This is a genomic window from Oceanobacter sp. 4_MG-2023, assembly GCF_030689165.1.
Classification (GTDB): Bacteria; Pseudomonadota; Gammaproteobacteria; order Pseudomonadales; family Oceanobacteraceae; genus Oceanobacter.
In genome coordinates this window covers 115008-172678 of the sequence record NZ_JAUYVV010000004.1, presented here as the reverse complement: position 1 = coordinate 172678, position 57671 = coordinate 115008, and the positions used below count along the sequence as shown (strand labels likewise).

The 57671-nt window shown below is 54.7% G+C and carries 52 protein-coding genes and 1 tRNA gene (2 of these 53 cut by a window edge); 39 read left to right on the top strand and 14 right to left on the bottom strand.

Features of this window, described 5'->3' with window-relative positions:
- The 5 genes from Q8W24_RS05355 to Q8W24_RS05335 all read right to left on the bottom strand — a co-directional run.
- On the bottom strand, nt 1-1358 hold the 5' portion of the coding sequence (locus Q8W24_RS05355) for an ABC transporter ATP-binding protein (protein WP_305474627.1). 175 nt of this gene lie to the left of the window's left edge; only the first 1358 of its 1533 coding nucleotides appear in the window; its start codon is at nt 1356-1358; the stop codon falls past the left edge of the window.
- The gene (locus Q8W24_RS05350) at nt 1355-2452 is read right to left on the bottom strand and encodes a BMP family ABC transporter substrate-binding protein (protein ID WP_305474624.1); all 1098 of its coding nucleotides are present in this window, start codon (nt 2450-2452) and stop codon (nt 1355-1357) included. Before Q8W24_RS05350 ends, Q8W24_RS05355 begins: the two co-directional genes overlap by 4 nt.
- Before the next feature lie 41 nt (nt 2453-2493).
- The gene (locus Q8W24_RS05345) at nt 2494-3534 is read right to left on the bottom strand and encodes an isopenicillin N synthase family oxygenase (RefSeq protein WP_303433965.1); all 1041 of its coding nucleotides are present in this window, start codon (nt 3532-3534) and stop codon (nt 2494-2496) included.
- 341 nt (nt 3535-3875) lie between these two features.
- The gene (gene codA, locus Q8W24_RS05340) at nt 3876-5126 is read right to left on the bottom strand and encodes a cytosine deaminase (protein WP_305474622.1); all 1251 of its coding nucleotides are present in this window, start codon (nt 5124-5126) and stop codon (nt 3876-3878) included.
- A 10-nt stretch (nt 5127-5136) separates the two neighbouring features.
- Nucleotides 5137-6390 (bottom strand): PucR family transcriptional regulator, encoded by a 1254-nt coding sequence (locus tag Q8W24_RS05335; RefSeq protein WP_303433963.1) that lies wholly within the window; start codon nt 6388-6390, stop codon nt 5137-5139.
- Between the two features lie 679 nt (nt 6391-7069).
- Here Q8W24_RS05335 and argS point away from each other — a divergent pair.
- The 3 genes from argS (at nt 7070) to Q8W24_RS05320 (ending at nt 10310) form a co-directional block, all read left to right on the top strand.
- A complete protein-coding gene (gene argS, locus Q8W24_RS05330) occupies nt 7070-8755 on the top strand; it encodes an arginine--tRNA ligase (RefSeq protein ID WP_303433962.1) in 1686 nt (561 codons plus the stop codon).
- Between the two features lie 70 nt (nt 8756-8825).
- Complete coding sequence (locus Q8W24_RS05325; protein WP_305474620.1) at nt 8826-9401, top strand: SPOR domain-containing protein; 576 nt, start codon at nt 8826-8828, stop codon at nt 9399-9401.
- A gap of 42 nt (nt 9402-9443) precedes the next feature.
- A complete protein-coding gene (locus tag Q8W24_RS05320; protein WP_305474619.1) occupies nt 9444-10310 on the top strand; it encodes an alpha/beta fold hydrolase in 867 nt (288 codons plus the stop codon).
- Nucleotides 10311-10495: 185 nt separating this feature from the next.
- On the opposite strand, the gene Q8W24_RS05315 is transcribed toward Q8W24_RS05320, so the two are convergent.
- Complete coding sequence (locus Q8W24_RS05315) at nt 10496-11524, bottom strand: hypothetical protein (protein WP_303433959.1); 1029 nt, start codon at nt 11522-11524, stop codon at nt 10496-10498.
- Nucleotides 11525-11835: 311 nt separating this feature from the next.
- Between Q8W24_RS05315 and Q8W24_RS05310 the strand changes: the two genes are divergently transcribed.
- The 21 genes from Q8W24_RS05310 (at nt 11836) to Q8W24_RS05210 (ending at nt 31943) form a co-directional block, all read left to right on the top strand.
- Complete coding sequence (locus Q8W24_RS05310) at nt 11836-12633, top strand: IclR family transcriptional regulator (RefSeq protein ID WP_303433958.1); 798 nt, start codon at nt 11836-11838, stop codon at nt 12631-12633.
- Between the two features lie 377 nt (nt 12634-13010).
- Nucleotides 13011-13886 carry an ABC transporter ATP-binding protein gene (locus tag Q8W24_RS05305; RefSeq protein WP_303433957.1) on the top strand — a complete coding sequence of 292 codons (876 nt, stop codon included), beginning with the start codon at nt 13011-13013 and terminating at the stop codon, nt 13884-13886.
- 71 nt (nt 13887-13957) lie between these two features.
- Nucleotides 13958-15016 carry an ABC transporter substrate-binding protein gene (locus Q8W24_RS05300; protein WP_303433956.1) on the top strand — a complete coding sequence of 353 codons (1059 nt, stop codon included), beginning with the start codon at nt 13958-13960 and terminating at the stop codon, nt 15014-15016.
- Nucleotides 15017-15043: 27 nt separating this feature from the next.
- The gene (locus Q8W24_RS05295) at nt 15044-15814 is read left to right on the top strand and encodes an ABC transporter permease (protein WP_303433955.1); all 771 of its coding nucleotides are present in this window, start codon (nt 15044-15046) and stop codon (nt 15812-15814) included.
- Between the two features lie 14 nt (nt 15815-15828).
- Nucleotides 15829-16593 (top strand): SDR family oxidoreductase, encoded by a 765-nt coding sequence (locus tag Q8W24_RS05290; protein ID WP_305474618.1) that lies wholly within the window; start codon nt 15829-15831, stop codon nt 16591-16593.
- Nucleotides 16594-16640: 47 nt separating this feature from the next.
- Nucleotides 16641-17609: a VOC family protein gene (locus Q8W24_RS05285; RefSeq protein WP_305474616.1), complete on the top strand. Its 969-nt coding sequence runs from the start codon at nt 16641-16643 to the stop codon at nt 17607-17609.
- 10 nt (nt 17610-17619) lie between these two features.
- Nucleotides 17620-18780 (top strand): FAD-dependent monooxygenase, encoded by a 1161-nt coding sequence (locus Q8W24_RS05280; RefSeq protein WP_303433952.1) that lies wholly within the window; start codon nt 17620-17622, stop codon nt 18778-18780.
- Complete coding sequence (locus tag Q8W24_RS05275) at nt 18777-19136, top strand: hypothetical protein (RefSeq protein WP_303433951.1); 360 nt, start codon at nt 18777-18779, stop codon at nt 19134-19136. Before Q8W24_RS05280 ends, Q8W24_RS05275 begins: the two co-directional genes overlap by 4 nt.
- Entirely contained in the window at nt 19137-19358 is a 222-nt protein-coding gene (locus Q8W24_RS05270; protein WP_303433950.1) for a recombinase-like helix-turn-helix domain-containing protein, read from the top strand.
- 27 nt (nt 19359-19385) lie between these two features.
- Nucleotides 19386-20411 carry an aromatic ring-hydroxylating dioxygenase subunit alpha gene (locus Q8W24_RS05265; protein ID WP_305474614.1) on the top strand — a complete coding sequence of 342 codons (1026 nt, stop codon included), beginning with the start codon at nt 19386-19388 and terminating at the stop codon, nt 20409-20411.
- An 11-nt stretch (nt 20412-20422) separates the two neighbouring features.
- A complete protein-coding gene (locus tag Q8W24_RS05260) occupies nt 20423-20875 on the top strand; it encodes a RidA family protein (protein WP_303433946.1) in 453 nt (150 codons plus the stop codon).
- Nucleotides 20876-20887: 12 nt separating this feature from the next.
- Entirely contained in the window at nt 20888-21859 is a 972-nt protein-coding gene (locus Q8W24_RS05255) for a PDR/VanB family oxidoreductase (protein WP_305474612.1), read from the top strand.
- A 269-nt stretch (nt 21860-22128) separates the two neighbouring features.
- A complete protein-coding gene (locus Q8W24_RS05250; RefSeq protein ID WP_303433942.1) occupies nt 22129-22656 on the top strand; it encodes a cupin domain-containing protein in 528 nt (175 codons plus the stop codon).
- Nucleotides 22657-22685: 29 nt separating this feature from the next.
- Entirely contained in the window at nt 22686-23570 is an 885-nt protein-coding gene (locus Q8W24_RS05245; protein ID WP_305474610.1) for an alpha/beta fold hydrolase, read from the top strand.
- On the top strand, nt 23567-24361 hold the full coding sequence (locus Q8W24_RS05240) for an SDR family oxidoreductase (RefSeq protein ID WP_305413873.1): 795 nt from the start codon (nt 23567-23569) through the stop codon (nt 24359-24361). The genes Q8W24_RS05245 and Q8W24_RS05240 overlap by 4 nt, the downstream gene beginning before the upstream one ends.
- A 56-nt stretch (nt 24362-24417) precedes the next feature.
- Nucleotides 24418-25209 (top strand): aspartate dehydrogenase, encoded by a 792-nt coding sequence (locus Q8W24_RS05235; RefSeq protein WP_303433936.1) that lies wholly within the window; start codon nt 24418-24420, stop codon nt 25207-25209.
- A 108-nt stretch (nt 25210-25317) separates the two neighbouring features.
- Nucleotides 25318-26796, top strand: a complete 1479-nt coding sequence (locus Q8W24_RS05230; RefSeq protein WP_303433934.1) for an aldehyde dehydrogenase — start codon at nt 25318-25320, stop codon at nt 26794-26796.
- A 34-nt stretch (nt 26797-26830) separates the two neighbouring features.
- A complete protein-coding gene (locus Q8W24_RS05225) occupies nt 26831-28465 on the top strand; it encodes a thiamine pyrophosphate-binding protein (protein ID WP_303433932.1) in 1635 nt (544 codons plus the stop codon).
- Nucleotides 28466-28484: 19 nt separating this feature from the next.
- The gene (locus Q8W24_RS05220; protein WP_305474608.1) at nt 28485-29906 is read left to right on the top strand and encodes an aspartate ammonia-lyase; all 1422 of its coding nucleotides are present in this window, start codon (nt 28485-28487) and stop codon (nt 29904-29906) included.
- A gap of 84 nt (nt 29907-29990) precedes the next feature.
- Complete coding sequence (locus Q8W24_RS05215) at nt 29991-30704, top strand: metal-dependent hydrolase (RefSeq protein WP_305413871.1); 714 nt, start codon at nt 29991-29993, stop codon at nt 30702-30704.
- 138 nt (nt 30705-30842) lie between these two features.
- A complete protein-coding gene (locus Q8W24_RS05210) occupies nt 30843-31943 on the top strand; it encodes a poly(3-hydroxybutyrate) depolymerase (protein ID WP_305474606.1) in 1101 nt (366 codons plus the stop codon).
- A 230-nt stretch (nt 31944-32173) separates the two neighbouring features.
- Here Q8W24_RS05210 and Q8W24_RS05205 read toward each other — a convergent pair.
- From Q8W24_RS05205 to Q8W24_RS05180, 6 genes are all read right to left on the bottom strand, one after another.
- Nucleotides 32174-32249, bottom strand: a tRNA-Phe gene (locus tag Q8W24_RS05205).
- 104 nt (nt 32250-32353) lie between these two features.
- Nucleotides 32354-32632, bottom strand: coding sequence for an oxidative damage protection protein (locus tag Q8W24_RS05200; protein ID WP_303433925.1), 279 nt, complete (start codon nt 32630-32632; stop codon nt 32354-32356).
- A 22-nt stretch (nt 32633-32654) separates the two neighbouring features.
- Nucleotides 32655-33707: an A/G-specific adenine glycosylase gene (gene mutY, locus Q8W24_RS05195; protein ID WP_305474604.1), complete on the bottom strand. Its 1053-nt coding sequence runs from the start codon at nt 33705-33707 to the stop codon at nt 32655-32657.
- Nucleotides 33708-33716: 9 nt separating this feature from the next.
- Nucleotides 33717-36110 carry a bifunctional diguanylate cyclase/phosphodiesterase gene (locus Q8W24_RS05190; RefSeq protein WP_305414438.1) on the bottom strand — a complete coding sequence of 798 codons (2394 nt, stop codon included), beginning with the start codon at nt 36108-36110 and terminating at the stop codon, nt 33717-33719.
- Nucleotides 36111-36257: 147 nt separating this feature from the next.
- Nucleotides 36258-36899 carry a phospholipid-binding protein MlaC gene (locus Q8W24_RS05185; RefSeq protein ID WP_303433920.1) on the bottom strand — a complete coding sequence of 214 codons (642 nt, stop codon included), beginning with the start codon at nt 36897-36899 and terminating at the stop codon, nt 36258-36260.
- 176 nt (nt 36900-37075) lie between these two features.
- Nucleotides 37076-37474, bottom strand: coding sequence for an acetyl-CoA sensor PanZ family protein (locus Q8W24_RS05180; protein WP_303433918.1), 399 nt, complete (start codon nt 37472-37474; stop codon nt 37076-37078).
- A 129-nt stretch (nt 37475-37603) separates the two neighbouring features.
- Here Q8W24_RS05180 and hisB point away from each other — a divergent pair, with 129 nt between their 5' ends.
- The 5 genes from hisB to Q8W24_RS05155 all read left to right on the top strand — a co-directional run bounded on the left by hisB (nt 37604) and on the right by Q8W24_RS05155 (nt 42787).
- On the top strand, nt 37604-38194 hold the full coding sequence (gene hisB / locus Q8W24_RS05175) for an imidazoleglycerol-phosphate dehydratase HisB (protein WP_303433916.1): 591 nt from the start codon (nt 37604-37606) through the stop codon (nt 38192-38194).
- A gap of 60 nt (nt 38195-38254) precedes the next feature.
- Complete coding sequence (hisH, locus tag Q8W24_RS05170) at nt 38255-38863, top strand: imidazole glycerol phosphate synthase subunit HisH (RefSeq protein ID WP_370693305.1); 609 nt, start codon at nt 38255-38257, stop codon at nt 38861-38863.
- 34 nt (nt 38864-38897) lie between these two features.
- The gene (hisA, locus tag Q8W24_RS05165) at nt 38898-39647 is read left to right on the top strand and encodes a 1-(5-phosphoribosyl)-5-[(5-phosphoribosylamino)methylideneamino]imidazole-4-carboxamide isomerase (protein WP_305474602.1); all 750 of its coding nucleotides are present in this window, start codon (nt 38898-38900) and stop codon (nt 39645-39647) included.
- Nucleotides 39648-39682: 35 nt separating this feature from the next.
- A complete protein-coding gene (hisF, locus tag Q8W24_RS05160) occupies nt 39683-40450 on the top strand; it encodes an imidazole glycerol phosphate synthase subunit HisF (RefSeq protein WP_303433912.1) in 768 nt (255 codons plus the stop codon).
- Nucleotides 40451-40543: 93 nt separating this feature from the next.
- The gene (locus Q8W24_RS05155) at nt 40544-42787 is read left to right on the top strand and encodes a TonB-dependent siderophore receptor (RefSeq protein ID WP_305474600.1); all 2244 of its coding nucleotides are present in this window, start codon (nt 40544-40546) and stop codon (nt 42785-42787) included.
- 138 nt (nt 42788-42925) lie between these two features.
- Here Q8W24_RS05155 and serA read toward each other — a convergent pair whose 3' ends face one another.
- Nucleotides 42926-44155 carry a phosphoglycerate dehydrogenase gene (serA, locus tag Q8W24_RS05150; RefSeq protein WP_303433908.1) on the bottom strand — a complete coding sequence of 410 codons (1230 nt, stop codon included), beginning with the start codon at nt 44153-44155 and terminating at the stop codon, nt 42926-42928.
- Between the two features lie 211 nt (nt 44156-44366).
- Between serA and Q8W24_RS05145 the strand changes: the two genes are divergently transcribed.
- Complete coding sequence (locus Q8W24_RS05145) at nt 44367-45773, top strand: FAD-binding oxidoreductase (protein WP_303433906.1); 1407 nt, start codon at nt 44367-44369, stop codon at nt 45771-45773.
- A 79-nt stretch (nt 45774-45852) separates the two neighbouring features.
- Here Q8W24_RS05145 and Q8W24_RS05140 read toward each other — a convergent pair whose 3' ends face one another.
- Entirely contained in the window at nt 45853-48213 is a 2361-nt protein-coding gene (locus Q8W24_RS05140) for a penicillin-binding protein 1A (protein WP_305414430.1), read from the bottom strand.
- Nucleotides 48214-48493: 280 nt separating this feature from the next.
- On the opposite strand from Q8W24_RS05140, the gene Q8W24_RS05135 reads away from it, so the two are divergent.
- The 9 genes from Q8W24_RS05135 to gltB form a co-directional block, all read left to right on the top strand.
- The gene (locus tag Q8W24_RS05135; protein WP_368501389.1) at nt 48494-49600 is read left to right on the top strand and encodes a pilus assembly protein PilM; all 1107 of its coding nucleotides are present in this window, start codon (nt 48494-48496) and stop codon (nt 49598-49600) included.
- Nucleotides 49600-50151: a PilN domain-containing protein gene (locus tag Q8W24_RS05130; protein WP_303433902.1), complete on the top strand. Its 552-nt coding sequence runs from the start codon at nt 49600-49602 to the stop codon at nt 50149-50151. Before Q8W24_RS05135 ends, Q8W24_RS05130 begins: the two co-directional genes overlap by 1 nt.
- 1 nt (nt 50152) lies before the next feature.
- Nucleotides 50153-50785, top strand: a complete 633-nt coding sequence (locus tag Q8W24_RS05125) for a type 4a pilus biogenesis protein PilO (protein ID WP_305414427.1) — start codon at nt 50153-50155, stop codon at nt 50783-50785.
- The gene (locus Q8W24_RS05120) at nt 50778-51326 is read left to right on the top strand and encodes a pilus assembly protein PilP (protein ID WP_303433898.1); all 549 of its coding nucleotides are present in this window, start codon (nt 50778-50780) and stop codon (nt 51324-51326) included. The genes Q8W24_RS05125 and Q8W24_RS05120 overlap by 8 nt, the downstream gene beginning before the upstream one ends.
- A gap of 1 nt (nt 51327) precedes the next feature.
- Nucleotides 51328-53430, top strand: a complete 2103-nt coding sequence (gene pilQ, locus Q8W24_RS05115; RefSeq protein ID WP_305414424.1) for a type IV pilus secretin PilQ family protein — start codon at nt 51328-51330, stop codon at nt 53428-53430.
- Between the two features lie 3 nt (nt 53431-53433).
- Nucleotides 53434-53955: a shikimate kinase AroK gene (gene aroK, locus Q8W24_RS05110; RefSeq protein WP_303433894.1), complete on the top strand. Its 522-nt coding sequence runs from the start codon at nt 53434-53436 to the stop codon at nt 53953-53955.
- Nucleotides 53952-55037, top strand: a complete 1086-nt coding sequence (aroB, locus tag Q8W24_RS05105; protein ID WP_303433892.1) for a 3-dehydroquinate synthase — start codon at nt 53952-53954, stop codon at nt 55035-55037. Before aroK ends, aroB begins: the two co-directional genes overlap by 4 nt.
- 20 nt (nt 55038-55057) lie before the next feature.
- The gene (locus Q8W24_RS05100) at nt 55058-56581 is read left to right on the top strand and encodes an SPOR domain-containing protein (RefSeq protein ID WP_305414421.1); all 1524 of its coding nucleotides are present in this window, start codon (nt 55058-55060) and stop codon (nt 56579-56581) included.
- Between the two features lie 181 nt (nt 56582-56762).
- Nucleotides 56763-57671, top strand: partial view of a glutamate synthase large subunit gene (gltB, locus tag Q8W24_RS05095; protein ID WP_303433888.1) — the 5' portion only. The gene runs 3540 nt beyond the window's last position; only the first 909 of its 4449 coding nucleotides appear in the window; its start codon is at nt 56763-56765; its stop codon lies beyond the right edge, outside the window.

The following is a 57671-nucleotide window of genomic DNA, read 5'->3' as shown; positions in this document are numbered from 1 at the left end:
CGCTGATGCACCGCCGCTGACGCCCGGATATCCAGGCCGCGGGTGGGCGAATGCGCCAGTAACAGCTTCATGCCGTTGTCGATCTCCCGGGCCAGCAAGACTTTCTGTGCATTGCCGCCCGACAGCAGGCCCATACGGCCGTGGGGACGCGCCCCGGCAATGTCGTGCTGTTCGATACTGGCTTTGGCTTCACGCTCCATACGGCGGCGGTTGAGCCAAAAGCGTCCGAAGCGGCCCCTGACCACCGCAGTCAGGGAGAGATTGGCGGCAATCGTCAGGTCAGATGCCAGCGCGGTTGCCATGCGGTCAGCGGGAATCACCCGCAGACCCAGCTGACGGCGCTGGTTGGGGGGTAACTCCAGGGCATCGGCACCATCAATCATGACGCTGCCAGCGCTGGCGGAACGAATACCGTTCAGGGTTTCAACCAGCTCGTGCTGACCGTTGCCGCCGACACCCGCGAGGCCGAGTATTTCACCGGCCCGAACCCGCAAGCTGACATCGGTGAGTGCCGGAGCACCGTCATCCCGTTGGGCGTGCAAGTGGGCGATAGCCAGCAGGTCCGGCCCTCGAGGTTGAAGGCTGCTGGTCGTGGTGTCCGGTGTGCTGCTGGGTGCGACGCTGGATGCCGAGCTGCCCATCATCAGGCTGGCGATTTTTTCGATCGACAGTTGGGTCGTGTCCAGCCCCGCCGCAACGGTCTTGCCGCGACGCATAATGGTCACCCGGTGGCTGAAACCCACTACTTCGCGCAGCTTGTGGGTAATCAGGATAATACTGCGGCCGGATTCGGCCATGCGACGAATGGCACCGAGCATGGAGCTGGCCTCGGCGTCTGTCAGAACGGCAGTGGGTTCGTCCAGAATCAGAATACGAGCGCCGAGGGCCAACACCTTGCAGATCTCTGCACGTTGTTTTTCGGCCACCGACAGTTCGCCCACCGGACAGTCCGGATTGAGCGTAAAGCCAACTTCCCTGGCGGTTGCCAGCAAGGCGTTGCGGGCGGCGGTGCGGGTCTTCAGGTGAGGATGGTCGTCGGCCGCCAACAACAGGTTTTCTGTTGGCGTCAGCCGATCCACCAGCCGGAAATGCTGATGTACCATGCCGATCCCATGGCGCGCACTGTCCGAGGGCTTGCCGATAATCAGCGGCAACCCCTCCAGTGTCAGGGAACCGGCATCGGCGCTGTAGACGCCGATCAGGATATTCATCAGCGTCGATTTTCCGGCGCCGTTCTCGCCGAGCAAGGCATGCACCTCGCCCTTGGCCAGATCGAACGAGACATCCTCAAGCACGCGATGGATATCAAAGCTTTTATCGATGGCGCTCAGTGTTAACAGGGGAGCCCCCTGGCTCATTGGGCGCCTCCCTGCGTACCTTTCACCAGATAATCCATGGACCAGAGCTGCTCGTCATCAAGAGAGGCGCCGCTGGCCAGCTTTTCGCTGCCATCCTGGGCCAGGATCGGGCCATCAAAAGGGGTCATCTCTCCCGCGATGATGGCGGCCCGTTGCGTGGCGATGGTTTGTTTGACCGCCGCCGGAACTCTGTCTGGCAGTGGCGTGATATCCACAACGCCTTCCGCCAAACCCGGGAAGGCGCCGTATTCAGACGGTTCCCAGGTGCCTGCAGCGATCGCCTCGATAGTTGGAACCAGGTATTTGTCCCAGTGGAAAGTGACCGAGGTCAGATGGCCTTTGGGGGCATTGGCGCTCATATCCAGCTGGAAGCCAATACTGTATTTGTCTGCTTTTTCCGCTTCGGTGAAAGGCGCGGCGGAAGACAGGTTATTGGCAACAACGGAGACGTTTTGCTCCAACAGAGATTTGGCCCCTTGACCTTCTTTTACCGGGTCCCACCAGGAGTTGGTGTAGAGCACCGCTACCGACGCATCTGGTTTGCTGACCTGAACCCCTCGGGTAAAGCCGTTGATATCCCAGTTGACCACGCTGACGGGGAAGCCAGCCAACATGCCCAGTTTATTACTATCGGCCATGGCCCCGGCGGCAATACCTGCCAGATACCAGCCTTCATACGTGCGGGCATAGAAGCTTTCGAGGTTGTCGGCATTACGGGTGCCGGAGGCATTGACGAACGCTACATTGGGGTATTTTTCCGCCGCTTCCGCGATGCCATCGGAGTAACCGTAGGTAGTACCGACAATAATGTTGAATCCCCGCTGAACGTACAGATCAATGGCGTTTTTCAGGGCGCTGGCATCTTCCGGGATGCTTTCAGCCACAGCGATCGGGTAGCCCAGCTTGTCGGCGACGACTTGACGCGCATCGTCGAGCGCCTCGTTCCAACCACCATCCCGGGCAGTCGCGGCATAAATAAATGCGATTTTGGGTTCACCTTTCAGCTGAAAAGCATCAGCCTGAGCCAGATTCGGCAGCAGGCTGGCGCTGAGAAGTGTCAGGGATAGTGCTGAAGCAAAGACAGGGTTACGCATCGGTTGGATTCTCCGGTTGGGTGCGGGGTGAGCGCTGTCCTTCAGGACGGCGTCTCCGTGCTGCGATGGGCATAGGTTTCGTTAAAACGTGACTGGATGTAGTCGCTGGCCTTGATCGGTTCAAACTGGGCTGGCCAATCCGGGCGTTGACATGAAGGTAATACTTCAATCATGGCGTCGGAGTTGGTGCCGTAGAAAAACGGAATGGAGTAGCGTTGCTTGCCGGAGCGGTTAATGGCGCGGTGCAGGGTGGAGGCGAAATAGCCATTGGTCCAGCGCGCCATCAGGTCGCCGACATTGACGATAAAGGCGCCGGGGATCGGTGGTGCCTGTATCCATTCGCCAGCGCAGTTCAGTACCTGTAACGATGGTGTTTCATCGGTACAGAGAATGGTGAAACACTCGTAATCGGAATGAGGGCCGATGCCGATCTGGCGTTCATCAATGGGGCCTTCCTGGCTCGGGTAAGAGAGTACCCGCATCTGGGCCATGGGTTTGTTGCTGAGGGGGGCAAAAAAATCGGCTTTCAGATCCAGTGCCAGCGCGAAGGCAGAGAATATTTTTTGTCCAAAATCCAGTACCGCACGCTGGTAATCGAGCAGGGCATCCTTGAAACCGGGCAGGTTTTCCGGCCATTGATTGGGGCCATAACCAAATTTGCCAGCCATAACGTCAGGGTCATCGGCAGGCAGGTCGAGGGCAATATCGAAACCTTCATGCAGGTCGCCCAGCCCTTCGGCATTGGTGTTTTCTTCCAGCAATCCGGTGTAACCGCGCAGGTTGGGCGATTGGGCAATATCGACTTTTATCTTGTCTTCCAGCGGCTGATCAAAAAACTGCTGCGCTGCCTTGAATGTCTGTGCGATTACCTGCTCAGGCACCTCATGGCCTTTGGCATAGAAAAAACCGACTTCGGTACAGGCCCGGCGCACGGCTTCACCAACAGCGGCCCAGGCCGCGCTGTCATCGGAATACATGGCGGAAAAATCAATCACCGGAATGGATGAGAAAGGCACCGCGAGGCTGTCCAGGTCGTTGTTTTTGACGGCGCGGGGGCCGTTACCCGTCATCACTGTTGCCATGATAAATTCCTGAGTTGGCTTTTGTTCGGTTTTTGGCTGTGCACTTTGTTCGCCTGAGACCCGGTTTGTTGAGTCTCTGTCAGTAGACTAGAGCAAGGGCTATACCAAGTAATAAAGGGCTTTGTTGGAAAATTTCCGCAGTGGATAATGAACACCATATGCCGGAAAGGTATGTGCAGGTTGCACTGTTTGTTCTGATTTGATGGTGGGCTGGCGGCGCAGCGTAAAGACTGGTTCCCTTACGCCGCAAAAGCCGTTTTCTGTCTGCTGTTTTTTTGCTCTCTATCAGTGCGTTGTCCGGCGATAACCGGTCGGTATTGGGCATGGTGGGGTAGCGGCCATCATGCGGACAGATACGTGTTGCTGATTACTCGCGCCGGTGTGCGTTGCATGATGATGTTGCCCTGGCGGACAGACAGCAGCACGTCACCCTGCTTGCGTAATACGCTGTAGTCATCTTCGCCGTCGAGCAGGATAAAGCTGCCGGGCTTGCCGATCTCGATGCCGTAGTGCGCCTGGATATTCAGGGTGCGGGCACTGTTGTCGGTAATCAGGTCCAGTGCGGTTGCAAAATCACGATAGCCCATCATCTGACAGATATGCAGGCCAAAATCCAGACTGCGCAGCAGCTTGCCGTTACCAAGGGAATACCAGGGGTCAATAATGGAATCTTCAGCAAAACAGACGTTGATACCGGCTTCGTTCAGCTCTTTGACCCGGGTCAGGCCGCGCCGTTTGGGGTAACTGTCGAACCGGCCCTGCAAGTGAATACTTTCGGTCGGGCAGGAAATAAAATTGATGCCGGCGTTCTTGAGCAAACGGAACAGCTTGGAGCAGTAAGCGTTGTCGTAGGAGTGCATGGCGGTGGTATGGCTGGCGGTGACCCGGGGGCCGAGTTCATGCCGCAGGGCTTCATAGGCCAGTACTTCAAGAAAACGGGAATGAGGGTCATCGATCTCATCACAGTGCACATCCACCAGACGGTCGTATTTTTGCGCCAGCTTGATCACGGTTTGCATCGACTCGACACCCAGCTCGCGGGTGTATTCAAAGTGCGGAATACCGCCGACCACATCGGCACCAAATTCCAGCGCTTCCTCCATCAATCGCAGCCCTTTGGGAAACGAGAGCAGCCCATCCTGAGGAAAGGCGACGACCTGGAGTTCGATCTTGTCCTTGAGTTCATCACGCAGGGTGCACAGGGTCTTGAGTCCGACCAGACTGGGGTCGGAGGTATCGGCATGGGTCCGTATATGTTGCACACCATTCTGGACCAGCAACTCGATGGTATCGAGCACGCGGCGACGAATGTCGGCCTCGTTCAGCATCGGTTTGCGTTCACCCCAGCGTTCAATGCCTTCGAACAGGGTGCCGCTCTGGTTCCAGTTCGGTTCGCCAGCGGTCAGTGCCGCATCAAGGTGAATATGAGGTTCAACAAAAGGCGCGCATAACAAGGTGCCGGCGGCGTCGATGGCGTCTGCAGGGCAAGGCAGAGCAGCGCTTTGTGGCGTTATTTGGCTGAATACGCCGTCGGTGATCTCGAGGCTGTGGAGCTGGGACTTCTGTCGCAGACGGGCGTTAACGATTTTCATGGAAACCTCTTCAGAGTTCTTCAGCCTTGGGGGGCTGGGTGTCGATATTGTGATGCTGAAACAGGATCTGCTCGATCAGCAGGGCATTTTGCAAATTCAGACGCACAAAGGCGTCGCCGAGTCGATGGCCGACCAGCTGTTCAATCCGTTTCAGGCGATGTCTGAGCGTATTGCGGTGGATGCCCAGCACTTCAGCGGTCTGTTGCTGGTTGCCGAACAGGTTGAGGTACTGGGTCAGGGTTTCCTTTAGCTGCAGTGACTGATCGTTGCGGGAAAAACAAAGACTGCCCAGTTGCTGTTGGCAGAACTGGGCCAGCAGGCTGCGTTGCGGAATGGCAGCAAACAGACGGGCGATGCCGAGCTGGTCGTAAAAGAACAGGCGCTGGCCGCCGTGCTGAACGGCAAATTGTACCGCCTGACGGGACTGTTCGACGGCGGAAGACAGTTGGCTGAGGCCCGGTTGCAGATCACTGGCCCCGGCGTAGAGCTGCAAGTCCGGCATCCGCTGTTGCAGCTGGTCGAGTGCCGAACTGAGGTCTTCGGCCAAGTCGCTGGCGTGGTCACGTTCGGTTGGCCAGATGGCGATCAGATCCTGTTCAAGTACCAGCACTGGCCAGTCGATACCCCGGCGTTTCAGTAGTTCGCCAAACTGCTGCTCCAGCTCATTACGCTGGTTGATCAGCTGCCAATGCTGTTCCTTGTCTTCACTGAGCAGGCGCTGGTGGAAGCCGGAAAGGCGCACGGAGACCACGGTATAGGGGCGGTTGTCGTTGAGATCCAGTTCGGCTGCCCGTAAATGAATAAGCTCCGGAGCATCGGCAAAACCGTTGATCAGCCGGGTCAGGAACAGCTTGGTGGACTGGCCGATCAGGTTGTCCTGCACAATGGCGTTGCTGATAACTTCAGTGACCAATACCATTTTCAGGGAGTAGGGTTGCTCCAGAATCGGGAAGTTGAGCGCGTTGGCCAGCTCCAGCACACCGGCCGGAATCCGGCGGATGTACTCGGGGCCTGTCAGGATCACCAGGCCAGCGACCTGATGCTCAACCGCTTCCTGCACCAGTTGCTTGAGGTTGGCTTCGCTGCGATGCAGGTTGATGCCGGTGACAAACACCAGCTCGCCCCCGCGAACCCAGGGGGCGATGGTTTCGTTTTCGGCAACATAGGGCCAGCGAACGGGCCGGTTACCGCCTTGCAGGCCCGCCCGAAAGAGAATTTCCTCCAAACCGGGCAGGCGCGAAATATCGGCGCAGGTGATGGCCATCTCAACTCTCCATCGTTGTTGGTGCGCTGCGGAACCGGCAGTGACGCTGGTGGGCCTGTCGATCTGTGTGTTGGTCAGTCTGTTGGTCTGAGTGTCGATTGATGTAGTGATCGATCAGGGTGGACAGCTTTATGGCTGGCTCGGCGAAAGGGAGTGCCGTTGGGTGTTTCTGATTGGGCACTTCGCTTAACAAATTGTCTGGGTGTTGCATCGCCTGCTCCGTCTGGTTTTATCCATGGTCGTTTTGCCTGAGTGCAGATAAAGCAAGGCTTGTTCCAGTCTTCAGGGAGGCTTGTGGCGGTTAATGCTGGTGGTCGGTATCGGTGGCTTTCTGGTTTATATGTTGTGCAATATGCACATTAATAATAAGCAGGCAGGGAATACGGATAAGTGGGCAGGCGGTGGCTGCCCTGTGCCGGTTCATTGAATGCTTTATTGGAGGGCAGGGTGATGGGTTGGATGAAAGGCAATGAAATGGCAAGAGAATAGCCCGGCCTGACAGGATGATTCCCGGTTCATCAAGAGAACGGCTGTGCCCGGGTTGCAGCACGGATTCTGCACAAGGTCGCAAAATCGTGAGTTTTTGAGTCTGGAGCGGGTGCGTCCTTCACCCGGAGCGCTGAATTTGCGATACTCGCCTTCCTTTCCTGTTTATCGATATCAATCTGATTCCCTGCTTATGAAACCGCAAATTGCTGAGCTGTTGTCCGCCGCCGTTGTCACCCTAAAAGATCAGGATGTGATTCCTGCCACCCATGAAGTGCGCATTCAGATCGATAATACCCGTGACAAGGCCCATGGCGATCTCGCCACCAACCTGGCTTTGACTCTGGCCAAACCGGCGGGCAAAAACCCTCGGGAACTGGCGCAGCGGCTGGTGGATGCCTTGCCTGCAACGCCCTTGATCGAAAAGGTTGAAATCGCAGGCCCTGGCTTTATCAATTTTTACCTCAGTCAGGCCTCAACCAGTCATCTGGTACGAGCAGTGCTGGAAGCGGGTGCAGACTACGGTCGTAATCGCTCGGGTGCGGGCAAAAAAGTGCAGGTGGAATTTGTCTCGGCCAACCCCACCGGGCCACTGCATATTGGTCATGGTCGTGGTGCCGCCGTCGGGGATTGTCTCTGCCGCCTGCTGGATGCCAATGGCTGGGAAGTGACCAGTGAGTTTTATTACAACGATGCCGGGCAGCAGATCAATAATCTGGCGCTGTCGGTACAGTCCCGTTGCAAGGGCCTGACCCCGGATGACGAAGGCTGGCCAGAAAACGGCTATCGTGGTGATTACATTACCGATCTGGCCGCCAGCTATATGAATGGTGACGTGGTGGAAGCCGCCGACCAGCGTTATACCGGTGCCAAGGATGCTGATGACCTGGAAGCCATTCGCCACTTCGCGGTAGCCTATCTGCGTCGTGAACAGGATCTTGATCTCAAGGCCTTTGCGGTCGACTTTGATGTCTATTTTCTCGAGTCCTCGCTCTATCATGAGGGCAAGGTGAACAACACGGTTGAACGGCTGATCGACAGCGGTTACACCTACGAAGACGGTGGCGCCCTGTGGCTGAAAACCACCGAATTCGGCGATGACAAAGACCGCGTGATGCGTAAATCCGATGGGGGTTTCACCTACTTTGTCCCGGATGTGGCTTACCATCTGGATAAATGGCAGCGTGGCTTCGAGCGGGTTGTTAACGAACAGGGCGCGGATCACCACAGCACCATTACCCGTGTACGCGCCGGATTACAGGCACTGGATGTTGGTATTCCCCAAGGCTGGCCGGATTACGTGCTGCATCAGATGGTGACGGTGATGCGGGGCGGCGAAGAAGTGAAAATATCCAAGCGAGCAGGCAGCTACGTGACCCTGCGAGACCTGATCGATGAAGTTGGCCGCGATGCGACCCGTTATTTCCTGGCGGCGCGCAAGGCCGACAGTCAGTTGACCTTTGATATCGACCTCGCCCGTGAGCAGTCTTCCGATAACCCGGTGTACTATATTCAATACGCCCATGCCCGGGTTCGCTCCATTTTCCGCAAGCTGGCGGAATCGGGTCTGAGCTGGGATAGCGCCACCGGATTGGCTGCGCTGGAGCATTTGCAGCTGGATTCCGAGAAAGAACTTATCGTGAAGCTGGGACGTTTTCCAGAAGTGGTCAAAGCCGCGGGTGCCGCCAACGAACCGCATCAGGTGGCCAATTATCTCAAGGATCTGGCCGGTGATTTCCACACTTATTACAACTCTGAGAAAACACTGGTCGACGACGAAGGCTTGCGTAACGCTCGTCTGACGTTGGCAGAAGCTGTACGTCAGGTGATTGCCAACGGTTTGTACCTGCTGGGTGTCAGTGCTCCGGACGTTATGTAAATCCGCTGGTGATAACGTCCGCTAACACAATTGATTGTTGCCGCTCACTATTTACCAGGATGATAGAGTTATGTCCGACAGTTCCAGCCGCATCCCCGGTTGGGTATGGATTACAACACCGACACTGGCCATTGCCTTTGTCGGATTTGTGATTTATCTCAGCACCTTGCCTGCCAGTGATGAACCCGGTGCAGCCCAGGACGATGCCCGTCAGGCGTTGCAACAAGGGATTGAACGGGCCAAGGCCAGTGTGACAGAGGCCGTCAAGGAGCAGATAGCCAGGGAGGCCGGAGAACCGGCCTACGACTTTTACCAGTTGCTGGAACAGCAAAAGGTAGAAGCGCCACAGGTGGATGCCTATGTCTCGACGCCCAAAGACGCGACGGTCAGCTACGAATACCTGCTACAGGTTGGCTCGTTCCGTTCCGGTGAGGATGCCGACGAAATGCGGGCCAATTTATTGCTGTTGGGCATGAGTGCCTACGCGGTGGAAGCCAACGTCAATAATGGCACCTGGCATCGGGTATTTGTTGGCCCGTTCAGCAATCGCTCAAAACTGAACAAAGCGCAGGATATTCTGGTCAGTAACAACATCAGTCCTTTATTAATCAAGAAACCGCTGCCCGCAACCTCTGGAACGCAGTAACTTGCACTCCGGGTTTGCTGATGGCGATGGCGAGGAAGCCGTATGAGTCAGCAAGCCCAATCCTGCCGCTATACCTATCAGACCAGCGAAGGTTCGCATCAGGGTCATTATCTGTATTGGCCTTCAGCCCGCCCGGATGCGCCACTGTTGGTGTGTGTGCATGGCCTGACGCGTAATGCTCGCGACTTCGATATTCTGGCGCAATCATTGACGGATCACTATCGTGTTATCTGCCCGGATATTGCCGGACGAGGTGATAGCGAACGGCTGCGCACGCCAGCGCTGTATGGCTATCCGCTTTATGTTGGCCAGATGCAGCAATGCCTGCAGCACCTGATGCTGAAGTACCAGGTGACCGAATTCGACTGGGTCGGCACCTCCATGGGGGGACTGATCGGCATGATGCTGGCTGCCCAACCGGTATGTCCGTTGCGCAAGCTGGTGATCAACGACGTCGGTTTTTTTATTCCCAAGGCCTCGCTGGAGCGCTTGTCGGGTTATGTCGGCAAGGGTACCGACTTTGCCGATCTGGCCGCAGTGGAAGTCTATCTGCGCGAGGTGGCGGCCACGTTTGGGCCGCTGACCGATGCACAATGGCAACATCTGGCCCGTTACAGTGTTGAATTATCCAACGGCCGTTACCGGCTGCGATACGATCCTGCCATTGCCCAGGCGTTTGTGGGGGTCACACCGGAAGACGTTGACCTGTCGGCGATCTGGCAATTGGTGCAGATCGAGACCTTGCTGATTCGTGGTGGGGATTCTGATCTGCTGCTCCGCGAAACGGCGCAAACCATGGCTGCGCAAGCGCATGTCACGCTGGTGGAGTTTCCCGGTATTGGTCATGCACCGGCCTTGATGGCGCGGGATCAGATTCGTGCGATTCGCCATTTTCTTGGCTGTCGGTAAAAAAAGGCGTGTATCACAGACTAGCAATTACACGCAAAAGATGAAGGTCTGGTAACGAAGAATAACCAGCCCTGCAGCAAGCGGATTTATCCTGCTGCATCGACCATCAGTGAACGGGGAACCGTATTGATGACCTATGAAGCGCATCCCTGCGTTTCATATCTGTTTGGCTTGCGGGCTGCCAATCAGAATTTTACCTTGGTACCTACGCCGATATTGTCATTGTCGGAATCGCTGTATTTACCAGCTTCCATCCAGACTTCCAGCATCGGATCAACCTGATAGCTGACCTTGGCCAGTTTGGCGGTATCAGCGGTCAGCACACCGGCACTTGGCTCTTCACGGTTCTGCCAGGATACGGCCGCAGAGAATGCCCCATCGGTGTACTTGCCGGTAATGGCCTTGACGTTAAAGTCGGCACCGGCAGTGCCCATGGCGGTGTTTTTCTCGTACACACCGGCCAGACCAAAGTTGTCCCAGTTGTAGTGAGAAGCGACGACCAGGCGCTTACGGTCATCGACGCCGTTGGAAATACCAGTCAATGACTTGTCATAGACCGACAGGTTGACACCAAACATAAAGCGGTCATCACGGTAAACACCGTGGATGATTTTCAGGTCATCGGCTTCGCCGGATTCGTTGGTTGTCGAGGCGTACACCATTTTGGCAAACATATGGTTCCAGACCGGTGTTTTGTAGACCAGGCCATCTTTGGACCATTTGGTTTGCGTCCACATCCGTGAGCCATTCGGTGCGCCGGTCGGGGTGCTGTCCTGGGTGTTGACTTCGAACACGTCAACCGCGGAGTAGAACTCAGAGTAAACCCCGGACATGGCGTCACCGAAGGCAAACAGACCGTATTTTGTGATCAGGGCTGCACCGGCGTAGCGAATGAAAATGGGGTCTTCGGTTGATGTGGAGCCGTAGTATTTACTCTCGGTACCGTCGGCTTCTGCAATCGGAGCAAAATCAGCCTCAAACTGATAGGCCAGCTTCATGCCGTTGCTCAGGAAGTGCATGCCCTTGAGGCCGACGATGCCTTCATACAGGGTCGGTGTGGCGTCGACATCCTGACCAATGAAGTTGGTATCACTGAAATCAACGACGCGTGCACTCATGGTGCCGTAGACATGGGGTGGTTTGGTGTCTGCAATGGCCTGGGTCGAAAGAGCCAGGACACAAGCGCCAGTCAGAGCAGTTAGAGTCTGTTTCATGCAGAATTTCCCTCGGGTGCCGGTTGTTTCCGTTTCATATAAGAAACGGTGTTTTGTATTTAAAATAAAACTAAGTGTCAAACGGCCTCAGGTCAATTACTGAACGAGTAAAATTGTTGAGATTGCTGCTTTTCTCATCAAAATCGGCTTTTGGGCGATTGAATGGAATAAATCGTCCTGTTTTCCGCAGGATTACCACCGCTGCGGCATATATCGGTTTGACAAGCTTTGTCTCGCTGTGAGAATTTCCAGACCCGGAGTCGTGCCGCCAGCAGGATGGCAGGTATCGAACAGTGCATACGGAGCAAACCATGAGTGAAAAATCAGAAGGCCTGGAGCGGTATGTGGTACCGGGCCTTGAACGTGGGCTGAAGCTGCTGCTGGAATTTAACCGCCAGAATACCTTGCTGACGGCACCAGAATTGGCCAAACGGCTGGACTTGCCACGCACCACCGTTTTCCGGCTGCTGGCAACACTGGAAAGCATGGGCTTTGTGACGCGTCACGGGAATGAATACCGTTTGGGCATGGCGGTGTTACGGTTGGGCTTTGAATATCTGGCATCGCTGGAGTTGACGGAGCTGGGTCAGCCAATACTGAATCGCCTGAGTCAGGAAATAGGCTACAGTTGTAACCTGGTGGTGCGGGATGAACGCTCGATTGTGTATGTTGCCAAGGTGACGCCACCTACGATTTTGGCCAGCTCGGTCAACGTGGGGACTCGTCTGCCGGCTCATGCGACGGTGTTGGGGCGTATCCTGCTGGAAGATCTGAGTCTGGCGGAATTGCACGAGCTGTACCCGGAGGAGCAGTTACCTGGCTATTCTGACAGTACACCGCGCACCGTGCCCGATTTGCATGCCATGGTGCAGCAAGACATGCAGCGCGGTTACGCGCTGAGTGAAGGGTTTTTCGAATCCAGCATTTCCACCATTGCGGCACCGGTACGGGATAGTACCGGCAAAGTGGTTGCGGCATTGGGAGCGACCATTCCTTCTGGTCATATCGATGACCAACTGCAGCCGCTGGTGAAGCTGGTGCGTAATAACGCCGATGAGCTGTCCCGCCTGCTGGGTTATACCAGGGGCCGACGAGCGCTTGAATACTGAATCAAGGATGTAGAACAGATCAGGCCTCGCAGATGCGGGGCTTTTTTTTGCCTGTTTGCCGTATGACGAGTGCTCCGGGCAGGCTATGGCGCGGATATGGCAAATGCCTGCTCACTATTGGTGCGAGCACCCCTTGAGTGCGCGAAATTAGTGTGTCGTCTCGACACATTGAGCTGAAATGGTTACCTGGCTACCCATCAGGAGTCTGGCCGGATAACTTGGATGCACTCGTCTTGATTATATAACTTATTGAAAACAAAGAAATTTGTACTATTTTTTAGACTGTTACCCAAGGATCTTGACGGGCTGGCATTATATCTGCATTATAATTTCATATATAAATCAATAATTCATATCTGAAACAAAGGGTACTACCAATGACCTCAACCAGCCCTGTGTATGTCGTCAATGAATCCGCAAGCGGAGAGTCCACTGTGGCGGCTGGTCCTGATAGCTCGAACCATTCAAAACGGGTTGAAATTGAGTTTCGCGGTGTCAGCAAGGCGTTTGCACAAAAAGGCCAGAAAGATGCGCCTGCAGTGGTCAAGGATCTGACCTTTTCGATTCGTAAAGGCGAAGTCGTTTCACTGATCGGGCCATCTGGCTGCGGCAAGAGCACGCTGCTGAACATGGGCAGCGGATTGTACTCAGCCACCACGGGTACCGTGATGGTTGCCGGGCAGGAAGTCAAAGGCCCGGTCAAACGGGTAGCCTTTATGCTGCAAAAAGATTTGCTGATGCCGTGGCGTACCATTCAGAAAAACGTGGAAGTCGGCATGGAAATCGCGCGGGTTCCCAAGGCCGAGCGTCAAGCTGTTGCCCAGGAAATGCTGCATAAATGCCATCTGGCCGGTTTTGAAAAACATTACCCCTTCCAGCTATCTGGCGGTATGCGTCAGCGGGCGGCATTGGCCCGTACTCTGGCGATGAAACCGGATGTACTGTTTCTGGATGAACCTTTCTCGGCGCTGGATGCCCAGACCAAAATGGTGCTGCAGCAGGATCTGGCCAACACTCTTTATAACGAACAGAAAACCGCTCTGTTTATTACCCACGATCTGGCCGAAGCCGTTGCGCTGTCGGACCGCATTCTGGTGATGAGCAGCCGTCCCGGCACCATTATCGAAGAAATCACCGTTGACCTTCCTCACCGCAACAATCCTCTCGAACGGCGCAAACTGGCGGGTACTGGTCCGTTGATCGGTCGCTTGATGGAGCTGCTGCATGTGGGTGATGAAGACGCCATGCACTGAGAGCCATAACTCTCTGAGCAATAACCCGAATACCGCAAGACACTGACCGACTGTACCCACAGGAGCATACGATGAAGCTGTTTAGCAAAAACCTCGCCAGAGTCACGATGGCCAGCGCGGCCATAATCTGGTCTGCCTTCTCTCAGGCAGAACTGAAGGAAATTACCTATTTGATGCCAGCTCCACCTACTTTGCCGGCATTTGCCCCCTGGACCCTGGCCCAATACAAGGGTTACTTCGAGAGTGAAAATCTGAAAGTGAATTTTGTCACCGCTCGTGGTGGTGTGGACGTTGCCAAACAGATTGGTACCGGTAACGCCATGGTGGGCGGGGCTATTGGTGATACGCCACTGATCGTGCGTGCCAATGGTATTCCGGTCAAGGCCGTAGCGGTATTGGGTGCAGGCAGCCTGACGGTATTGGCGACCGGTGATGATGCCGGTATCAAGAGCGTGGCTGATTTGAAAGGCAAAACCGTGACCGTGATGTCTTATTCCGACACGACTTATTACGCCTTGCTGGCGACGCTGAAAAAAGCCGGCCTCAGCAAGACCGATCTGGACATTCAGGCGGCAGGCCCTGCCGGTGTCTGGAAGCTGTTTGCAGCAGGTAAGGCGGATGCCATGGCCGGTGCGCCGGATTGGGTGGTTTCTGCTCGTGATGGCGGTCGCAGTGCCAGCCTGGTCGACGAAGCCAATATGTTCGACAGCATGGCTCAGGCCATTCTGGCCTCGGATGATGCGATCAAGAATCATCCTGACGTGGTGCAGGGCGTAGTGACTGCGACGCTGAAAGGCATGCGCGACATCATGGTCGATCCGAAGCAAGCCGCGATTGATTTTGCTGCTGCCGTGCCGTCATTCAAAGGCCGGGAAAGCTACCTTGAACGTGCCTTTATGCTGTTTAACGAGCGGGTTTACAAAAACCAGTTAATGCCTGGCCTGATTGACGAAAGCCGTTTGGCGGGTGTTGCCCGGTTCTACCTCGACGAAGGCATCGTCAAGCGTGAAGTACCGCTGCAAGACCTGTTCACCAACGAGTTCGCCAGAAACGCACGCCCTGGCAGCACGGTGACATCTCAGTCAGTCAAGCCGCACCTTCGGGCACCTGAAAAACATAACAATCTGTAATACCAACGTACACCGGGAGACCTAATCATGAATTACCGAACCATTGCTGGCAGCATCGCGATCCTGTTGGTGTTTTTGGCCAGCTGGGAGTGGGGTCCTGCGGCCATGGGTATGCCGGAATACGTGCTACCCAGCCTAAGCAATGTATGGCATGAGTTTTTCATCATGTGGCAACACAGTGAACTGCTCAAACATACCTTGATTACCGCCGCAGAAGTACTGCTCGGCTTTGGTATCGGGGCATTCCTCGGATTGGCAATCGGTGTGGCTCTGGGCTTGTCGCCAACTGCGGAAGCCATGTTGTCACCGTACATTCTGGCGCTGCAGATTGCCCCGAAAGTGGCCTTTGCTCCGCTGTTTGTGATGTGGCTGGGCTACACCATCTACCCGAAAATCCTGGTTGCCGTACTGATCGTGTTCTTCCCGGTCATGATCAATGTCTTGTCGGCGGTCCGTGCCGTTGACCCGGACATGGTCAATCTGATTCGCATCATGAACGCCAGCCGCTGGCAAATCTTCCGGCTGGTGGAATTTCCATCCGCGATGCCAGCCCTGTTCTCCGGCCTGCGCATTGCCTCCACTCTGGCGGTGATTGGCGTCACCGTTGGTGAATTGGTCGGCGGCAACCTGGGACTGGGCTACTTGCTGGTGGATTCCGAAGGGCAGGGTAATACCGCTGGGGTCTTTGTCGCCATTGTGGGCCTGACCGTGATTGGCATCGTGGCATACGCCGCGGTGGTGTTCGCAGAGAAGCGGGTACTGCATTACATGCCGAAAGCCAATCTGGCCACCGCGTAAGGATGGAAGCAGCAATGAATACGGTTAACCAACTGCTGGATGGTCGCAAGATACTGGTCACCGGAGCCGCACGAGGCCTTGGTTTTGCCTTCGCCAAACAATTGGCACTGGCCGGTGCCGAGGTGGTGCTGGCCGACATTCTGGAAGCGCAGGTCATGGCTTCCGCTGCTGATCTTCGGGCATCCGGTCTGAACGCCACCGGCGTCAGCATCGATGTCCGTGATCCGCACGCTGTCGCCAGCGCTGTCTCACAGGCGATAGAGGTTTTGGGTGGTCTGGATGGTTTGGTCAATAACGCCGCCATCACCAACTCCGGTGGCAAAACCACCGAAGAGCTGGATATGGATACCTGGAACCGGGTGATGGAAGTCAATGTCCGGGGCTGCTGGCTGGTCACCAACGCCTGTTTACCGGCGCTGCGGGCCAGTGGCCGGGGCGCGATTGTGAACCTGGCGTCGGATACCGCGATCTGGGGTGCGCCCAGGTTGTTGGCCTATACCGCCAGCAAAGGGGCTGTGATGGCCATGACCCGCACGCTGGCGACCGAACTGGGTGACGACAATATCACCGTCAACGCTATCGCACCGGGACTGGTCGCTGTGGAAGCCACCGAATATGTGCCGCAAGACCGCAAGGACCTGTATTGCCAGCAACGTCCATTAAAACGGACTCAAGTGCCGGAAGACGTGTGTGGCGCAGTGATTTTTGCCTTGTCGGATATGGCCCGTTTTATCACCGGCCAGACCCTGCCGGTGAACGGCGGTTTTGTGATGCCATGAATCGGGTGCAAACCTGATTAAAGCAAGCTCTGAGCAGGAACAGACGAATGAGTGTATTAGGAATTGATGAAATCACCTTCGGTGTTGAAGACCTGGCCTTGTGTCAGCAGTTTTTCAGCGATTGGGGGCTGACGTTGCTGAGTCAGTTGGATACCGAACAGGTGTTCGAAACCTTGAACGGCTGTCGGGTCGTAATCAAGCACAAGGATGATCCATCCTTGCCCCCGGCGTTTGAAGAAGGCCCGACCCTGCGTGAAGTGGTCTGGGGGGTAGAGTCGGACGACGATCTGGATCTGTACGCCGGACGCATGGTCACCAAGCCCGGTTTCTTCTCCACCACCGAGCGGGTTGGCTGTCTCGATCCGAACGGCATGGGCGTACGACTGCAAAAAAGCCGCAAACGGGCGGTAACGCTGGAATGTGTCGGCCATAACACCTGGGGTGAGCGCGGCCGTATCAATACACCAAGCCCGGTGTACGACAAGGCAACACCGATCGAAGTCGGTCACGTGGTGTTTTTTGTCAAGGACGTCAACGCCTGCGAAGCGTTTTACCGGGATACCTTCGGCTTTGTGATTTCCGATCGTTACCCCAACAAAGGCGCTTTTATGCGCTGCTCGGAGGAAGGCAGTCACCACAATATCTTTTTGCTGCAGCCGCCCGAACCACGCGCCGGACTCAACCACGTCGCCTTTACGGTACGGGATCTGCACGAAGTCTTTGGCGGCGGCATGAATGTGTCACGGTTAGGGTGGGATACCGAACTGGGCCCCGGCCGTCACCCGATTTCATCGGCCTTTTTCTGGTACTTCCGCAATCCGGCCGGTGCGCTGGTGGAGTACTACGCTGACGAAGACTTGCTGACCGCTGAATGGCAGCCTCGCGAGTTTGAGCCTGGCCCGACCGTGTTCGCCGAATGGGCGATTTCCGGCGGCATCGACGGCAATACCCGGCGTCAGGCCAATGGCCCGCAAGCCGCCAGCAAAACTTTTATCACTGCCCGCGAAAAATCGTAAGGAGCTGGTTATGGAAAAGCTATCGATTGGCGTTGTGGGTGGTGGTATTGGTGGATTGACCGCCGCCATTGCCCTGCAGAGAATGGGGCATCGCGTCACTGTTTATGAACAGTCGAAGGCGTACGCCCGTATCGGAGCCGACATCAACCTGACCCCGAATGCCGTCAAGGCACTGGATGGCCTGGGTCTGAACGATGCGATTCGCAAAACTGCCGCACGTCCGACCCACCGTATCAGCCGGATGTGGGACAGCGGTAAAGAGACCTCGCGACTGGCGATGTCGAATGAAGCCGAACTCAAATACGGCGCACCACAGCTGACCATTCACCGGGCCGACCTGTTGGTGGCGCTGGCGGATGCCTTTGATATCCAGAATGTCGTCTTCAACGCCCGTATCGATCAAATTACTGAACTTCCTGGTGCCGGTGTGCGTGTAACCACCACCAGCGGCCGCTGCGATGAACTGGATGTGGTGATCGGTGCCGACGGTATTCACTCCGCGGTTCGTGCTTATTTGTTTGGAGCCGAACAGCCGCGCTTTACCGGTGTGGTTGCCTATCGTGCGGTCGTGCCGGCAGAACAGCTGCAAGACCTGCCCGATATCCAGGCATTCACCAAATGGTGGGGTGAAACTCCGGAAAGCCAGATCGTCACTTTCCCGCTGAATCAGGGCAAGGACATCTTTATCTTCGCCACCACCGCACAAGACAGCTGGACAGAAGAAAGCTGGACTGGCGCAGGCGACTGTGACGAACTACGCAGCCACTACACTCATTTTCATCCACAGGCCCGGGCCTTGCTGGATCGTTGTGATGACGTGCTGAAAACCGCCCTGTACGAACGGGACCCTCTGCAATACTGGAGCAAAGGCCGGATTGCCCTGCTGGGCGATGCCTGTCATCCGATGATGCCGTTTATGGCCCAGGGTGCCGGTCAGGCGATTGAAGACGCCATCGTATTGGCGCGGGCGCTGGAGCACGCCAGCAACGGCGACGAAGCAGCAGCGGCTTTACACCTGTATCAGGCGGTGCGTCAGGATCGTGCGCGCCAGATCCAGATCGGTTCGCGCTCCAACCAATGGCTCAAGAACGCGGGCAGTGCCGACTGGGTTTATGGTTATGACGCCTGGACGGTACCCCTGCAAGGCACTGCAGAAGAAGTGACAGCATGAATAGTGAATCTCAGGAGCTGACACAGGATACCCAGCCAGCACAGGACACCATGTTGCTGACGGTATTGCTGAAGCATGATCAGTCAAAAAACCTGGAAGACATCCAGAGCCATATGAAAAAAATGGACTGGTGGGAACGTTTTCCAGTGGCCGGGGTAGAGGTCGTTTCCTGGACCGTGGCCATGGGCCTGGGGCAAATCGTGACCTTGCGATTGCCACCGGCCTTACTGCCCAAAATCAACGTAGAACTGGAGCGCTCCGCCTGGGGCGTATTCCGCACCGAATGTTACCCGACGTATGACTTTGTACCGGTACGCGCCATGATCCGCGAACGTGTACAGAATGGAGGACAATAAATGAAAGCACCGTATCTGGAGCCCCATCAGGCTCGTACCCGTGATAACACACCCTTTGAAGACCTGCTGGCCGATTCGATTGAGCGTGCATTCGGAGAACAAATTCACGACCTGGATGGCCTGGTGAATTTCCTCAATGTGGTTGGCCCGCCGTGCCCGACAGCCACTGGTCTGTGGACCGAAGAGTCTTATAAAACCCTGATGAGCAAGCTGGGCGAGTAACGCGGCATAGCAGAGAGAGAATCAAGTATGAACATCATTCAAACCAGCGCCGATCCGGTCGAAAAAATTCTTCAGCAAGGCATCAAGGATCGTTGGTATCCGGTGCTGCCATCCGACCAGCTGACGGCTGACAAACCGGTCTCGTTGCGGATTCTGGGCTACAAGATTGCGTTGTGGCGCGATACCGACAATACCGCGCATGCGGTCGAAGACCACTGCCCACACCGGGGTGCACCCCTGTCTCTGGGAGCCAATCTTGGCGACCGGTTGCAGTGCCCGTATCACGGCGTCGAAGTGGACTGTAGTGGTAAAGTCCGCAAGGTACCGGGCAGCCCGGGCTGCAAACTGGAAGGTAGCAGACCGACCCGTCGTTTTCACACCCAGGAAGTTGCCGGTGCGATCTTTCTTTATAACGCCATCGATCCACAGCTGGAAACGCCACCAGAGCTGATCCTGCCAGAGCAGCTGACCTCGGACGAATACTCCAGCTTCCTGTGCTACTGCGAATGGAAAGCCGATTACCGTTATGTACTGGATAACGTGGCTGATCCGATGCACGGGGCTTTCCTGCACAAAATGTCGCATTCCATGTCGGAAGGCGAAACCCAGGCCAAATTTGTAACCACCGATACTGACCACGGTTTTATCTTCGAGAAAGAAGGCCAGCGTGGCGTCAACTTCGACTGGAGTGAATTTGCCGATACCAACCTGATGTGGCAACGGCTGGAAATTCCCTATCCCAAGACCGGTGGGCCTGGTGGCAACTTCCATATTATCGGTATGTACGTTCCCCTGAATCCACAGCTGGCAGGCGTGTTTCACTGGCGTTGTCGCCCGCTGACCGGCTGGCAGGAAGATACCTGGCGCTTCTTGTACAAGAACCGTCTGGAAGCCCGTCACTGGCACGTGCTGGAGCAAGACCGGGTTGCCCTTGAAGCCATGGAACCGGACGCCAACCAGCGTGAAATGCTGTACCAGCACGATCTTGGACTGGTGCGTTTGCGTCGTTATATGAAAAACCTGGCCAAGCAAGAACTGGAAGCCAGCAAGTAGGCGGAATTGAGATGACGGATATGAACAACCTGGTCGCCCATGTTCGGGCAGACAGCGTCCCGGAGCTGGCTACCGCCAGCTGGTCCAATGCCCTGTTACTGGGGCGGGAGCTGGTGACATCCGGCATGACCGGCCACCCGGCGACTCGTCAAGCCGCGGCGGCGGGTGAGCCACTGGATGCGTACCAGCAAACCCTGGTGGTTTTGGGCAAGATCCAGGCTCTGGCGGAAGCGGCCGGTGGTCATATCGGCAACATCTACCGGCTGACGGTGTACGTGACGGATATTCGCGATAAAGACGCCATCAGCCGCGCCCGCAAGGATTTTTTTGTGGGGCAATCGGTATACCCGACCTCCACCCTGGTGGAAGTGTCCGGGTTGGTATTTCCGGAGTTGTGCGTCGAAATCGAAGCCGGTATTCATCTGGATGCCGACCTTGGCAACACGATCAAACAGGCTGATTAACGGAGCCGGACTATGAGCAATGAAACTCTCACCGCATTGGTGTCCCAGATACGCTACGAAGCGGAAGGCATCATCAGTATCGAACTGCGTCCCGAGCCCGGGGCTGCCGATTTTCCGGCGTTTACGGCCGGTTCGCATATTGATCTGAATTTGCCCAACGGCATGGTGCGCAGCTACTCACTGTATAACTCACCGGCGGAGCCAAACCGCTATGTGGTGGGCATCCTGCGAGACAAAAAGAGTCGCGGTGGCTCAGAGTGGGTGCATCGCCAGTTGCGGGTGGGTACCCGGCTGGCCATCAGCGCTCCGCGGAACAACTTCCCGCTGCAGCCGCATAATGGCCACAGCGTGCTGGTTGCGGGCGGCATTGGGATCACCCCGGTGCTGTGTATGTTCCGTGAGTTGCTGCAACAAGGGCAATCGGCGGAACTGATCTATTGCGCCCGCACTCGCTCAGAGGCTGCTTTTATTGCTGAAATCGAGGCACTGACGACAGAGCTGGGCGGGACTGTCCGCTTCCGCTTTGACGACGAAGCCGGTACACCGCCCAATCTTGAACAGCTGTTGCAGGGTCAGGCGGCCTCCACCCACTTCTATTGTTGTGGCCCGACGCCGATGCTGGATGCGTTTGAAGCCGCTTGTGCCCAGTTGAACCATGCCAATGTGCATATCGAACGTTTTGCCGCCGTTGAGATTGCGGCGTCGGACGATGCCCGCAGCAGCTATGTAGTGGAATTGGCCAGGTCCGGCCAGATTATCCAGATCAACCCGGGCGACAGCTTGCTGGAACGGCTGGAAGGCGAAGGGCTTGACCTTGATTGCTCCTGTCGTGAAGGCGTTTGTGGTGCTTGTGAAGTGGCAGTGCTGGAAGGCGAGATCGATCACCGCGATGGCGTGTTGACCAAAGCCGAACGGGCCGCCAACAACACCATGATGATCTGTGTGTCGGGTTGTAAATCAAGCAAGTTGGTGCTGGATATCTGATCGGTTGATCGCTGCCGTACGGCGGTAGCGACAAAGACGACGAAACAGTCACGACTGGTCAGATTTTCACCTTGACCGAGGGCGGAAATCTGCCTAGCATGTTTCATATAAAGACTGATGTTTTAAATATAAAACAAATGTCGCATAATAAGTACGACCGCGTTATGGATCATGATCCCCGTAACGCAAGCCGCCGAGGGTACGGCAGCAGACCAGTCGGGCCGCTTTATCGCCCGCCACATATGGTGAACTAACCTGAGGAAAACAGCATGTCTGAGACATTCGAAAGCTGGAACAAGCCAGCAGAAACAAGCCTTGAAGACTTCATGGCTGGCCGGATTGCCCGCAAGGAAAATCGTACCTACGATTTTAATGCACTGAAATTCCAGGCAGATTACGACCCCAAATACCGCCGTGCCCAAATGCGCTACATGGGCACCGGTGCTGCCGGTGTAACCAGCGATACCAATACCGTGCCATCGGAACATTTCACCTTCTCCACCATGTTGTTACCGGCGCAGTGTGAAGGCCCGCTGCACTTGCACGACGATGTTGAAGAAGTGTTCTTTATGCTGCGTGGTTCGATCCGTTTGACGATGGAACTGAACGGCGAGACCTGTGAGACCGTCTTGAACGAACGTGATCTGGTGTCGATTCCACCAGGCATCTACCGGGGTCTGTACAACTTCACCCAGGAAGACGCGCTGATGTGTGTGATGCTGGGAACGCCGAAGCCGGTGATCCCGACCTATCCGGCAGATCACCCGCTGTCACAGATCAAACGCGATAAAAAATAAGCTCAATTGTCGGGAGCCAGAGCATAGCCATGAACACAGCCACATGTACTACCACATTGATTCAACAACTCGACGACTTTCCCCGTCAGAGCATCCGGCTGGGCGACGTTAACCAGTCCTGGCGCGAGTCTGGCCCGGAGAGTGGTGGTAGTGGTGAGGTGCTGGTGTTACTGCATGGTATCAGCTCGGGTTCCGGCTCTTGGGTGCAACAATTGGCCGCACTGGAAACTGACTGCCGGGTGCTGGCCTGGGATGCCCCCGGATATGGCGACAGTGATGACCTGAGCGTAACCGGGGCCAACGCCAAAGACTATGCCGAACGGCTGGCTCATTGGCTGGATGCGCTGGGTATTCAACGTTGCTGGCTGGTTGGCCACTCGCTGGGTGCCATGGTTGCCGCCGCCTTTGCTGCCCGTTATCCGCAGCGTCTGGCCGGTTTGATGCTGGCCAGCCCGGCCCAGGGGTATGGTCAAGCCGATGCTGAAACCCGGGAACGGGTGTACCGTCAACGCCCAACCATGCTGGCACAATTGGGGCCTGCCGGATTGGCTGCACAACGTGCCGCCGCACTGGTTTCTGTTAATGCCAGCGCCGCACAGGTGAGTCTGGTTGCCGATGGCATGCGCCAGCTGCGTTTGTCCGGCTTTCAGGCCGCTTCCTGGCTGTTGGCCAACGATGATATCTGGTCGTACTTGCCCGTCGATGTTGAGTCTCGCCGGGTCATCTGTGGCGCTGCCGATACCATCACTCCACCGCAGGCCGCCCGGCAATTGGCCAGCGACCTGGATACTACCGAATTTGTTGAAATCGCCGCCGCAGGCCACGCCTGTTATGTCGAAGCCGCGGCGGCAGTGAATCAGGCGCTGAAGGACTGGATGTCTTCGGCGACCCCCCGGACAGGTACCTCGTTATGAGTTTTATGCTGAAAGATCGTGTTGTGGTTGTTACCGGCGGCTCCTCTGGTATTGGCCTGGAAACCGTCCGGCTGCTGCTGCAGGAACAAGCCAAAGTTGCCTGGTGTGGCCGTAACGAAGAGCGTCTGCTGGCCTCGGAAGACGCGATGCGTACCGCCTTCCCTGATGGCCAGTTTATGACCCGGGTTTGCGATGTTCTGAACGCCGACGACGTTGCCACGTTTGCCGAAGCGGTCAAGACGCAGCTGGGCAACACCGACTGCCTGATCAATAACGCCGGGCAAGGGCGGGTTTCCGGCTTTGATAACACCAGCGACGATGACTGGATGGCCGAAACCGGGTTAAAACTGTTTGGCGTGATCCGTCCGGTACGGGCTTTTATGGATCAGTTGCTGGCATCGGGAATGGGTTCTGTCACCAATGTGAACTCCTTGCTGGCGAAACAACCGGAGCCACACATGATGGCGACTTCCGCAGCGCGAGCAGCGTTGCTGAATTTTACCCACTCACTGGCCCACGAGTATGCGCCAAAGGGCGTAAGGGTAAATTCAATTCTGCTCGGTATGGTGGAGTCTGGCCAATGGCGTCGCCGCTATCTGGATCGATCCGATACCGATGCCAGCTGGGAACAGTGGACCGGGGCAATTGCCAACAAGCGAGGCATTCCGATGGGTCGACTGGGTCGTCCGGAAGAACCGGCCCGGGCGCTGGTTTTTCTGGCCTCGCCCTTGGCCTCGTACACCACCGGCTCAACCCTGGATGTCTCCGGCGGTTTTGCCAAACAGATTTGAATTGTCGCTGACTCAGCCAGCGACCTGCAGACGGTAATCAGACCGGGAACCGACACATGAAACAACTGATGATGATTGGCTTTGGAGCCATGGCAGAAGAAGTACTGGCGTTACTGCCAGAAGGCTTGCGCCTGGGCTGGGTCGTGACCACAGAGCGCAGCCGCGAGCGTATCGCCGCGCAACTGGGCGATCAGGTACAGGTAATTACGGCCATTGCGGCATGTGATGGCCAGCCCGATCTGGTTTTGGAATGTGCCGGTCAGCCGGGTATTCGCGCCCATGGTGTCGAAGTGCTGAAACGTGGCTGGGACCTGATGATGATTTCGATTGGTGCGCTGGCGGATCGTCAGCTGGCGGATCAACTGCAAGCGGCCGCGACGGTGGGTAACGCCCGTTTGCATGCCCTGCCTGGTGCCATTGCCGGTATCGACGGTCTGGCTGCGGCCCGCGAAGGTGGTCTGGATCAGGTGACCTATACCTGCCGTAAAAGCCCGCAAAGCTGGCGTGGCAGCCCGGCAGAAAAACTGATTGACCTGGCGTGTGTTGAGCAGCCGCAGGTGTTTTTTGAAGGCAGCGCCCGGCAAGCCGCGCTGACTTTTCCGGCCAATGCCAATGTCGCCGCAACGATCGCACTGGCCAGTCTGGGTCTGGACGACACCCGGGTGCAGCTGGTGGTAGACCCGACGACGACCACCAACCAACACCAGATTTCAGCCCGTGGCCGGTTTGGTGAAATGAGCATCCAGCTGTGTGGCAAACCACTGGAACGTAACCCGAAAACCTCGACCCTGGCGGCGTTGAGTGTGGTCCGGGCCTGTCGCCAGAGTGTGTCGACGATCGTGATCTAGTTCGTCGTCCCGTACTGGGCAAGTTAACCCGATGTGCAAAAAAAGATTCCCGAGTGGGAAGGGGCTCCCCTTGCCGTTCGACCGCAATAACAGATGAGGAGGCGGATTATGGTCAAGCCAATATACATCGCAGGTGAATGGAAAAATGGCCGTGGCGATCTTCGCAGCACCTTTTTTCCTGCGGATGGCAGCAGCAATGCCGACATCGCCACCGCCAATGTCGATGATGTCGAAGAAGCGGTACAAGCGGCCGACCAGGCCTGGCGTGATCCGTCCTGGCGCAACAGCTTGCCCCATGAGCGCGCCGCGATTCTCTACCGTGTGGCGGATCTGATCACCGCCCGCGCCAGCGAACTGGCGGCGTTACAAACCCGTGACAACGGCAAGCCGTTGACGGAAACCATGGGTCTGGTGATGAGCGCCGCAGGCACTGCTCGCTACTTTGCCGCCGCCTGTGAAACGCTGGATGAAAGTTTGCCGAGCCAACGCTCCCGCGATTTTATGACCGCCAGCGTACACGAACCGCTGGGAGTGGTGGTGGCCATCACGCCGTGGAATTCCCCCATTGCCAGTGAGATGCAGAAAATAGCTCCAGCGCTGGCCGCCGGGAATGCGGTGATCGTCAAACCCGCCGATGCCACACCGCTGGCTGCTCTGGAACTGGCCAAACTGTTTGAACAGGCCGGCTTGCCCAAAGGCTTGCTGAGTGTCTTGCCTGGCCGGGGTTCGGTCGTGGGTGAAGCGCTGGCCCGCCACCCGAAAGTGAACAAGATTTCGTTTACCGGCGGCACCTCAACCGGTCGCCACCTGGCTCATATTGCCGCTGAAAAGCTGATTCCGATCTCGCTGGAGCTGGGCGGCAAATCGCCCACCATCGTGCTGGAAGACGCCGATATTGAAATGGCTGCCCGTGGCGTGTGTTACGGCATCTTCAGCTCCGCAGGCCAGGCCTGTATCGCCGGTGCCCGACTGTTTGTGCATCAGAGCATATACGACACCTTTATGGCGCGCTTGCTGGAATTGACCCGGGGTTTGCGGGTCGGGCATCCCGAGCACGCCGATACCCATATGGGTTCGCTGATCAATATGGCTCACCTCGACAGTGTGGCCGGATTTGTTGAACGTGCTCGTGCTGATGGCGGCACCGTGTTGTGCGGTGGCGAACGTCTGACCGGCAAAACAGCAAGCTGTGATTACGACGCCGGGTGTTTTTATGCCCCGACGATCATCAGTGGCCTGAACAACAGCAGCTATGTCTGTCAGGAAGAAATTTTTGGCCCGGTGCTGGTGGTGCTGCCGTTTGATGATGAAGCCGACCTGATCGCCCAGGCCAACGACAGTATTTTTGGCCTGGCTGCGGGTATCTGGACGGAGAACTTCCGGCGCGGCTGGCGTCTGGCCCGGACTCTGGAAACCGGCACTATCTGGATGAACACCTATAAAAAATTCTCGGTATCGGCACCGTTTGGTGGCTTTAAAGAGAGTGGTCTGGGGCGCGAGAAAGGCCGCGCCGGGGTGCTCGAATACATGCAACAAAAAAGTATTTATGTGGGCTTGAGTGACGAGCCCAACAACTGGTCTGCCTGATGGGCGACGAACCGCTATTGTTGGAGTGAATAGAATGAAAGAACAAGTAACCGTCGGTGAAGTCGTCGCTCGTATTCTGGAAGCCCATCGGGTCTCTGATATTTACGGCGTGATATCGATTCATAACTTGCCCATTGCCGATGCGATTGGCCGTCGTGAAAAAATGCACTTTGTTTGCGCCCGGGGTGAAGCCGGTGCGGCCACCATGGCCGATGCCCATAGCCGTTTTCAGGGGCTGGGTGTGTGTTTGACCAGCACCGGAGCCGGAGCCGGCAACGCCATTGGCTCCTTGATCGAAGCCTGCAATGCGGCCAGCCCGATGCTGCATATTACCGGTCAGGTGGAGTCGGCGTATCTGGATCGTGATGCCAGCTTTATCCACGAAGCCAAAGACCAGCTGACGTTTTTACGTGCGGCGAGCAAGGCAGCTTACCGGATTACGCACCCGGACCAGGTCGTTGGCATTCTGTGTGAGGCCATTCGTGTTGCCCGTACCGTGCCGATGGGGCCGGTCAGTGTTGAAATTCCGATCGATGTACAAGCCACCACTATTGATTTGCCCGACAATCTGGGGCCGATTGCCGTCCCGGCCATGCCAGTTGCCAATCAGGAAGAACTGAATGGCCTGTTGCAGCAGCTGCAACAGGCGCGTCGTCCTGTGATCTGGGTGGGCGGTGGTGCTGTTGCATCCGTTGCCGCCGTTACGGCACTGGCCGACAAAGGCATCCCGGTATTGTCGACCACACATGCCCGGGGCTTGCTGCCTGATGCGCATCCGCGCAGCCTGCGAGCCTTCCACAACAGCCCATCGGTCAAGCAACTGCTGGAAGACGCCGACCTGGTACTGGTGGTGGGTTCACGCTTGCGCAGTAATGAGACAGCCAGCTATTCGACTGAATTTGGCCGCCCGTTGATTCAGGTGGATGCTCATCCCGGTGCCCATAATCGTAATTATCAGGTTGACCAGTTTATTTGCTCAGACAGTGCGCCGGTACTGGAGTATCTGGCGGAATATCTGCCAGAACGTATCGACAGCGATTATGACCAAGCGATCACACAAGCCGTTGTACAGGCCGAAAGCACCTTGATTGAGCAGGTCGGCAACTACGCCAATATCTGTCAGGCGTTGCGTGATGCCTTGCCTGCTGATGGCATTTTTGTTCGCGATATCACGGTTTCCGGCTCAACCTGGGGCAGCCGCTTGTTGCCGTTCCAGCAGCCAAACCAGAATATCCACTCGCTGGCCGGTGCCATTGGTCTGGGCCTGGCTCATGGCATCGGTGCGGCGCTGGCCAACCCGGACAAAAAAGTCGCCACTATTGTGGGTGACGGCGGCTTGATGCTGGGTATTGGTGAGCTGGCCACCATGGTGCAGGAAAACACCGACATGGTGCTGATTGTGATGAACGACGGTGGTTATGGCGTGATGCGCGGTATCCAGAACAACTACTTTGGTGGCCGTCAGTATTACAACGAGCTGCACACCCCCAACTACGCCGAAGTGGGCAAGGCGATGGCAATGCCAAGCTGGCAAGTGGGTTCCAGTGACGCATTCCGCAGCGCCATTGCGGAAGCCATTGCGCTGGATGGCCCGGCGCTGATTGAAGTCGACATGACACTGGTTGGCCCGCTGGAGTTTGCCGGACCACCTCAGAAAAAACTGTATTAGAGAGGAGATTGCTGACGTCATGACGGATGCTGTTGAATATCGGCTGGAAAAAGACCTGTTGGGCGAACGAGAAGTACCTGCCAGCGCGTATTTTGGCATTCAGAGTCAGCGGGCAAAGGATAACTTTGACTTGAGTGGGGTGACGCTGGCGCATTTCCCCAAATTGATCAACGCCCTGGCGATGGTAAAGCAGGCGTGCGCGCTGGCCAACACCGAGCTGGGCTTGTTGGATCAGCAACGTTGCAACGCCATTGTGGCGGCGGGTGACCGGTTGCTGCAAGGGCAGTTTCACCAGCAGTTTGTGGTGGATATGATTCAGGGCGGGGCGGGCACCTCGACCAATATGAATGCCAATGAAGTGATTGCCAATATCGGTCTGGAGCTGATGGGCCATGCCCGTGGTGACTACCAGTATCTACACCCGAACAACGACGTTAACCGGGCACAATCGACCAACGATGTGTACCCGACGGCGGCCCGGCTGGGCATTCTGCTCAGCCATGGCGATCTGGTCGAGTCACTGGTCAGCCTGCAGGCCTCGTTGCGAGACAAAAGCCACGAATTTGCCGATGTGATCAAAATGGGTCGCACCCAGTTGCAAGACGCTGTGCCCATGACCCTGGGGCAGGAGTTTGGTGCCTGGGCTTCGACCCTGGGTGAAGATGTACGGGTGATTGCGGCCCTGTCGGAGCTGCTCAAGGAAGTCAATCTTGGCGGTACAGCCATTGGCACCGGCATTAACGCCGACCCCCGGTATGGCAAACTGGCCATCAAGCACCTGTCGAGTATCAGTGGTTTTGCCCTGACCCAGTCGGAAGATCTGATTGAAGCATCATCGGACATGGGCGCGTTTGTGCTGTTCTCCTCCATGTTGAAACGATTGGCGATCAAGCTATCCAAAATCTCCAATGATTTACGCTTGTTGAGCATGGGGCCACGGGCCGGTATCAATGAAATCAACTTGCCGCCGCAGCAACCTGGCAGCTCGATCATGCCTGGCAAGGTTAACCCGGTGATCCCGGAAGCCGTTAATCAGGTCGCCTATCAAGTCATGGGTCATGATTTGGCCATCTGTATGGCAGCTGAAGCTGGCCAGTTACAGCTGAACGCGATGGAGCCATTGATTGTTTACAATCTGCTGGAATCCATGCGACTGATCAAACGTGCCATGGTGATGCTGGAAAAACGTTGTATCAACGGCATTACCGCCAATCACCAGGAATGTGCGGATATGGTGCATCATTCCATTGGTTTGGTAACGGCATTAAACCCCTATATCGGTTATGAAAATGCGACCCGGATTGCCCGTCGGGCCTTGCAGGAAAATCGCACCGTGATCGACCTGGTGGAAGAAGAGCAACTCTTGCCTGCCGCGGAACTACGCCGGATTCTGGAGCCAAAACGCCTGATCCATGCGGTACAGGACGTCGCTGTCCAATAGTCTGAGGCTGTAAAGCAACTAATTCAGCAAGCCCCGGATATTCTGTTACCCTTGCAGCTTTCATGTGTGGATATACAGGTATTTATGGCCAGCTTCTCAACCCATCTTGGCGGTGCCGCGATCGTCAGCGCGATGGCTTCATCATTGTTAGTCGTTACCAGCTGGGCTTCGTTTCCTGAAGCCCTCGTCTTGTTTCTGTTGGGGATGTTGGGCGGTATCTTGCCCGATATCGACTCGGATACATCCCGCCCGGTGGTCTGGGTATTCAACTGTCTCGGATCGTTGGCGGCGGGGGTGGCGTTGTGGCTGCTACTGCCTCACGCCAACGCCAGCTGGACGTCGCTGGCCACTGTCTGGGGTGGCATGGCGCTGGCTTATGCCCTGGCTGGCCCTGCTGCGATGGAGTTGTTTACGCGGTTAACGGTGCACCGGGGCGTGATTCATTCCCTGCTGGCGGCTTTCTGCTGTGGTTTGTTGACCGTTGTGATCATTGATCAGCTGTTTGATCGTGTCGCGGATTTCTGCTGGATCGGTGGTGGTTTTGTGACCGGTGGCTTTGTTGTACATTTATTGCTGGATGAACTCTACGCCGTGGATTTTAATGGGATGCGGTTAAAAAAGTCCTTTGGTACTGCCATCAAACCCATCAGTCTGGTTAACTGGCGTGGAACCATTGTATTGTTAATCACTTGCGGCGTGCTGTATCAGGTTGCTCCGGCACCCATGCGACTGACGCAGCCGGTTCAGTCTCTGATTGACCAGGTTATGACCCGGATACCATTGGTCGGACAGTCATAACAACGGCTATAGGCGTTTGTAGAAACAGGCGTATTGTAGGCCTGTAACTGATGTATGGCTCGCAGACAAGTCGCCATGTTGGCGGTATCGTAATGACACGGATGACACAACGATAATCAGCCCGGCAAGGAGGCCTGTGTGTTCCCATTGGTACGTTATACGGCGTTGATAGTATGCCTGGCAGTCCTGAACAGTGGCTGCTCAAGGGATGACGCCTCTGATCCAGCGGTTGCAGCCGCCGATACCGCCGCCGGTTCTGGTATATCGGCTTTGGCCAGCTATAACGCCGATATTCAACAGACCTCGGTTTCTGGCCTGTCATCCGGGGCCTTTATGGCCTCTCAGCTGTATATGGCTCACTCCGATATTATGGTGGGCATCGGGGTAATTGCCGGTGGTCCATATCTGTGTTCCCGCTCCTGGCCGATGGCCGCTCCGGCATTGACTGCCACCACCACCTGCATGACACCTCAATCCGAGCTGTTGCGACCCAATGTCTCGCGGCTGGTTGGCCTGACCCGGGAGCTGGAGCAGCAAGGCCGTATCGATGCGGTTATCAATCTGCAGGATGACCACCTATACCTGTTCAGTGGTCGCAGTGACGATACCGTGATCAGTCGAGTAGTGGACGCCACCCGAGACTATTTTGTACAGCTTGGCGTACCAGCCCAGCAAATACTCTACAACGACCAGATTAACGCTGGCCATGCGATCCTCACCAATAACAGCGATGATACCGATTGCGCCCTGACCCGTGCTCCCTTTATCAACAACTGCCAGTTTATGCAGTCCACCCGCATTCTTTCCTACCTGTATATGGATGCGATTCCACCGGCTCCGGAGGCTTCCGGGGAACTGCTCGCATTTGACCAGCGCCCCTTTCTGGTCGGTGAACGAACCAGCATGGCAGAGACCGGCTATGTGTATGTACCGCAATATTGTCGGCAAAACAGCCGCTGCCGTATTCATGTGGCGCTGCATGGCTGCAAACAATCCTACGATGAAATTGGCGACGCCTATATCCGCACCACTGGCTACAACCAGATGGCCGACAGCAACCGGCTGATTGTGCTTTACCCCCAGGTGAACGTGTCTGACTTTGCACCATTGAACCCGCTTGGTTGCTGGGATTATTGGGGATACTCATCAGAAGATCTGGTTGATGCGGATTTTTACAGCAAAAAAGCACCGCAGATACAAGCGATCTACGCCATGATCCAGCAACTGGCCAGAGGGTGAGAAACCAGTAAATCAATGTGTCTGATATTGTTGGCCAGAGCAGGTTTTTTTGTGCAAATGGCTCAGTCTTACAAGAGTAAAACTTCAGTATTCAATGAAGGTGTTTTTGAGGGAAAACAGACAGACACAAAAAAACCGGCAAAAGCCGGTCTTTTTGTGTGCCCTAAGTAGTCTGGACTACTTTTCTGGCCAATCAAGCTATTGTAACTGCTTGATTTTTAAGTAATAAATGGTGCCCGGAGGCGGAATCGAACCACCGACACGGGGATTTTCAATCCCCTGCTCTACCGACTGAGCTATCCGGGCAACGTTAACGAAAACTTTGCTGCTACGCTGAGCGTGGCGTGCTGTTCGTTAAGTGGCGCGTATTAAACCGCTCTGTTGATTTTCTGTCAACAGTATTTGGGTGATTATTTTTCAGAATTTTCAGGGACATAGCCATCAGCTTTGTCGAAGTCGGTGCCGGAGAAGAATTTTTCGCGTTGTTCGGTCAGGTATTTACGTGCTTCCTTGTCCATCATGTTGAGGTGTTTTTCGTTGATCAGCCGGGTTTGATGGGCGGTCCATTCTTCCCAGGCCTGGGCGGAGATGTGTTGGAGGATGTGTTCTCCGGCTGGGCCTGGGAGTGGGGCGGTGGCCAGTGCTGGCAGTGTTTGCTGGTATTTGCGGCAGAAGACTGTGCGGCTCATGTGGCGTTCCTGGTGTGGTGAGTCATAGGCTGGCGTGCAGTAGTTTTTTGACCGGTGCGGCCAGGCCCAGTTCGCTCGGGTTGTGTGGATTGTACCAATGCTGTTGTGCTTCGCCTATGTATGTCGGGGCGCGGGGCAGGTGCACTTCGACCGGGTGTATGTGCAGGTGGTAGTGGCTGAAGGTATGACGGAAGCTGCTGAGTTCTTGAATGTCGGTGCTGTCGCCGTAGTGAGTGCTTAGCCACTGTTCAGCTTGTGCCAGGGAGGTGGCTTCCGGAAAACTCCACAAGCCACCCCAAATGCCGGTTTGTGGGCGTGGCTGCAGCAGGTATTCACCGTGCGGGTTGCGTAGCATCAGCATCCAGGTGTGTTTTTCCGGCTTGTCTTTTTTGGGTTTGCTGTTGGGGTATTGGGTCGGGTTGCCGCTGGTGTAGCCGAGGCAGTCGGGCTGGAGCGGGCAGATGCTGCAATCGGGTTTGCTGCGGGTGCAGAGGGTGGCACCCATGTCCATCATGACCTGAGTGTATTCGCGGGGGCGGTGATTGGGGGTCAGCCGTTCGGCAATGTCCCAGAGCCGGTTTTGTACGGCCGTGGTGCCGGGCCAGCCTTCGATGGCGTAAAAGCGGGTAAGGACTCGTTTGACGTTGCCATCGAGGATGGCGGCGCGGATGCCCATGCTGATGGAGACGATGGCTCCGGCGGTGGAGCGGCCGATGCCCGGCAGTTCTGTCAGTTGTGTTACCGATGGGGGGAATTCACCCTGGTAACGTTCGACGATTTGTTTGGCGCAGGCATGCAGGTTGCGGCCTCGGGCGTAGTAGCCGAGGCCGGTCCAGAGGTGGAGTACGTCATCCTGTTCGGCGGCGGCGAGCGCTTGTACGGTGGGAAAGCGTTCCATAAAGCGTTGGTAGTAGGGAATGACGGTGGCCACCTGGGTTTGTTGCAACATGATTTCTGAGACCCACACTCGATAGGGTGTGATGTCTTGTTGCCAGGGCAGGTGTTTGCGCCCGTGGTGGTCATACCAGTGGAGCAGAGTGTCAGAGAATGCGGTATCGGTCTGGGTAGAGGTCATCAGGCTGAGTCATTGGTTGAGTGGGGCGATTGGTGCTTTGTGCAGAAACAGCTGCAGTTGCGGCAGTGTCAGTGGTCGACTGAACAGATAGCCCTGGCCTTCATCGCAAAGGCTGTTGCGGAGGAAGTTTACCTGATCATCGGATTCAACACCTTCGGCCACGACGGACAGGCCGAGTTTGTGGGCCATGGCAATGATGGCGGCAGTGATGGCCATGTTATTGACGTCGGTGGTGATGTCGGCGACAAATGACGGGTCGATCTTGAGTACGGTGATTGGCAGGCGTTTGAGATGGGAGAGTGATGAGTAGCCGGTGCCAAAGTCATCGATAGCAAAGCGGATACCAAGCGCTTGCAGGTTGTTGATGATGGCAATGGAACTTTCGACATCGCGCATCAGGGTGCTTTCGGTGATTTCCAGCTCCAGGTTGGCGGCCGCCAGACCGGATAGTTGCAGTGCTTGCTGAACGTTTTGCTGCAGGTCGGGGGCGGCAAACTGACTGGCCGACAGGTTAACGGACAGACGAGCGTCGGCGGGTAGTGCTCTGGTCTGCAGGAGCGATTGCATATCGGTGCAGCTGCGTTCCAGAATCCAGCGGCCAATGGCGAGCATTTGACCGTTTTCTTCCGCGACCGGGATAAATTGGCTTGGGGGTATCAGGCCGTTCTTCGGGTGATGCCAACGAACCAGGGCTTCCAGGCCTGTGGTGTGATAACCCTGCAAGCTGATTTTGGGCTGGTAAACGAGGTTAAACTGGTCTTCTGCCAGGGCGGTGTTGATTTTTTGTTCCCAGTCCAGGTGTTCGAGGATTGAGCGGTTCATGTCTTCGGAGAAGAACTGGATGTTGTTACGGCCCAGTTCTTTGGCGCGATACATGGCCAGGTCGGCATTTTTCATCAGGGTGTTGGGGTCGCTGGAGTCTTGCGGTGTCAGGGTGATGCCGATGCTGACGGAGGTGGTGATGTCCTGTCCTTTGATTCTGACCGGGCGGTTGAGAGTGGAGAGTAATTTTTCGGCCACGGCGAGGACGTCGGAGGTCTGTTTGATATCGGTTAGCAGGATGGTGAATTCGTCGCCACCGATACGGGAGACTGTGTCTCGATCACGAACGCAGTTGCTCAGTCGTTTGGCGGCTTCTTGCAGAAGCTGGTCGCCGGCATCATGGCCCATGGAGTCGTTGATGCGTTTGAACTGGTCCATGTCGAGATAAACGAGCGCCAGGGTGGATTGGGTACGCTGAGCGGATTTGATGGATTTGGTGAGTCGGTTCTTGAACAGTCGTCGGTTGGCGAGGCCGGTGAGCGAGTCGTAGAAAGCCAGGTTCTCCATTTGTAGCTGGGCGTATTTCAGTTCGGAAATATCAGAGATGGCTCCGAGATAGCCCACGACTTCTCCGTCTGAGCTGTTCATTGGGCTGGCCATCAGATGAATCCAGGTCTGGCTGCTGTCGCGATTCAGCAGGCGCAGGTCCATGGCAATGCCTTCTTGTGTGGTGATTAATTGCTGCCAGGCGTCGCGCAGGCTGACGAGGTCGGCGGGGGCGATGCTGTCAAACCAGCGTTCCAGTTGCGGTAATTCGTCGTACAGCTGGTGGATTTCCCGCCAGCGCTGATTGACGTATTGCAGGGTTTGCTGGGTGTCTACCTGAAAGATGCCAACGGGAGAAAAGGCCGCCAGTTTGCGGAAGCGGGCTTCGTTTTCCTTGAGTGAGGCGTGTTCGGTTTCAATGGTTTGCAGCAGGGAGTTAAACAGGTCGACCAGAGCGCCCAGTTCATCGTCGGTTTTACGGGTGGCACGGATGGAGTAGTCCTGGTCTTGCGCAATGCGCTTGAGCGTGGCGTAAAGCTCGTGTAACGGACGCAAGACCAGTTCTTTCAGGTGCGATGAAGCAACAAACCCGAGTAATAGAGCCAGTATGGCAATCAGGATTGAAAAGAGGCCAAACTGCTGCAGTCGTTTGTTTCTGGATTCCTGGGTGGTGTGCAGGGTCAGGGTGCCGACGGTTTTGTGTTGATACTGGATCGGGAATATCTGTTGCTTGTGGTTGTCATGGCTCATGTCCCGTTGTGGTGGGCAGGGAGCCAAGGATGGCTGGTTATCGCGCAGGTAAGTGATGACCAGCAGGTTGTTGGCGTCGTAGATGCAGCCGCTCAGAATATCGCTGTTGTCACTGAGGGAGCGGATGCTTTCTTTCAGTTCGCTGGTGTGTCCTGCCAGGAGTTCGTGTGCGCTGTGGCGAGCGATCATGGTGCCAATGGTGTTCAGTTGGCGTTCGTTGTCCTGGCGGGTCAGATAGTATTCCAGCCAGGTAAAGGCGATGCTTGAAAATATCAGAGTCAGGGTGGTCGTCAATAACGTGACGATAACCAGCTTGTGCTTCAGGCGTTGTACCTGTAGATGCATGTCTCTCGGCTCGTTTGGGGCGGTTACGTGATGTGGTCCGCTTGGAATAAACCATAGCATGTACCATAAATCAGGTATTTGCCTAGAGAGACCCGGAGTGCGTATGGGGTTCCGACCACCATACGCACTGAATAATGGCGCGTTTTCTTATTCAGCGGCCAGGTTGGCTTGTGCTGCCCGATCCGCTTCTTGCTGAAGTTGCTGCAACAGGTCGTCCATGCGGGTTTTTGCGTTGCCTGGGTGGGTTCCTTGCAGGCGTTCAGCCATTTGGTCCCGGTAGGTTTTGACCATACTCAGACCCGAGACGACTGCGTCGTATACACGCCATTGGTCTTCCGTATCTTTGCGGTAAAGTTTGAAATCAATTGGGACAGTGTTGCCATTGGACTGGGTCAGAAAGCCCTGAACAAAGGCTTTGTCGCCTTCGGGGTTGATACGGGCTTCTTCAAACTCCAGCTTTTCACCACTGAATGCCTTGAAGGCACCGCTGTAGGTGCGGATCTGTAATTCCCGAAAACGATCGATGAATTCCTGTTGTTGCGTCGAGCTGGCCAGCCGCCAGTATTTGCCCAACGCCCCTTTGGCGATTTTTTCCTGATCGATGGCAGGCACAATGAACGACATTACAAGTTCGCGTACCAGGTTTTCGGTACGTTGCTCTACCGGCGTCTGATTCAGACGCTCGGTCAGTTGGCTGGTTGCCTTGGCTACTACTTCCGAGGGCGTTTGCGCGGCCCAGGCCGTAAGGTTGCAAAGCAACGCTGAAATAAGAATCAAGAATCGAAACATGAGTGAGGCGTCCATTGTTATGTTAGAGGTGGCTACAGGCACAGATCAGGTTCTGATATCTGTGCAGTATGTCGTGCCGCGCATTGCTTGTGTAGCACCCGGGTGGTGAAAAGATTGTTGCCTGTAACGCTTGAAAATGTATCCATGATCGCAACGGGTACATTGGTATGAACAGGTTACGGCTGCCATACCCAGGCGGATTCGGTGAACTCAAATCCGCGTTTTTCCAAGGCCGGTGCCAGTGTATCGGGTGCTGTTTCGATACGAAGGGTCATGGCCTGATCCCTGGCCCAGTGTTGTAGCAGGTGTATTGTCTGATGTATGACGCCCCGGCGCTGCGTAATTGTTCTCACGGCTGCGTTCGACAGGGTTATTGTCTGTTGGTTCTGGGTACAGAGTATGACACCGACGATGCGGTCGTTAAACCGTGCGGCAATAATCCAGCCTTGGTTGGCGAGCCGTTGTTGCAGCATGGGAGCTTGCAGTTGTTCGTCAGCGGTATCGGCCTGAATCTTGGCGATATCAGCCCAGTCGGCAGCAGTAGGCTGTTTGATGTGTTCGAGTAGAACGGGCACTTGGGACTCCTGATTATGATTTGAAGGGCAAGCGTTTGGTCTTCAGATGCTTGTTGAGGTTTCATGGAGGTTTTTCACTGCGCCCTTTATAATGGTTTCCTTTTTCTTTGGCGATAGTTGGAGCATTCCATGGCCCGTACGGCAACGGTCGAACGTAATACCCTGGAGACCCGGATTCGGGTCTCCATCAATCTCGACGGTACTGGCAAAAGCCAGTTTGATACCGGTGTGCCGTTTCTGGAGCATATGATGGATCAGATTGCTCGCCATGGCCTGATCGATCTGGATATTTTCTGCGAGGGTGACCTGCATATTGATGATCACCACACGGTGGAAGACATTGGCATTACCCTGGGGCAAGCCTTTGCGGAAGCGATTGGCGACAAAAAAGGCATCGTTCGTTATGGCCACAGTTATGTGCCGCTGGATGAAGCCTTGTCGCGGGTGGTGATTGATTTTTCCGGTCGTCCTGGCCTGTGCTTCAATTGTGATTTTACCCGCGCTGCGATTGGCAAGCTCGATACCCAGTTGTTCTGGGAGTTTTTCCAGGGTTTTGTGAATCACGCCAAGGTCAGTTTGCATATCGATAACCTCAAAGGGTTTAACGCACACCATCAGGCTGAGACCATTTTCAAGGCGTTTGGCCGGGCACTGCGGATGGCGGTTGAGATGGACCCTCGAATGGCGGGTGTCATGCCTTCCACCAAGGGCACTTTGTAAGATTTTTTGGAAGGAAGTGGTTTCGTGACAAGTAAAGTGTGTGCAGTGATCGACTATGGCATGGGTAACCTGCATTCCGCCCATGGTGCGTTGCAGGCCGTCGCCCAGGATACCAGGGTGCTGGTGACCAGTGACCCGGAAGTCATTCGTGCTGCTGACCATGTGGTGTTGCCCGGCGTGGGTGCGATTCGGGACTGTATGGCTGAAATTCGCCGTCAGGGTATCGATCAGGTGGTGGAAGAAGCACGCCAGACCAAGCCATTGCTCGGGATTTGCGTGGGCTTGCAGGCCATGATGGATCGTTCGGAAGAAAACAACGGTGTTGATTGTTTGGGGTTGTTTCCTGGGCAGGTGCGGTTTTTTGGTCACGATCTGGTCGAAAATGGTGAAAAACTGAAAGTACCGCATATGGGCTGGAACCAGGTCTCGCAAGTGGATCATCCGCTCTGGCATGGCATTGATAACCACAGCCGCTTTTATTTTGTGCACTCCTATTATGTCCACGCGGAGCGGCCGCAACAGATTAAAGGTCGCGGCCATTATGGTGTTGAGTTTGCTGCCGCGATGGGGGAAGACAATGTATTTGCGGTGCAATTTCACCCGGAAAAAAGCCATAACGCCGGTCTGGCGTTGTTAAAGAATTTTCTCGAATGGGATGGCCAGGCCTGAGGGTCGGCTGTCACTCTGATATTAAGGTTTTCTCATGCTCGTTATACCTGCAATTGATTTGAAAGATGGCGAATGCGTTCGTCTGCGCCAGGGTCGTATGGAAGACTCTACCGTGTTTGGTGATAACCCCGTAGAAATGGCCCGTCGCTGGGTAGACGCCGGTTGTCGGCGGTTGCATTTGGTGGATCTGAATGGTGCCTTTGCTGGTGTACCCGTCAACGGTGGCGCGGTGACGGCCATTGCCAAGGAATTTCCGGGCTTGCCGATCCAGATTGGTGGGGGCATCCGTTCTCTGGAAACTATCGAAGCCTACGTTAAAGCCGGTGTCAGTTACGTCATTATCGGTACCAAGGCGGTGAAAGAACCGGCGTTTGTCAAAGAAGCCTGTGCCGCGTTTCCAGGCAAGGTCATTGTGGGGCTGGATGCCCAGGATGGCTTTGTTGCCACCGACGGCTGGGCTGAGGTTTCTGAGGTCAAGGCGGTGGATCTGGCCCGGCAGTTCAAGGACGACGGCGTATCAGCCATTGTTTACACCGATATTGCCCGGGATGGCATGATGCAAGGGGTGAATGTGGCTGCAACGCTTGAGTTGGCCGTCGAAGGAGGCATTCCGGTGATTGCATCCGGTGGTGTGACCAATATCGACGATATTCGCCAGTTGGCGATGGTTGCCAGCCAGGGGATTCTTGGCGCGATTACCGGTCGGGCCATTTATGAAGGCAGCCTGGATGTTGCCGAAGCCCAGACTCTGGCGGATACGCTGGTGGCGAAGCCAATCGCCTGATTCAGGCCTAATACAGGTAGTGCAGGAGAGTTCCTATGGCTTTGGCCAAACGTATTATTCCTTGTCTGGATGTGGACAAGGGCCGGGTTGTCAAAGGCGTGAACTTTGTCGGTATCCGGGATGCGGGCGATCCGGTAGAGATTGCCAAGCGTTATAACGATCAGGGTGCGGATGAAATCACCTTTCTGGATATTACCGCCAGCCATGAAGGGCGTGAAACCACGGTTCATATGGTGGAAGCCATTGCCGAACAGGTGTTTATTCCGCTCACTGTCGGGGGCGGTATTCGGGAACTGGACGATATTCGCCGGATGCTGAATGCCGGTGCCGACAAGGTATCGATCAATTCCGCCGCAGTATATAACCCGGAATTTGTGCGTGAAGCTTCACAGAAATTTGGCGCGCAGTGCATTGTGGTTGCGATTGATGCCAAGCAGGTGGGTGATAACCATTGGGAAATTTTTACCCATGGCGGCCGCAAGCCAACCGGTATCAATGCGGTCGAGTGGGCGGTGAAAATGGCCGACTACGGCGCGGGTGAGATCTTGCTGACCAGTATGGATCGTGATGGTGTGAAATCAGGTTTTGACCTTGGTGTAACGCGGGCAATCTCGGACGCGGTGAACATTCCGGTCATTGCCTCCGGCGGTGTCGGTAACCTCGATCACTTGGTTGAAGGCGTAACACAAGGGCGAGCGGACGCGGTATTGGCCGCCAGTATTTTCCACTTTGGGGAGTACACCGTGCAGCAGGCCAAGCAGCATATGGCCGCTGCCGGGATTGAAATGCGTCTGGTGGATTGACCACTGGTCGAATCCAGTCGTTTTTTGATGCTGATATGGGCATAATCCACAATGTCTCTGTGAACTAGCGCAACTGTGCCGATGGATTGTTTTATGCCTCGTATTGGACGATATATTGGTCTGGTTGCCAGTGTCTTGGGATGCCTGGCAGGCGGATCAAATGTTTGTCAGGCCGAGGCTCTGGACGACTTTGAACCCGACCTGCCCGTTGTATTAAGTCCAATCCGGCTGCAGCAGCCGATGCCAGAAGTGCCTGCCAGTGCAACGCTGATTACCGCCGAGCAAATCCGTCTGTGGGGTATTCAGCGACTGGTGGATGTCTTTCAGTATGTGCCCGGAATGTTTGTGGCACAGGAGCTGGATTCCAACCAGTCGGGTGTGGTGTACCACTCCGGCGACCTCTCTTTGTCCCGCCGCCTGGAAGTGCTGGTGGATGGGCGCTCTGTCTATGGTGCCATTTTTGCCAGTGTTGACTGGGATCAGCTGAATATCGCGCTGGAAGATATTGAGCGGATCGAAATTACCCGTGGCTCCAGTGCTTCTTCGTACGGCATGAATGCGTTTCAGGGGGTGATCAATATCGTCACCCGTCATCCGGGCGACAGCCGCTCGCTTGATGTGTCTGCATCGCTTGGTTCCGACTCCCGCCGTCGAGGTTATTTGTCCACGGCGTTTGATCTGAATGGCTCCCGTCAGCGATTGAGTGCTTTTGGCAGCCAGGAGGGCACCGCTGGCGATTATGACTATGAGTCCGGGGATCTGCCGGATTACAACCGGATGGTGGGTCTTAACTGGAGCGGTGCCAGTGATATCTCCGACGATCTTGAGGTTTTCTGGCAAGCCGGGCGACAGAATCTGCAGCGTAATATTCTCGTGGATGAAAACTTTCATGAAGCGTCGCCAGAGATGGATGCCACAACTGATTTTGTTTCCATCGCGTTTCATGGTCTGGAAAACAGTCGCCATGAATGGAAAGTAAAAGCTTACTGGCAAGCGGAAAACCAGGAAAAATCCTATCGGGCGTGTACGGCAACCATTGCCTACGATCCCAATCTTCGGACACTGTTTAATCTGGATTCTGAGCTGGCCACGGCCCTTGGTTATGGTGTGTTACCGTTATTGGATAGTGATACAACGTCCTCTGAACGAACGGCAATCGAGCAGTATTATAGTGCCTTGGCCTATGGCTTGATGGATGCGTCAACGTTGCAGGCCTATCTTGCCAGTGCGGGTGTTGATACAGAGGTGTCGGAAGAAGAGCTTGCGCTGGCCCAGCAGATTGCAGCAACGGCTGTCGGAGCCGATGGGCTGGATGAAACCACGTGTGGCCAGGGCGATTATGACCTTTATGAGCAGCGCTGGGAAATGGAGGTGGAAAACACCATCTGGTGGAATCGGCGACTGCGTTCCGTTCAAGGCCTGGTGTATCGTCGCGATGAAGTGAACTCCCAGGCTTATTTTGGCCGTGCTCTTACCCGCAACAGTCTGATGGCTTTCTCGAGTGTTGAATACCGCTTGAGACCCGATTGGCTGATGTTTTTCTCGTTGACGGCAGAGCACCAGACTGACAGTTCGGTGAATTATTCCCCCCGGTTTGCGGTGACTCATCTGCTGACCCCGGATCAAAGCCTGCGGTTCCAGTATTCCCAGACCCATCGTTCCCCCGACCTGGCCGAGCAATACCTGAATGCCAATGCAGACGTGACACAATTAACGGATAACTACCTTGGGCTGGATAGTGGTTCGTTGTTCCTGACCGTGAATGCCGATGACTGGAACAGTAATCTGGAAGGTGAAAGCATCCATGCCTGGGAAGTGGGTTATTACGGCGCGTTCCTTGACCCTCGACTCTCGGTGGATATCAAGTTCTTCCATGAGTGGATGTTCCAATTGATTGAAGGGCAGGTGAATTTGCTGGATGGATCGCTGGATGATAACAACAGCATGACGCTGATGGGGATGGAGTGGCAGCTCGACTGGCGCCTGGCTCGACTGCAGCGTTTGTGGCTGGTGGGCTTGCTGCAGCATCGGGAATTATCTGGCAGTAATGAAGGTGTATTGGGGGCTGAGCGCAGCTTGCGTGCCGCATGGACCTACACTCCTGGGAATTCGGAGTGGATGCTGGGGCTGATTCTGGATGAAGGAAATGGCAGCGTCGGATCAGGCTTTGCGGGCCAGCAATTTTATCGGCAGCGTAAAGTGCAAAGTCGCTTTGGCCATGACTTTGGTCATGCCGGGGTGGCGTTATCGGTTCAGTATGATGCGGATGGCGGCCAGTTGTACTTTGAGCGTACGCCCCGTTGGTTGACGTGGGTGAATGTGCGTTTCCGGCTTTAGCTTCAGGTGTTGGCTGTCGACTGGCTGGCAACGGTATCGCGTAATGACGATTGCATGAAAAACGGCCTGTCACTTTGGTGGCAGGCCGTTTTTGTATCGGCGTGGTATGCGGCTGTCACCAGCCGCTATCCAGCAGGATCAGTACAATACGCGGGCACGAATGGTACCTTCAACTTCCTTGATTTTCTCCAGCGCCAGTTCACTGGCCGATGTTGCCACATCAATTACAACGTAACCGATGTCTTCAGCCGTTTGCAGGTATTGACCGGCGATATTGATGTGATTTTCAGCAAAAATACTGTTGATCGCATTCATCACGCCAGGAACGTTCTGGTGGATGTGCAAGATCCGGTGAACATTCTGGTTGGATGGCAAGGCGACTTCCGGGAAGTTGACGGAGGCTGTGGTGGTACCCCGGTCACTGTAGGTTGCCAGTTTTTCGCCCACTTCTTTGCCGATGTTTTCCTGCGCTTCCATGGTCGAACCACCGACGTGTGGCGTCAGGATAACGTTGTCGAATTCACGCAACGGGCTGACAAACTCTTCCTTGTTGGAGCGAGGTTCTGTCGGGAATACGTCGATGGCGGCTCCCAGTAATTTTTTGCTGCGGACGGCATCCGCGAGCGCGTCGATATCGACGACAGTACCGCGAGAGGCATTCAGCAGGATGGAGCCTTGCTTCATTTGGGCAAATTGTTCCGGGCCCATCATCCATTTGGTGGAGGCAGTTTCTGGCACGTGCAGGGAAATGACATCCGACATTGACAGCAGCTCATCGAGTGAGCCGACCTGAGTGGCGTTACCGATGGGCAGTTTGGTGATGATGTCGTAAAAATATACCTTCATGCCCATGCTTTCAGCCATGACCGACAGCTGGGTACCAATGCTTCCGTAGCCAACAATCCCCAGTTTTTTCCCTCTGATTTCATATGAGTTGGTAGCTGACTTGCTCCAACCGCCGCGGTGGCACTGGGTGCTTTTCTCTGGAATGCCGCGCATCAGCATGATGATCTCAGCCAACGACAGCTCAGCGACGGAGCGAGTGTTGGAATAAGGCGCGTTAAATACGGCAACGCCGCGTTTGGTGGCGGCTTTCAGATCAACCTGGTTGGTGCCAATACAAAAGCAGCCAACGGCGATCAGTTTTTCTGCGGCGGCAAAGATGTCTTCGGTCAGCTGGGTGCGTGAACGAATGCCGATAAAGTGTGCATCCTTGATGCGCTCTTTCAATTCGTCTTCAGGCAGCGATGTCTTCAGATAGTCGATGTTGGTGTAGCCAGCGGCATGAAGGGTGTCGAGTGCCGATTGATGCACGCCTTCCAACAAGAGGAATTTGATCTTGCTTTTGTCGAGGGAAGTCTGGGCCATTGGGGTACCTTCTCAAGAGGTGACGGTCAGGTCTGGGAGGGCCTGAGTCCATGCTGATTATATGCGGTCGTGCTGTCCGGGGGCGAAAGCTCTCCGAAAAACAGGGCGCATATGATAGCATACGCGGCTTTCAATGTGATCCTCCGTCCGCACCTTCAAATCGATGATTCTTCAGGATGGTGTGACGACTCTTCATATTCCTGGACTGCTCATGACACAACTTACCCAAGATGTCCTTGTTGAACGCCTGGCTGCCATTGTTGGTGCTGACAAGGTCCGCACTGATGCTGATTCGCTGGATAATTTCGGCAAAGACTGGACTCGAATTTACGAGCCTTGCCCCTGCGCGATTGTTTTCCCCAAAACCACTGAGCAGGTACAGCAGATTGTACTGTTGGCCAATGACGTCGGCTTGGCTCTGGTGCCGTCCGGTGGTCGAACCGGTCTGAGTGCTGGTGCCATGGCATCAAATGGCGAGGTGGTTGTGTCGTTTGACTACATGAATCATCTGACTGATTTTAACGCAATTGATCGCACGGTCCGATGTGGCCCCGGGGTGATTACCGAGCAACTGCAAACCTTTGCGGAAGAGCAGGGATTGTTTTACCCCGTCGACTTTGCTTCGGCAGGCTCTAGCCAGCTTGGCGGCAATATCAGCACCAATGCTGGTGGTATCAAGGTGATTCGCTACGGTATGACCCGCGACTGGGTTGCGGGTCTGACCGTGGTGACGGGTAAAGGTGACATTGTTCGTTTGAACAAGGATCTGCTGAAAAACAATACCGGTTACGATATGCGCCACCTGTTTATTGGGGGTGAAGGGACTTTGGGCTTTATCACTGAAGCGACCATGCGCCTGACGCGTCCGCCACAGAATTTGACCGTGCTGGTGCTGGGTGTGCCGGAAATGTCGGCCATCATGAGTGTGTTGCACAAGTTCCAGTCGGGCATCGACCTGACGGCTTTCGAGTTTTTCTCGGATAAAGCGTTGAAAAAAGTGCTGGCTCGCGGTGATGTTCAAGCGCCGTTTGAGACGGAGACGGAATTCTATGCCTTGCTGGAATTTGAAGCCGAGACCGACGACAAGATGAATTTGGCCATGCAGTTGTTTGAGGACTGTATGGAAGCAGGCTGGGTCTATGACGGTGTGATCAGCCAGAACGAAACCCAGGCCGCCAATTTGTGGCGCTTGCGTGAAGATATTTCCGAAACCATTTCACACTGGACTCCGTATAAAAACGACCTGTCGGTGGTTGTTTCCCGAGTGCCTGATTTTCTGCAGGAAGTAGAGGCCGTGGTTGTGGAAGAGTATCCCGACTTCGAGATCATCTGGTTCGGGCATATCGGTGATGGCAATCTGCATCTGAATATTTTGAAGCCGGATGACTTGCCGAAAGAGCAATTTTTCGAACGTTGCGCACGAGTATCAAAACGAGTTTTTGAAATTACCGAACAGTACGATGGTTCTGTATCAGCCGAGCATGGCGTTGGCATGACCAAAAAACCGTACTTGCACTATTCCCGCTCTGCCGCTGAGATCGGGTATATGCAGGCGATGAAGGCTGCTTTTGACCCTAACAACGTGATGAATCCCGGCAAAGTGATTGATATGAATTGATTGGTCAGCTCTGCTGATACAACAATGCCGATCTCATGAATATGGATCGGCATTGTTGTATCAGGCATTCAGTTAAAGGTCAGAACAGCAGCTCTGGTGTGGCATGCAGGCCACCGTTGTCGCCATTGCCTGAATCTGAGTATGTCGGCATCACCATTTCGGTGGGGACATTTTCGGTGCGGAAATATTCGAAAATCGCATCTTCTTGTCCTGGTGCTGCCAGCAGTCCGGATTGAGGATCGATACGGGTCGAGACAATACCGTCAGGCTGTTCCATGGATACCTGTGGTTCGGTTTCGAGGGCGGTAGCCATGTAGTCAATCCAGATAGGTAATGCCGTTGAGCCGCCCAGAGCCCATTTACCCATGCTTCTGGGCTGATCGAAGCCAACCCATACTGTTGTTACCAGGTTCGGATTAAAGCCAGAGAACCAGGCATCCACTTGATCGTTGGTGGTGCCTGTTTTGCCAGCCAGGTCATGACGATTAAGTGCTCTGGCCCGGCGACCGGTACCGCGCTGGATAACATCCTTGAGCATGTTCACCATCAGGAAGTTGGTGCGTTTGTCCATCACCCGTGGAGCCAGGGTTGGTTCAGTGGCTGTTTCTGGCGCTGAGGTAGTGGATGCCTGGTCGTTAATCGTAGCTGCTGGAGCATTGGCTGATGAGTTGTCGCACTGGCGGCAAGCGATTTCCGGAGTGGCAGCAAACAGCTCATCACCGTCGGTTGTGGTGATGCGTTGGATAAAATAAGGCTTCACCGCAAAACCGCCATTTGCCAGCACGGAATAACCTGTGGCCAACTCTATGGGTGATATCGCTGAGGAACCCAGCGCCAGAGACAGGTCGGCGCCAAGTTTGGCTTTTGGAAAACCGAAGCGGGTAATGTAATCGACGGCATTGGCAGGACCGATCTGTTTGAGGATACGGATGGATACCAGGTTCTGGGATTTGTACAGGGCTTGGCGCAAGCGGGTCGGGCCGTAAAACTTGCCGCTGTAATTTTCTGGTCGCCAGGTGTTTTCCAGCCCTGAGTCGTTAAAGACAACCGGGGCATCATTGATGATGCTGGCAGGGGTGAAGCCATTTTCCAAAGCCGCGCTATAAATAAAAGGCTTGAATGATGAGCCTGGTTGGCGATCGGCTTGCAGGACGCGATTGAACTGGTTGCCATCCTGGGAAAATCCTCCGACCAAGGCCTGGATGGCACCGGTGTTTGGATTGATGGATACCAGTGCGCCTTCGACTTCAGGAGGTTGTGCCAGCAGCAATTCGCCATCGCGGTCTTCAAACCAGATTTTCTGCCGTCGGCTCAGACGCTGGGAAGCAGTGGCTGGCTTTTTGCCAACTACGTTGACGCTGACATAGGGGGCTGCCCACTTGATACCCTCAAGAGGTAAAAAGCGGAAACCATTGGCCGTTACCATCCAGGCGCCATCGTCCTTGACGTCCGCGACAATGGCGGGAATCAACCGGCTTTGTGATTTCTGGCTGCGGAGCTGCTGTTGCCAGTCGGCCAGGGTTTCTGGCCAGTTGGTGGCCGGGTCGGCGGTAGTGCTATCAAACCAGTCTGGAAGGTTGTTGGTTGTTGTCTGGTTTGGGCTGACAGCAATGGTGTCGGCAAAGCTCTCTTTCTGACGGTAGCCGTGTGCCCGGTCGTAGTTTAATAATCCACGTTGCAATGCCCGTGTGGCTGCTTCCTGACGGCGAGCATCAACGGTCGTGTGAACAATATAACCATCGGTGTAGGCATTGTCGCCATAGTGTTCAACCATAAACTGGCGCACCATTTCTGCGATATAAGGGGCGGTAATGGCACTGGTTGCACCGTGATAGCGGGCGGTGATTGGCTCAGCGGCTGCGGTTTCAAAGTCTGCCTGGCTGATCATGTTGAGACTGGCCATGCGTGACAGGACGTAGTTGCGTCGATTGACCGCTCTATCCGGGTTGTTGATGGGGTTGGCGGCGGAAGGGGCCTGGGGTAGTCCGGCAATCATGGCTGTTTGGGCCAGGGTTAATTCGTTTATTGCTTTGCCATAATAAACCTGGGCTGCAGCCTCAATACCATAGGCTCGTTTGCCGAGGTATATTTTATTGACATAAAGTTCAAGAATTTCCTGTTTTGTGAGCGTCTTCTCTATTTTTATCGCCAATAGTATTTCAGTGAATTTACGAGTGAAGGATTTCTCGCTGGATAAATAGTAATTCTTGGCAACTTGCATGGTAATGGTGCTACCGCCCGATTTCTTTCTGCCAGTGCGAATTAGTTCCAGCGTTGCTCGTAAAAGTCCTTTAACATCAATGCCGTAATGCTCGTAAAAACCATCGTCTTCCGAGGCGAGCAGAGCATTGACGAATTGATTGGGAATTTGCTCGAATGTAAGGGGAGTCCGGCGTTTCTCTCCGAATTCACTGATCAGCTGGTCGTCGGCGGTGTACACCCTTAACGGTGTTTGTAAGTCAATGTCGCGGAGTTGACGAGGGTCAGGAAGAGTAGGAGTTAGATAAAGGTATATGGCAAGACAAGTTAAACCAGTGCCAGAAACGGCGCAAACGAATAACCAGATAACGAATTTAAAAATCGATTTGAGCGTGATCATAAAGGTATTGAAAATTCCTTCGTATGGTCGGTTATCGGCGGTTGCGGCATTATAAGGCTTTTTTGTCCTTTTTATAGGATTGTGCCTATAATAGCCGCCCAAATATAGAATTAATCTGAACTTGTTATCGCAAGTTCTCGATTTTCAAGGGGATTTTGTTGTGCTGGCGAATCTGTTTGGCAAGAAGGGCAAGGCTCTTCTTGGCGTGGACATCAGCTCCACGTCGGTAAAGGTCCTTGAGTTGAGTCGCAGCGATGCAGGATATCGGGTAGAAGCCTATGCCTCAGAGGCGCTGCCTAACAATGCCATTATGGAACAGAATATCCATAATGATGAAGAAGTGGGCGAAGCGGTCAAACGGGCTTTGATCAAATCCCGTTCCGGGGCAAAGCGGGCTGCTCTTGCCGTTGCTGGTTCTGCTGTCATTACCAAAACCATCCAGATGAATGCCAATCTGTCCGAATCGGAAATGGATTTGCAGATCCGTGCCGAGGCTGATCAATATATTCCCTATCCTTTGGAAGAGGTCTCGCTGGATTGGGAAGTACAGAATACAGGTGTGGATGAGACTGAAGCCGTGGCTCAGGTGCTACTGGCGGCCTGTCGCTCTGATACCGTTGAGCGGCGTAAGGATGCTGTTGAGTACTCCGGTCTGGAAGCTGTTGTGGTCGATATTGAAGCTTACTGTACCGAACGGGCATTCGAGCTGATTCGGGATCACCTGGATGGGGATGCCAATGAAGCCGTTGCCATTATTGATATCGGCGCCACCATGACAACGCTCAGTGTCCTGCATAATGGTGTGTCCATTTATACTCGTGAGCAGCTCTTCGGTGGCCGTCAGTTGATTGACGATATTATGCGGCGTTACAGTCTGTCCGAACAGGAAGCAGCGGCAGCACGTGATGGCGACGGTTTGCCTGGCGACTATGAAGATGAATTGTTGGAGCCGTTCCGTAACGCCGTTGTTCAGCAAATCAGCCGATCCCTGCAGTTTTTCTTTTCATCCAGCCAGTTTAATGAAGTCGATTGCCTGGTACTGGCTGGAGGGACCGCGACTCTGGCTGGCCTGGTCGACAAGGTTCAGGAAGATATGGGCTTGCCGACGGTGGTTGCCAACCCTTTTCGGGATATGTCGGTGTCATCGAAGGTGAATGTCAAATTACTGAGTAACGATGCGCCTTCTTTACTGGTTGCCTGCGGGTTGGCGATGCGAGGTTTTAATTAATGGCCAATATCAACTTATTGCCTTGGCGTCAGGAACTCCGCAAGGAGAAGCAACAGCAGTTTATCAGTATTATTGCCGTGGTTGCTGCGATTGCTGCAGGATTGGTCTGGATGGTAAGCAGTTACTACGACAGTGAACTCAGTAACCAGCGGGGACGTAATTCTTTCCTGTCGCAGGAAATTTCCAAGCTGGATAAAAAGATTGTCGAAATCAATGAGCTGACGGCAACACGGGAACAGCTGATTGAACGTATGGAACTGATTCAAAACTTGCAGGGTAATCGCCCGGTGATTGTCCGGCTGTTTGACGAGTTGGCGCGCTCCGTCCCTGAAGATCTGTATTATACCAGTCTGTCCATCCAGGGAAGTCGGGTTAACGTCAAGGGTGTTGCCAAGTCCAATAACCGTGTGGCGGCACTGATGCGTAACTTTGATGAATCTGAATGGTTTGCAGACCCGGCGTTGTTGGGAGTTAAAGCCGTCGCGAATGGCAGTAACGTGTTTGAGGTATCTGTCCGGCGGGTAGAGCCTCAAAGCAGTGAGGAGCCTTGATATGGCCAAGCAAGGATTTGATTTCAAGGCATGGGCTGGCAAGCTGCAGGAACTGGACGTCAATGATCTGAACGAGATTGACTGGGAGGATATGGGCTCCTGGCCGACACCCGGCAAGGTCGTTTTCTGCTCGTTGATCTTTGTTGCTGTATTGGTTGCCGGATATTTCCTGTTGGTGAAGGATTCGGGCGAGCGTTTGCAGCAAGAAGCGTCCAAAGAAGTTCAACTAAAAAAAGATATTGAGAAAAAAGCGTACCGTGTTGCCAACCTGGATGCTTACAAGGAGCAGTTGGCAGAAATGCGGGACAGCTTTGGATCATTGCTGAAGCAGTTGCCCAAGGATACCGAAGTGCCTGGCCTGATTGATGATATCAGTGCTGCCGCCTTGGGTGCCGGGTTGAAACTGAACGCGATTTCACCACAAAAAATGGTCAATACCGAGTTTTATAACGAGTTGCCGATTCGTATCGAGGTCGATGGTGGCTACCATGAAATGGGAGCGTTTGTTTCCGGTGTGGCTGCCTTGCCCCGGATTGTAACCCTGCATGATTTTGCAATCAGCTCTGCCAAAAAAGACGGATTATCCATGACCATTCTGGCCAAGACGTATCAGTATGGAGGTGGTGATGAATAAGCATTTATGGCTGCTCGCCATGGGCGTGTCGATGCTGCTGTTGCAGGGGTGTTCGCAGTCTGCGAATACTGCCGATTTGCAGCAGTTTGTCAGTCAGGCATTGGCCAAGCCCCGGGGGCGAATAGAACCTATTCCGGTATTCAAGCCTTACGAGTACTTCAGTTACAGTGCGGCTGGGCTTCGATCCCCTTTTGAATTGCCCGTTGTTGTTGACAGTACACTGCAGTCTGCCCAGGCATCGAGTAATGTACGTCCTGACTTTGACCGACCCAAAGAACATCTTGAGCAATTCCCACTGGGCCAGTTGACCATGGTTGGTACGATGGCCGGAGTCGATGGCGTCTTGTGGGCTCTGGTCAAGGACGGTAGTGGCAGTGTTGTACGAATAAAGCGTGGCTATTACATGGGCCAGAATCATGGTCGGGTAATAACGGTATCCTCAAACAGGCTCAGTCTGATCGAGATCGTTCCTAATGGTCTTGGCGGCTGGATAGAACGCCCTAAAACAATTGCTCTGGAAGGAATAGGCGGAGATAACTGAAATGAATCTTTTAAATGCTGTACGCACTCTGGGCCGTACCTGGGTTGCAGCTTTGCTGATGCTTCAGGCCGGCCTGTCTTCCGCTGCCGTACTGAACGATATCGCTTTTTCATCACTTCCCGGTGATGTAACAGAAATCAGCCTGACATTTGACAGTGCGCCGCCGGAAATCAGTGGTTACACCATTGAAAAGCCAGCCCGTATTGCCATTGATATGCCTGGTGTTGTCAGTGCCTTGAAAACAAAACGCCACCAGATCGGTGCTGGTAATGCCCGGTCGGCGGTTGTGGTCACTACCCAGGATCGTTCCCGGTTGGTGATTAATCTGTCTCGTATGGTTGCTTATACAACCAGTTCCAATGGCAATCTGTTGCTGATTCGTGTGGGAGCCAGTAATGAAGGGCAAATGACTATAGAAAGTCAGTCGTCTTTGCTGGGCGGGGCGCCGGCTTCGGCAGGGATGAATGAGCTGAAAGTGGTCAATGTTGATTTTCGACGTGGCGAGCAAGGCGATGGTCAGGTGCAGATCATGTTGAATGATGCCAAGGCGGCCGCCAATATCCGCAGGGAAGGATCAAAAATTATCGCCGACCTGTCTGGGGTTCGTTTGCCTAATGAGCTGAGCCGTCGCCTGGATGTGACTGACTTTGCTACTCCGGTTCAGTATGTGGACGCCAAGGATCATGAAGGTGGCACGCGCATTGTAATTGAGCCTGTCTCGGATGATTTTGAATACCTGGCTTATCAGACCGATCGTTTATTGTCGATTAACGTGACCAATCTGCCAGAAGAGGCGGCGGAAGAGCGTAAGAAAAAATTCCCGTTCACGGGTGAAAAACTGTCACTTAATTTCCAGAATATTGAAGTCCGGGCGGTACTGCAGCTGATTGCAGATTTTACCGGCCTGAATCTGGTCGCCTCGGATACGGTGCAAGGGAGTATTACTTTGCGGCTGCAAAATGTGCCGTGGGATCAGGCGTTGGACCTGGTATTGAAAACCAAGGCGCTTGGTAAACGTCAGCTGGGATCTGTACTGTTGATTGCACCGGCTGAAGAAATTGCTGCCCGTGAAAAAATAGAGCTGGAAGCTGTACGTCAGGTGGAAGAGCTGGCTCCGCTGGTGCAAGAGTTCATGCAGTTCAAATATGCCAAGGCGGCGGATATCGCAACGATCCTGACTTCTGACCAGGGGCTATTGTCTGAGCGCGGTACTGCTGTTGTGGATGAGCGTACCAATACGATTCTGATGAAAGATACCGCCTCGAATCTGGAAAAAGTACGTGAAGCTCTGGTAATGCTGGATGTGCCGGTGCGACAGGTATTGATTGAAGCCCGGATCGTGGCGGCATCGACGGCAGTTGGTGAAGAGCTGGGTGTCACGTGGGGTGGTGGTTACTATCAGGATAATGGCTCCAACTGGGTTACTGCCGGTGGTAGTCAGCAAACCATTGAGGATACCAACCAGATTCTGTTTGATCGGGCATCCGGTGATGATGCCAGCGCATTGGATCTGGATTCAGCCAATATCGTTGATTTTGGGGCAACCAGCTCATCGGCTTCGACCTTTGCCATTGGTTATCAGACTGTCGATTATCTGCTGGATCTGGAGTTGTCAGCGATTGAGACTGATGGTCGGGCGGAAATTGTTTCCCAGCCGCGGGTGATTACTGCCGATGGACAAACTGCCTTTATTGAATCCGGTACCCAGATTCCATATGAAGAGTCAACGTCCAGTGGTGCGACCAGTGTGACCTTCAAGTCGGCAGTATTGCGACTGGAAGTGACACCTCAAATCACGCCGGATGATCGTATTATCATGGATCTGGTCATTAATCAGGACTCGGTGGGGGAAGATACTTCGGCCGGTCCGACGATTAATACCAATGCGGTACAGACTCAAGTGCTGGTAGATAATGGCGAAACTATCGTATTAGGTGGTATCTTCCGTTCTGAAGAAGTCAGGTCGGTCAGCAAGACGCCTTTCTTCGGGGATTTACCATTAATTGGAGCCCTGTTCCGTTACTCTAGCGTTTCGGATGACAAGAGCGAGTTACTTGTTTTCATCACGCCGAAGCTGGTGAAGGACTCCTTCAGCGCCAGATAGTCTATGCCGTCCGAACAATCGATTTTTCTAATAGGGCCAATGGGAGCGGGTAAAACCACCATTGGCCGTTTGCTTTCCAGCGAGATGCATCTTGAATTTGTCGATTCTGACAAATTTATCGAGGAGCGTTGTGGTGCCAATATTCCCTGGATCTTTGATATGGAAGGGGAAGCGGGTTTTCGTGATCGCGAAGAGCAGGCAATAGATATCCTCACGCAACGCCAGGGTTTGGTTCTGGCGACGGGTGGTGGTGCTGTTATGAGGCCTGTTAATCGTCAGCATCTCGGAGGACGTGGCATTGTGGTGTATTTATGCACTTCCGTTGAGCAACAAATAGCCCGTACCTCAAAGGACAAAAATCGCCCTCTGTTACAAACAGCCAATCCAGCACAAGTGCTGCGAGAGTTGTTCCGCAAGCGTGACCCTCTGTATCGAGAAGTTGCCCACATCGTATTACAAACCGACCAGCGTAATCCTCGCTGGGTCGTCAATGAAATAAAAAAACGTATTAAGGCCCTGTCATGATTACATTGACCGTAGAGCTGGCTGAGCGCAGCTACCCAATTTACATTGGTTCAGGGCTGTCCGCGACGCCAGAACTATTGACTCGTCATATCCGTGGTAAACAGGTCATGATTGTTACCAATACTACGGTCGCGCCACTGTATCTGGATATGGTCAGGCAGATGCTGGATGGCTATCAGGTTGACAGTGTTGTTCTCCCTGATGGTGAGCAGTACAAAAACCTGGAAACACTGAATCTGATTTTTGACGCCTTGCTGGAGCAAGGACATAACCGCACCACAACCCTGCTGGCATTGGGAGGTGGCGTGATCGGTGATATGTGTGGTTACGCGGCCGCCAGTTATCAGCGCGGGGTTGATTTTATTCAAATGCCGACCACGTTACTGTCACAGGTAGACTCTTCTGTTGGTGGTAAGACGGGCGTTAACCACCGCCTCGGTAAAAACATGATCGGTGCTTTCTATCAACCGCAAGCAGTCTTGATCGATACCGATACGCTGACAACTCTGCCATCTCGGGAAGTGTCGGCAGGCATGGCTGAAGTGATCAAGTACGGTCTGTTGGAAGACGTGGAATTTTATCACTGGATTCAGCAGCATGTTGATGGACTGATGGCTGGAGATGGAGCTTTGCTGGCACAGGCGATTCACACCTCTTGCGCTTGCAAAGCCCGTGTCGTGGCTCAGGATGAGCGTGAAGGAGGCATTCGCGCCATATTGAATCTTGGTCATACCTTCGGACACGCGATTGAGTCCCATCAGGGTTACGGCCAATGGTTGCATGGCGAAGCCGTGGGTACCGGGTTGTTGATGGCGGCGGATCTTTCGTGTCGTATGGGAGCCATATCGAGTGCAGACGTTGCTGAACTGAAGGCACTACTCATCCGCAGCTCTCTTCCGGTATTGCCTCCGGAAAATATGAGCGAAGAGGATTTTTTATCGCGGATGAGTCTGGATAAAAAAGTACTTGATGGTCGTATCCGACTGGTATTGTTACGCCGAATTGGACAAGCCTATATCACCTCAGATATAGACCGGACGCAGCTTTGCCAGACACTGGCAATGGCCGCATTAAACGGTTAACCCCAACGCACGGAGGCCATATGGTATCGCCACTTTCTCAGGCGCCGGGTCAGGATATTTATGCGTCACCGGCCCGTTATCTCGAGCTGATTTGTCACCTGAGTTGCTATTCCCCTCTGATGATGCTGATCCGGTATCAGTCCGAGGCAGATGGAGACTCGCTTGCCGCTGCTGTTGCCCGGCATTATGCGGATTCCAGTCTGGTGTTGCCCCTCGTGGCCGAGGATTTGCAGAAGACCCGGACACTGATTGGCCAGCTGGCAGGGGCTCTGGGGGTGACCAAGCTGCCTGTTGATGAAGTGGTGGCGCGAGAGGTGTTGCTGGAGCAGGCACGTATCCGTGCGGAGACGGCCGACCCGCTATTGGTTATTGTCTCCCGGGCGGAGAGACTGCCTGCCGAGATGTTGCTGGCATTGTCCCAGTTTGCCTTGATGTCATCCCATGCTATTTCCTTTTGTCTGTTTGGACGTGAGGGCTTTGATGACGGCTTGAAAGAAGGCCCTGCGAGCGCGTCCATGTATCGTATTTCCTTGTTGGCATCTGAGGGGGCGCCCGAGCCTGAAGCGGCCATGCAAGCTGTTGCTGATACAAATTCCGGGGTGCAACAATCATCCGTAAAATCACCCAAGCCAGCAGAATCAGTAGCGCTGCCCAAGCGAGCAGAGCCATCCAGGCCAGCAGAACCGTCCAGGCCAACAGAACCATCCAGTCCAGTGGAGCCGGTCGCGACTACAAAGCGAGAGCCAGGATTCACAACAAAGAGTGATTTTGCAGACCTGCAGCTGGATGGTATCGACTTGAGCTCAACCAGCTCGCGCTCCTCTGCTCCATCATCGTCCAGCAGCAGGCGCTTTGATTGGCGCTTGCCGAACCTGAGTCAGCTGGATACCAATGCGTTGTTAAGTCAGCTGCGCTCGCCGCTGGCACTCGCCTTTATGGCTGCCATTCTGTTGATCTTCATCGTTATCGGATTGTTGTCAGGAGGAGATGAAGACAGTGCCGTTGCCACCACGGTACTCCAGGTGCCAATGCCACCGGTGATTGCCCGGCCTGAAGCTGATTTGGCAGCAATGCCTGCAGAGGATTTACCTGTGCCTTCACAGGCCAGCAGGAATCCGACAAACTCCAGTAGTCAGAGTGCAGTCGCTGGTCGAGCAGACACATCAGCGGTCGTCTCTACGCCGGCCACAGCAGCGGCAGTTTCTGCGCCGCAGGCGCCGGTAGAGAAAGCATCGGTATCACGGCTATCCGGCTATCCGGCCTGGTTTGCCAAGGACAACGCCTGGGCAGTTCAGCTGCTGGGGACTTCCGAGCAACAGGGCGCGCGTGACTTTGTTACCAAGTGGCAGTCCGGAGCGGATGGCAAGCTGGTCTGGTATCGTAGCCAGAGAAATGGCCAGCCCTGGTATGTGGTGATTGCGGGAGCATTTTCTTCTCGGGAAGATGCGGCGGCATGGGTCAAAAAACGGCCAGCTGGCTTAAAAACAGACTCTCCCTGGATTCGGGAAATGAGCCAGATTTCCCCTTCAGTTGAGCCCCGATAAGCGGCTTTTCAGCCAGCCGTTTGTGATCGTTACTGGCCTGCTGGCCGGGGCATATTTGTTAGAGGACGCCTGGATGTGTAGAATGAGCGTCCTTTTGTCTCTATGTTGCTCAAATTTTGAGCACTCGGCTGTTCCCAGCCGCAAATAATTTTAATAGCATTTTTTTGGTGAGAGCTGTTCTATGAGAACTGGTCTGTATACTCCAGGCGATTACAAAGACAACTGTGGCTTTGGTCTGTTGGCTCACTTGAAGGGCCAGCCAAGTCATGAGCTGTTGAAGACGGCTATCCAATCCCTGACTTGCATGACGCACAGGGGCGGTATTGCGGCTGACGGTAAAACAGGTGATGGCTGTGGGCTGTTGCTGCAGAAACCGGATTCGTTCCTGCGTGCAGTGACTCCGGAAGTGGGCATCGACTTACCCGCTCAATATGCAGTAGGCATGTTGTTTGTGGATCTTGATGACGCCATTTGCGCAGAACAACAAGCGGCGGTAGAAAAAGCAATCAAAGACCAAGGCCTGACAGTGCTAGGTTGGCGTACCGTGCCAACCAACAATGACTGCCTGGGTCCGATGGCCGTAGACTGCTTGCCTCGTTTCGAGCAAATTTTTGTCTCCAGTGAGACAGAAATGACGGATGCCGAACTGGACGTAAAACTTTTTTATGCCCGACGTTACGCAGAAAAGTCCCTGACCCAGTACCCGGATTTTTATATCGCCAGCCTGTCATCCCGAGTGCTGTCGTACAAAGGCCTGACCATGCCGGTCGACCTGCCGAATTTTTATCTGGACCTGGGCGACGAGCGCCTGGAAACCGCAATCTGTGTTTTCCACCAACGTTTCTCAACCAATACCATGCCTCGCTGGCAGTTGGCGCAGCCGTTCCGCATGCTGGCGCACAATGGTGAAATCAATACCATCCAGGGTAACCGCAATTGGGCCAACGCTCGCTCCAGCAAGTTTGTCAGCCCGTTGCTGCCCAACCTGATGGACTTGTCCCCGGTGGTGAATACGACGGGTTCGGATTCGTCGTCGATGGACAATATGCTGGAATTGTTGACCACGGGTGGCATGAGCCTGTTCCGTGCG

Excerpts from the sequence above, each read along its gene's own strand:
- Q8W24_RS05350 (WP_305474624.1), bottom strand. The coding sequence starts at position 2,452 with ATGCGTAACCCTGTCTTTGCTTCAGCACTATCCCTGACACTTCTCAGC.
- Q8W24_RS05345 (WP_303433965.1), bottom strand. The coding sequence starts at position 3,534 with ATGGCAACAGTGATGACGGGTAACGGCCCCCGCGCCGTCAAAAACAAC.
- codA (WP_305474622.1), bottom strand. The coding sequence starts at position 5,126 with ATGAAAATCGTTAACGCCCGTCTGCGACAGAAGTCCCAGCTCCACAGC.
- Q8W24_RS05335 (WP_303433963.1), bottom strand. The coding sequence starts at position 6,390 with ATGGCCATCACCTGCGCCGATATTTCGCGCCTGCCCGGTTTGGAGGAA.
- argS (WP_303433962.1), top strand. The coding sequence starts at position 7,070 with ATGAAACCGCAAATTGCTGAGCTGTTGTCCGCCGCCGTTGTCACCCTA.
- Q8W24_RS05325 (WP_305474620.1), top strand. The coding sequence starts at position 8,826 with ATGTCCGACAGTTCCAGCCGCATCCCCGGTTGGGTATGGATTACAACA.
- Q8W24_RS05320 (WP_305474619.1), top strand. The coding sequence starts at position 9,444 with ATGAGTCAGCAAGCCCAATCCTGCCGCTATACCTATCAGACCAGCGAA.
- Q8W24_RS05315 (WP_303433959.1), bottom strand. The coding sequence starts at position 11,524 with ATGAAACAGACTCTAACTGCTCTGACTGGCGCTTGTGTCCTGGCTCTT.
- Q8W24_RS05310 (WP_303433958.1), top strand. The coding sequence starts at position 11,836 with ATGAGTGAAAAATCAGAAGGCCTGGAGCGGTATGTGGTACCGGGCCTT.
- Q8W24_RS05305 (WP_303433957.1), top strand. The coding sequence starts at position 13,011 with ATGACCTCAACCAGCCCTGTGTATGTCGTCAATGAATCCGCAAGCGGA.
- Q8W24_RS05300 (WP_303433956.1), top strand. The coding sequence starts at position 13,958 with ATGAAGCTGTTTAGCAAAAACCTCGCCAGAGTCACGATGGCCAGCGCG.
- Q8W24_RS05295 (WP_303433955.1), top strand. The coding sequence starts at position 15,044 with ATGAATTACCGAACCATTGCTGGCAGCATCGCGATCCTGTTGGTGTTT.
- Q8W24_RS05290 (WP_305474618.1), top strand. The coding sequence starts at position 15,829 with ATGAATACGGTTAACCAACTGCTGGATGGTCGCAAGATACTGGTCACC.
- Q8W24_RS05285 (WP_305474616.1), top strand. The coding sequence starts at position 16,641 with ATGAGTGTATTAGGAATTGATGAAATCACCTTCGGTGTTGAAGACCTG.
- Q8W24_RS05280 (WP_303433952.1), top strand. The coding sequence starts at position 17,620 with ATGGAAAAGCTATCGATTGGCGTTGTGGGTGGTGGTATTGGTGGATTG.
- Q8W24_RS05275 (WP_303433951.1), top strand. The coding sequence starts at position 18,777 with ATGAATAGTGAATCTCAGGAGCTGACACAGGATACCCAGCCAGCACAG.
- Q8W24_RS05270 (WP_303433950.1), top strand. The coding sequence starts at position 19,137 with ATGAAAGCACCGTATCTGGAGCCCCATCAGGCTCGTACCCGTGATAAC.
- Q8W24_RS05265 (WP_305474614.1), top strand. The coding sequence starts at position 19,386 with ATGAACATCATTCAAACCAGCGCCGATCCGGTCGAAAAAATTCTTCAG.
- Q8W24_RS05260 (WP_303433946.1), top strand. The coding sequence starts at position 20,423 with ATGACGGATATGAACAACCTGGTCGCCCATGTTCGGGCAGACAGCGTC.
- Q8W24_RS05255 (WP_305474612.1), top strand. The coding sequence starts at position 20,888 with ATGAGCAATGAAACTCTCACCGCATTGGTGTCCCAGATACGCTACGAA.
- Q8W24_RS05250 (WP_303433942.1), top strand. The coding sequence starts at position 22,129 with ATGTCTGAGACATTCGAAAGCTGGAACAAGCCAGCAGAAACAAGCCTT.
- Q8W24_RS05245 (WP_305474610.1), top strand. The coding sequence starts at position 22,686 with ATGAACACAGCCACATGTACTACCACATTGATTCAACAACTCGACGAC.
- Q8W24_RS05240 (WP_305413873.1), top strand. The coding sequence starts at position 23,567 with ATGAGTTTTATGCTGAAAGATCGTGTTGTGGTTGTTACCGGCGGCTCC.
- Q8W24_RS05235 (WP_303433936.1), top strand. The coding sequence starts at position 24,418 with ATGAAACAACTGATGATGATTGGCTTTGGAGCCATGGCAGAAGAAGTA.
- Q8W24_RS05230 (WP_303433934.1), top strand. The coding sequence starts at position 25,318 with ATGGTCAAGCCAATATACATCGCAGGTGAATGGAAAAATGGCCGTGGC.
- Q8W24_RS05225 (WP_303433932.1), top strand. The coding sequence starts at position 26,831 with ATGAAAGAACAAGTAACCGTCGGTGAAGTCGTCGCTCGTATTCTGGAA.
- Q8W24_RS05220 (WP_305474608.1), top strand. The coding sequence starts at position 28,485 with ATGACGGATGCTGTTGAATATCGGCTGGAAAAAGACCTGTTGGGCGAA.
- Q8W24_RS05215 (WP_305413871.1), top strand. The coding sequence starts at position 29,991 with ATGGCCAGCTTCTCAACCCATCTTGGCGGTGCCGCGATCGTCAGCGCG.
- Q8W24_RS05200 (WP_303433925.1), bottom strand. The coding sequence starts at position 32,632 with ATGAGCCGCACAGTCTTCTGCCGCAAATACCAGCAAACACTGCCAGCA.
- mutY (WP_305474604.1), bottom strand. The coding sequence starts at position 33,707 with ATGACCTCTACCCAGACCGATACCGCATTCTCTGACACTCTGCTCCAC.
- Q8W24_RS05190 (WP_305414438.1), bottom strand. The coding sequence starts at position 36,110 with ATGCATCTACAGGTACAACGCCTGAAGCACAAGCTGGTTATCGTCACG.
- Q8W24_RS05185 (WP_303433920.1), bottom strand. The coding sequence starts at position 36,899 with ATGTTTCGATTCTTGATTCTTATTTCAGCGTTGCTTTGCAACCTTACG.
- hisB (WP_303433916.1), top strand. The coding sequence starts at position 37,604 with ATGGCCCGTACGGCAACGGTCGAACGTAATACCCTGGAGACCCGGATT.
- hisH (WP_370693305.1), top strand. The coding sequence starts at position 38,255 with ATGGGTAACCTGCATTCCGCCCATGGTGCGTTGCAGGCCGTCGCCCAG.
- hisA (WP_305474602.1), top strand. The coding sequence starts at position 38,898 with ATGCTCGTTATACCTGCAATTGATTTGAAAGATGGCGAATGCGTTCGT.
- hisF (WP_303433912.1), top strand. The coding sequence starts at position 39,683 with ATGGCTTTGGCCAAACGTATTATTCCTTGTCTGGATGTGGACAAGGGC.
- Q8W24_RS05155 (WP_305474600.1), top strand. The coding sequence starts at position 40,544 with ATGCCTCGTATTGGACGATATATTGGTCTGGTTGCCAGTGTCTTGGGA.
- serA (WP_303433908.1), bottom strand. The coding sequence starts at position 44,155 with ATGGCCCAGACTTCCCTCGACAAAAGCAAGATCAAATTCCTCTTGTTG.
- Q8W24_RS05145 (WP_303433906.1), top strand. The coding sequence starts at position 44,367 with ATGACACAACTTACCCAAGATGTCCTTGTTGAACGCCTGGCTGCCATT.
- Q8W24_RS05130 (WP_303433902.1), top strand. The coding sequence starts at position 49,600 with ATGGCCAATATCAACTTATTGCCTTGGCGTCAGGAACTCCGCAAGGAG.
- Q8W24_RS05125 (WP_305414427.1), top strand. The coding sequence starts at position 50,153 with ATGGCCAAGCAAGGATTTGATTTCAAGGCATGGGCTGGCAAGCTGCAG.
- Q8W24_RS05120 (WP_303433898.1), top strand. The coding sequence starts at position 50,778 with ATGAATAAGCATTTATGGCTGCTCGCCATGGGCGTGTCGATGCTGCTG.
- pilQ (WP_305414424.1), top strand. The coding sequence starts at position 51,328 with ATGAATCTTTTAAATGCTGTACGCACTCTGGGCCGTACCTGGGTTGCA.
- aroK (WP_303433894.1), top strand. The coding sequence starts at position 53,434 with ATGCCGTCCGAACAATCGATTTTTCTAATAGGGCCAATGGGAGCGGGT.
- aroB (WP_303433892.1), top strand. The coding sequence starts at position 53,952 with ATGATTACATTGACCGTAGAGCTGGCTGAGCGCAGCTACCCAATTTAC.
- Q8W24_RS05100 (WP_305414421.1), top strand. The coding sequence starts at position 55,058 with ATGGTATCGCCACTTTCTCAGGCGCCGGGTCAGGATATTTATGCGTCA.